At 35.8% G+C, this 57,671-nt stretch carries 49 protein-coding genes and 1 pseudogene (2 of these 50 running past the window's edge); 37 read left to right on the top strand and 13 right to left on the bottom strand.

Annotated features, from left to right (window positions below; genetic code table 11):
- From rimM to rplS, 3 genes are all read left to right on the top strand, one after another.
- Positions 1-90 carry the 3' portion of a ribosome maturation factor RimM gene (gene rimM, locus IGJ52_RS08080; RefSeq protein ID WP_002360070.1) on the top strand. Its footprint begins 435 nt before the window's first position, so 90 of the gene's 525 nt are visible here — the last part of the coding sequence; its start codon lies off the left edge, out of view; it ends in the stop codon at positions 88-90.
- Complete coding sequence (trmD, locus tag IGJ52_RS08075) at positions 80-820, top strand: tRNA (guanosine(37)-N1)-methyltransferase TrmD (RefSeq protein ID WP_002381776.1); 741 nt, start codon at positions 80-82, stop codon at positions 818-820. Before rimM ends, trmD begins: the two co-directional genes overlap by 11 nt.
- A gap of 143 nt (positions 821-963) precedes the next feature.
- On the top strand, positions 964-1,311 hold the full coding sequence (gene rplS, locus IGJ52_RS08070; protein ID WP_002357176.1) for a 50S ribosomal protein L19: 348 nt from the start codon (positions 964-966) through the stop codon (positions 1,309-1,311).
- Positions 1,312-1,432: 121 nt separating this feature from the next.
- Here rplS and IGJ52_RS08065 read toward each other — a convergent pair whose 3' ends face one another.
- Positions 1,433-2,338: a polysaccharide deacetylase family protein gene (locus IGJ52_RS08065; RefSeq protein ID WP_438792019.1), complete on the bottom strand. Its 906-nt coding sequence runs from the start codon at positions 2,336-2,338 to the stop codon at positions 1,433-1,435.
- A gap of 223 nt (positions 2,339-2,561) precedes the next feature.
- Between IGJ52_RS08065 and yqeK the strand changes: the two genes are divergently transcribed.
- The 3 genes from yqeK to IGJ52_RS08050 all read left to right on the top strand — a co-directional run bounded on the left by yqeK (position 2,562) and on the right by IGJ52_RS08050 (position 5,320).
- Positions 2,562-3,140 (top strand): bis(5'-nucleosyl)-tetraphosphatase (symmetrical) YqeK, encoded by a 579-nt coding sequence (gene yqeK / locus IGJ52_RS08060; protein WP_438792018.1) that lies wholly within the window; start codon positions 2,562-2,564, stop codon positions 3,138-3,140.
- Between the two features lie 90 nt (positions 3,141-3,230).
- On the top strand, positions 3,231-4,232 hold the full coding sequence (locus tag IGJ52_RS08055) for a DUF4767 domain-containing protein (protein WP_438792017.1): 1,002 nt from the start codon (positions 3,231-3,233) through the stop codon (positions 4,230-4,232).
- A gap of 335 nt (positions 4,233-4,567) precedes the next feature.
- Entirely contained in the window at positions 4,568-5,320 is a 753-nt protein-coding gene (locus tag IGJ52_RS08050; RefSeq protein ID WP_002374588.1) for a DeoR/GlpR family DNA-binding transcription regulator, read from the top strand.
- A gap of 40 nt (positions 5,321-5,360) precedes the next feature.
- On the opposite strand, the gene IGJ52_RS08045 is transcribed toward IGJ52_RS08050, so the two are convergent.
- From IGJ52_RS08045 to IGJ52_RS08035, 3 genes are all read right to left on the bottom strand, one after another.
- On the bottom strand, positions 5,361-6,764 hold the full coding sequence (locus IGJ52_RS08045; protein ID WP_002357183.1) for a PTS galactitol transporter subunit IIC: 1,404 nt from the start codon (positions 6,762-6,764) through the stop codon (positions 5,361-5,363).
- Between the two features lie 94 nt (positions 6,765-6,858).
- On the bottom strand, positions 6,859-7,161 hold the full coding sequence (locus tag IGJ52_RS08040) for a PTS fructose transporter subunit IIB (RefSeq protein WP_002357185.1): 303 nt from the start codon (positions 7,159-7,161) through the stop codon (positions 6,859-6,861).
- Position 7,162: 1 nt separating this feature from the next.
- Positions 7,163-7,657, bottom strand: coding sequence for a PTS sugar transporter subunit IIA (locus tag IGJ52_RS08035; protein ID WP_033601031.1), 495 nt, complete (start codon positions 7,655-7,657; stop codon positions 7,163-7,165).
- 222 nt (positions 7,658-7,879) lie between these two features.
- On the opposite strand from IGJ52_RS08035, the gene lacA reads away from it, so the two are divergent.
- Both lacA and lacB read left to right on the top strand, forming a co-directional pair.
- Positions 7,880-8,308 (top strand): galactose-6-phosphate isomerase subunit LacA, encoded by a 429-nt coding sequence (lacA, locus tag IGJ52_RS08030; protein ID WP_002357188.1) that lies wholly within the window; start codon positions 7,880-7,882, stop codon positions 8,306-8,308.
- A 25-nt stretch (positions 8,309-8,333) separates the two neighbouring features.
- A complete protein-coding gene (gene lacB / locus IGJ52_RS08025; protein WP_002374591.1) occupies positions 8,334-8,849 on the top strand; it encodes a galactose-6-phosphate isomerase subunit LacB in 516 nt (171 codons plus the stop codon).
- 246 nt (positions 8,850-9,095) lie between these two features.
- Here lacB and IGJ52_RS08020 read toward each other — a convergent pair whose 3' ends face one another.
- The gene (locus tag IGJ52_RS08020) at positions 9,096-9,383 is read right to left on the bottom strand and encodes a hypothetical protein (RefSeq protein WP_002371945.1); all 288 of its coding nucleotides are present in this window, start codon (positions 9,381-9,383) and stop codon (positions 9,096-9,098) included.
- A 561-nt stretch (positions 9,384-9,944) separates the two neighbouring features.
- Here IGJ52_RS08020 and IGJ52_RS08015 point away from each other — a divergent pair.
- The 5 genes and pseudogenes from IGJ52_RS08015 (at position 9,945) to IGJ52_RS07995 (ending at position 13,678) form a co-directional block, all read left to right on the top strand.
- The gene (locus IGJ52_RS08015) at positions 9,945-10,376 is read left to right on the top strand and encodes a PTS sugar transporter subunit IIA (RefSeq protein ID WP_002419913.1); all 432 of its coding nucleotides are present in this window, start codon (positions 9,945-9,947) and stop codon (positions 10,374-10,376) included.
- A gap of 14 nt (positions 10,377-10,390) precedes the next feature.
- Positions 10,391-10,887 (top strand): annotated as a pseudogene (locus IGJ52_RS08010) (PTS system mannose/fructose/N-acetylgalactosamine-transporter subunit IIB).
- Between the two features lie 33 nt (positions 10,888-10,920).
- The gene (locus IGJ52_RS08005) at positions 10,921-11,772 is read left to right on the top strand and encodes a PTS mannose/fructose/sorbose/N-acetylgalactosamine transporter subunit IIC (protein ID WP_002357194.1); all 852 of its coding nucleotides are present in this window, start codon (positions 10,921-10,923) and stop codon (positions 11,770-11,772) included.
- A complete protein-coding gene (locus IGJ52_RS08000; protein WP_002382434.1) occupies positions 11,747-12,616 on the top strand; it encodes a PTS system mannose/fructose/sorbose family transporter subunit IID in 870 nt (289 codons plus the stop codon). Before IGJ52_RS08005 ends, IGJ52_RS08000 begins: the two co-directional genes overlap by 26 nt.
- Positions 12,617-12,691: 75 nt before the next feature.
- Positions 12,692-13,678 carry a hydroxyacid dehydrogenase gene (locus tag IGJ52_RS07995; protein ID WP_438792016.1) on the top strand — a complete coding sequence of 329 codons (987 nt, stop codon included), beginning with the start codon at positions 12,692-12,694 and terminating at the stop codon, positions 13,676-13,678.
- A 421-nt stretch (positions 13,679-14,099) separates the two neighbouring features.
- Here IGJ52_RS07995 and larD read toward each other — a convergent pair whose 3' ends face one another.
- The 4 genes from larD to larA are packed head-to-tail and all read right to left on the bottom strand — an operon-like array spanning position 14,100 to position 18,151.
- The gene (gene larD / locus IGJ52_RS07990; RefSeq protein WP_002357197.1) at positions 14,100-14,810 is read right to left on the bottom strand and encodes a D/L-lactic acid transporter LarD; all 711 of its coding nucleotides are present in this window, start codon (positions 14,808-14,810) and stop codon (positions 14,100-14,102) included.
- A gap of 14 nt (positions 14,811-14,824) precedes the next feature.
- Entirely contained in the window at positions 14,825-16,099 is a 1,275-nt protein-coding gene (larC, locus tag IGJ52_RS07985) for a nickel pincer cofactor biosynthesis protein LarC (protein WP_438792015.1), read from the bottom strand.
- Positions 16,096-16,839: a nickel pincer cofactor biosynthesis protein LarB gene (gene larB / locus IGJ52_RS07980; protein ID WP_002379543.1), complete on the bottom strand. Its 744-nt coding sequence runs from the start codon at positions 16,837-16,839 to the stop codon at positions 16,096-16,098. The genes larC and larB overlap by 4 nt, the downstream gene beginning before the upstream one ends.
- Positions 16,840-16,876: 37 nt before the next feature.
- Positions 16,877-18,151: a nickel-dependent lactate racemase gene (gene larA, locus IGJ52_RS07975; protein ID WP_002357200.1), complete on the bottom strand. Its 1,275-nt coding sequence runs from the start codon at positions 18,149-18,151 to the stop codon at positions 16,877-16,879.
- A 159-nt stretch (positions 18,152-18,310) separates the two neighbouring features.
- Between larA and IGJ52_RS07970 the strand changes: the two genes are divergently transcribed.
- The 5 genes from IGJ52_RS07970 (at position 18,311) to larE (ending at position 22,414) form a co-directional block, all read left to right on the top strand.
- Positions 18,311-18,967: a Crp/Fnr family transcriptional regulator gene (locus tag IGJ52_RS07970; RefSeq protein WP_002361998.1), complete on the top strand. Its 657-nt coding sequence runs from the start codon at positions 18,311-18,313 to the stop codon at positions 18,965-18,967.
- An 18-nt stretch (positions 18,968-18,985) separates the two neighbouring features.
- The gene (cbiM, locus tag IGJ52_RS07965; protein WP_002408836.1) at positions 18,986-19,972 is read left to right on the top strand and encodes a cobalt transporter CbiM; all 987 of its coding nucleotides are present in this window, start codon (positions 18,986-18,988) and stop codon (positions 19,970-19,972) included.
- Positions 19,972-20,757, top strand: coding sequence for an energy-coupling factor transporter transmembrane component T family protein (locus IGJ52_RS07960; protein ID WP_002408837.1), 786 nt, complete (start codon positions 19,972-19,974; stop codon positions 20,755-20,757). Before cbiM ends, IGJ52_RS07960 begins: the two co-directional genes overlap by 1 nt.
- A 1-nt stretch (position 20,758) precedes the next feature.
- Positions 20,759-21,472: an ABC transporter ATP-binding protein gene (locus IGJ52_RS07955; protein WP_010816596.1), complete on the top strand. Its 714-nt coding sequence runs from the start codon at positions 20,759-20,761 to the stop codon at positions 21,470-21,472.
- A 105-nt stretch (positions 21,473-21,577) separates the two neighbouring features.
- A complete protein-coding gene (gene larE, locus IGJ52_RS07950) occupies positions 21,578-22,414 on the top strand; it encodes an ATP-dependent sacrificial sulfur transferase LarE (RefSeq protein WP_002408838.1) in 837 nt (278 codons plus the stop codon).
- Positions 22,415-22,598: 184 nt separating this feature from the next.
- On the opposite strand, the gene IGJ52_RS07945 is transcribed toward larE, so the two are convergent.
- Both IGJ52_RS07945 and IGJ52_RS07940 read right to left on the bottom strand, forming a co-directional pair.
- Positions 22,599-24,521 carry an FUSC family protein gene (locus IGJ52_RS07945; RefSeq protein ID WP_438792014.1) on the bottom strand — a complete coding sequence of 641 codons (1,923 nt, stop codon included), beginning with the start codon at positions 24,519-24,521 and terminating at the stop codon, positions 22,599-22,601.
- A 108-nt stretch (positions 24,522-24,629) separates the two neighbouring features.
- Positions 24,630-26,087, bottom strand: a complete 1,458-nt coding sequence (locus IGJ52_RS07940) for a helix-turn-helix domain-containing protein (RefSeq protein ID WP_002397404.1) — start codon at positions 26,085-26,087, stop codon at positions 24,630-24,632.
- Between the two features lie 227 nt (positions 26,088-26,314).
- On the opposite strand from IGJ52_RS07940, the gene IGJ52_RS07935 reads away from it, so the two are divergent.
- The 13 genes from IGJ52_RS07935 to sprE all read left to right on the top strand — a co-directional run bounded on the left by IGJ52_RS07935 (position 26,315) and on the right by sprE (position 46,748).
- The gene (locus tag IGJ52_RS07935; protein WP_438792013.1) at positions 26,315-28,975 is read left to right on the top strand and encodes a bacterial Ig-like domain-containing protein; all 2,661 of its coding nucleotides are present in this window, start codon (positions 26,315-26,317) and stop codon (positions 28,973-28,975) included.
- Positions 28,951-29,310 carry a hypothetical protein gene (locus IGJ52_RS07930; protein ID WP_002398387.1) on the top strand — a complete coding sequence of 120 codons (360 nt, stop codon included), beginning with the start codon at positions 28,951-28,953 and terminating at the stop codon, positions 29,308-29,310. Before IGJ52_RS07935 ends, IGJ52_RS07930 begins: the two co-directional genes overlap by 25 nt.
- On the top strand, positions 29,303-29,854 hold the full coding sequence (locus tag IGJ52_RS07925; RefSeq protein WP_002398386.1) for a hypothetical protein: 552 nt from the start codon (positions 29,303-29,305) through the stop codon (positions 29,852-29,854). The genes IGJ52_RS07930 and IGJ52_RS07925 overlap by 8 nt, the downstream gene beginning before the upstream one ends.
- A 98-nt stretch (positions 29,855-29,952) precedes the next feature.
- On the top strand, positions 29,953-30,933 hold the full coding sequence (locus IGJ52_RS07920) for a DUF916 and DUF3324 domain-containing protein (protein WP_002419898.1): 981 nt from the start codon (positions 29,953-29,955) through the stop codon (positions 30,931-30,933).
- Positions 30,934-31,141: 208 nt separating this feature from the next.
- Entirely contained in the window at positions 31,142-32,158 is a 1,017-nt protein-coding gene (gene adhP, locus IGJ52_RS07915) for an alcohol dehydrogenase AdhP (protein WP_002408844.1), read from the top strand.
- A gap of 47 nt (positions 32,159-32,205) precedes the next feature.
- Positions 32,206-32,601 carry a hypothetical protein gene (locus IGJ52_RS07910; protein WP_002408845.1) on the top strand — a complete coding sequence of 132 codons (396 nt, stop codon included), beginning with the start codon at positions 32,206-32,208 and terminating at the stop codon, positions 32,599-32,601.
- Positions 32,602-33,103: 502 nt separating this feature from the next.
- Positions 33,104-38,731, top strand: coding sequence for a TIM-barrel domain-containing protein (locus IGJ52_RS07905; RefSeq protein WP_438792012.1), 5,628 nt, complete (start codon positions 33,104-33,106; stop codon positions 38,729-38,731).
- Between the two features lie 81 nt (positions 38,732-38,812).
- Positions 38,813-40,771, top strand: coding sequence for an amidase domain-containing protein (locus IGJ52_RS07900; RefSeq protein WP_438792011.1), 1,959 nt, complete (start codon positions 38,813-38,815; stop codon positions 40,769-40,771).
- A 418-nt stretch (positions 40,772-41,189) separates the two neighbouring features.
- Complete coding sequence (gene fsrA / locus IGJ52_RS07895; protein WP_073340375.1) at positions 41,190-41,921, top strand: response regulator transcription factor FsrA; 732 nt, start codon at positions 41,190-41,192, stop codon at positions 41,919-41,921.
- An 88-nt stretch (positions 41,922-42,009) separates the two neighbouring features.
- Positions 42,010-42,738 carry a quorum-sensing system protein FsrB gene (gene fsrB / locus IGJ52_RS07890; protein WP_002377181.1) on the top strand — a complete coding sequence of 243 codons (729 nt, stop codon included), beginning with the start codon at positions 42,010-42,012 and terminating at the stop codon, positions 42,736-42,738.
- Complete coding sequence (fsrC, locus tag IGJ52_RS07885; RefSeq protein ID WP_002408850.1) at positions 42,735-44,078, top strand: sensor histidine kinase FsrC; 1,344 nt, start codon at positions 42,735-42,737, stop codon at positions 44,076-44,078. The genes fsrB and fsrC overlap by 4 nt, the downstream gene beginning before the upstream one ends.
- Before the next feature lie 234 nt (positions 44,079-44,312).
- On the top strand, positions 44,313-45,845 hold the full coding sequence (gene gelE, locus IGJ52_RS07880) for a gelatinase GelE (RefSeq protein WP_080005928.1): 1,533 nt from the start codon (positions 44,313-44,315) through the stop codon (positions 45,843-45,845).
- A gap of 48 nt (positions 45,846-45,893) precedes the next feature.
- Positions 45,894-46,748 (top strand): serine proteinase SprE, encoded by an 855-nt coding sequence (gene sprE / locus IGJ52_RS07875; RefSeq protein WP_438792010.1) that lies wholly within the window; start codon positions 45,894-45,896, stop codon positions 46,746-46,748.
- A gap of 147 nt (positions 46,749-46,895) precedes the next feature.
- Here the strand turns inward: sprE and IGJ52_RS07870 are convergent, their stop codons facing one another.
- Positions 46,896-47,687 carry an MBL fold metallo-hydrolase gene (locus tag IGJ52_RS07870; RefSeq protein ID WP_438792186.1) on the bottom strand — a complete coding sequence of 264 codons (792 nt, stop codon included), beginning with the start codon at positions 47,685-47,687 and terminating at the stop codon, positions 46,896-46,898.
- 431 nt (positions 47,688-48,118) lie between these two features.
- On the opposite strand from IGJ52_RS07870, the gene IGJ52_RS07865 reads away from it, so the two are divergent.
- The 3 genes from IGJ52_RS07865 (at position 48,119) to IGJ52_RS07855 (ending at position 52,845) form a co-directional block, all read left to right on the top strand.
- The gene (locus IGJ52_RS07865) at positions 48,119-48,973 is read left to right on the top strand and encodes a LysR family transcriptional regulator (RefSeq protein WP_002419887.1); all 855 of its coding nucleotides are present in this window, start codon (positions 48,119-48,121) and stop codon (positions 48,971-48,973) included.
- A 381-nt stretch (positions 48,974-49,354) separates the two neighbouring features.
- Positions 49,355-50,743, top strand: a complete 1,389-nt coding sequence (locus IGJ52_RS07860; RefSeq protein ID WP_438792009.1) for an MFS transporter — start codon at positions 49,355-49,357, stop codon at positions 50,741-50,743.
- A gap of 41 nt (positions 50,744-50,784) precedes the next feature.
- The gene (locus IGJ52_RS07855; RefSeq protein ID WP_002381784.1) at positions 50,785-52,845 is read left to right on the top strand and encodes an LTA synthase family protein; all 2,061 of its coding nucleotides are present in this window, start codon (positions 50,785-50,787) and stop codon (positions 52,843-52,845) included.
- Between the two features lie 148 nt (positions 52,846-52,993).
- On the opposite strand, the gene IGJ52_RS07850 is transcribed toward IGJ52_RS07855, so the two are convergent.
- Positions 52,994-53,833 (bottom strand): helix-turn-helix domain-containing protein, encoded by an 840-nt coding sequence (locus tag IGJ52_RS07850; RefSeq protein ID WP_104846001.1) that lies wholly within the window; start codon positions 53,831-53,833, stop codon positions 52,994-52,996.
- Positions 53,834-54,035: 202 nt separating this feature from the next.
- Here IGJ52_RS07850 and IGJ52_RS07845 point away from each other — a divergent pair, with 202 nt between their 5' ends.
- The 3 genes from IGJ52_RS07845 to IGJ52_RS07835 form a co-directional block, all read left to right on the top strand.
- Positions 54,036-54,611 (top strand): WxL domain-containing protein, encoded by a 576-nt coding sequence (locus IGJ52_RS07845; RefSeq protein ID WP_002419876.1) that lies wholly within the window; start codon positions 54,036-54,038, stop codon positions 54,609-54,611.
- Positions 54,612-54,700: 89 nt separating this feature from the next.
- Positions 54,701-55,750 carry a DUF916 and DUF3324 domain-containing protein gene (locus IGJ52_RS07840; RefSeq protein ID WP_010715280.1) on the top strand — a complete coding sequence of 350 codons (1,050 nt, stop codon included), beginning with the start codon at positions 54,701-54,703 and terminating at the stop codon, positions 55,748-55,750.
- A protein-coding gene (locus tag IGJ52_RS07835; RefSeq protein ID WP_425140228.1) for an L-type lectin-domain containing protein crosses the window boundary here: on the top strand, positions 55,747-57,671 show its 5' portion. The gene runs 244 nt beyond the window's last position; 1,925 of the gene's 2,169 nt are visible here — the first part of the coding sequence; it begins with the start codon at positions 55,747-55,749; the stop codon falls past the right edge of the window. Before IGJ52_RS07840 ends, IGJ52_RS07835 begins: the two co-directional genes overlap by 4 nt.

Below are 57,671 nucleotides of genomic sequence, written 5' to 3'. Positions count from 1 at the left end.
TATATTGAAGGCGTTGTTACAAAAGTCGATGTCGAAAATCAACGGATTGATGTGGACATTCCAGAAGGATTGATTGACGATGAGAATTGATGTATTAACTCTTTTTCCTAGAATGTTTGAAGGACCAATGGGGGAATCAATTATTGGGAAAGCTCGGGAAAAGCAGTTATTAGAATTGAATGTCTCTAATTTTCGCGATTTTTCAGATAACAAACACCAAACGGTCGATGATTATCCGTATGGCGGTGGCGCGGGGATGCTTTTAAAAGTACAACCGATTTATGATAACCTAAAAGCAATTGAAGAAGAGACAAACCAGCAACCAAAACGGGTCATCTTATTAGATCCAGCAGGAAAACCGTTTAATCAAAAAATGGCCGAGGAATTTTCACAAGAAGAACATTTAGTTTTTATTTGTGGACATTATGAAGGCTATGATGAGCGAATTCGCACGATGGTCACAGATGAAGTTTCATTGGGGGATTACGTTTTAACAGGGGGCGAATTAGGCGCAATGGTCATGATTGATGCGACAGTCCGTTTATTACCTGATGTCTTAGGTAACAATCTTTCTGCACAAACGGATTCACATTCCACTGGCCTATTAGAGCATCCACAATATACCAGACCTGCTATTTTCAACGATATGGAAGTCCCTGCCGTGCTAACGAATGGTAACCATAAATTAATTGCAGAATGGCAACTAAAAGAATCATTACGACGGACCTTTTTGCGTCGACCTGACATGTTGGAATCAGTAGAAATGACGCCTGAAATGTTGAAGTTATTAGAGGAAATTAAACAAGAAGAGCAAAAATAAGGGAACTTTCAAGAAAATTCTCTTTACAGCTTATTTTGTCTGTGGTAAACTAATTTGGTGAGTGCAATGCGCTCTAACTATTACAATATTCCGCTGTGGCAGAAGTGACCATAAGAATATTTGGGAATAAGGAGAAGGATAAAATGAATCCATTAATTCAAGAATTAACACAAGAACAATTACGTACGGATATTCCTGCGTTCCGCCCTGGTGACACTGTTCGCGTTCATGCGAAAGTAGTCGAAGGTACTCGTGAACGTATCCAGTTATTCGAAGGTGTTGTAATTAAACGCCGTGGTGCTGGAATCAGCGAAACTTACACAGTACGTAAAGTTTCAAATGGTGTTGGTGTGGAACGTACATTCCCATTACACACACCACGTGTTGCTCAAATTGAAGTGGTTCGCTACGGTAAAGTACGTCGTGCAAAACTTTACTACTTACGCGCATTACACGGAAAAGCAGCTCGTATCAAAGAAATCCGTCGTTAATCTTTACTATTCGACAAACGAACACCCTCTTGCTGAGCAAGAGGGTGTTTTTGTGTGTAATTAAGCAGAAAATCAACATTGACTAAGACCAGAAATACTTCCTTTAGTGCTCCGAGTTGCTCTAATATAAGACACCAAATTGATAACCATTTGCTTGATAAAACTCTATTAATTGTGGCAATGCTTGTTTTGTTAATTCCTTATCTACTGAATCATGCATTAAGACTACTCTAATATTATAATCCGGATAAACCTCAAGTGAATGTTGATGGAAAGCGAGCATTTCTGCGACTGTAGTAGGCTGTCTGTCTAACGGCTCCGCATCCCCAACCATCGCATTCCAGTCAATCCAATGGATGCCAAGTTGTTTGAATAATTCATCAGATTTTTCTGTACCTCCCCATGACATATGACCTCCTGGGTATCGCCAGAGAGTTGTTTGAAATGTTTCGCCCAGTATTTTTTTTAGAGAGTTCTCCATGTCCGCTATTTCCGCTTGTATTTCTTCAGTGTTGACAATCCCGTTTGGATATAACGTTGCATAATCATGAGTTGAACTATGAAAGCCTATTGAATGCCCTTCTGCGACTTCGCGTTTCACTATGTGTTGATTTTCGGAAGTTAGGGTATTTCCTACAAGAAAAAAAGTTGCGTGGACGTTATACTTTTTTAATGTATCTAGGACTTGTGGGGTTATTTGATTATTAACGCCATCATCAAAGGTTAAGAATACTAATTTTTCACCTTTGTAAGGTTCTTCTCCAGTTATATATTTTCTGATTTTGTCTGCTGAATAAGCATATTTTTTTGATGAAATAGTCATGTATGTTGATTCCTTTTCTAACTTGGTCGGGGAATCTTTTTTTGCAGTTGAATTTTTAGTCGATGTCTGCGTAGTATCATCCTTTTTACTTGTTATCTTGGGTTGAGTTAATAGGAACGTTTGAATGAAAACAAGAACAATGAGGATTAACGCACTAAATAATACATACCCGTTTATTTTGAATTTTCTTTTCTTATGTCGCATACTTTCACTCCTCTTTGGTTAATGAAAAAGTTAAAAAATACACCTCCACGTTATACAAAATTGAACGTCCTATTAGTTATAGACGAATTTGAGGACCAAAAAGTTTCAATTTTTTCAATTTAGTTAGTTGTTTATTTAATAAAAAATAAAAGGTTGCTAGAGGATGAAAGGAGTATAATTTATTTATCTAGAAGAGTAATCGGAATGAGAAAGGGCTGTGGAAATGGATTATCAACAGGTGTTGAAAAATGAAATTAAACAATATTTAGTGAGTAAAAACTGTGAGAAGACGTATTATCATTGTATGGAAGTTGGAGAGTATGCCTATCAACTCGGTGAAAAATATTTAACTAGTCCAGAAAAAGTAAGTATTGCAGGATATTTACACGATATCTCTGCGATTTATCCAAATAATCAGAGAATTAATGTCGCACAAAAATATGGGATTGAATTAAACGAAGCAGAAATGGCCTTTCCAATGATAATTCATCAAAAAATTTCTAAGTCTATTGCGAAAATGGATTTTGGTATTGAAGACAATGAAATTTTATCAGCGATTGAATGCCATACAACATTGAAGAAAAACTATTCGGACATAGATTTAGTTTTGTTTGTCGCTGATAAAATAAAGTGGGATCAAGAAGGGAAGCCACCATACTTAGATGGTTTATTACAAGCTTTAAATTGTTCTTTAGAAAATGCCGTATATTTCTATATTGATTATATTTTGAAACACGATATTAAAGTTGTGCATCCTTGGTTATGGGATGCTTACAATCAACTTAAATTAACAATTAAATAACAAATAAACATAGCCGTTTTTAGTCGAGTTTTACTGGTGAGAAAAGGGGAAAAGTAGTACAGTATTCTTGTCAGAAAGAAGGGATTACCAATGAAAAAAATAATCTTGATAGGTCTTTTATTGAGTATTTTATCAGGATGTTCTTCCAATAAAAGTGGTGATAGCACTGCAAGCAAATCAAGCAAGCCGACAGCAACATCAGAAATGAAAGCACCTGCTACCGTTAACAACAGCCAAGCAAGTCAAATGAGCACGGAGTCAAAATCTAGTACGACTCAAAGTAATTCTTCTGCTTCTACTAAAACTGAAAATCAGTTGTGGTCTGCGCAAAAAAAGGCACAGCTACAACAATTTATGGCTGATTGGGGGCAACGGATGAACCAAACGTATAAAGAATATACACTAGGAAATTCAATCAATTTTAATGGCGTCCAAGCGCCTGATGGTCTAGTGGGAAATGTTACTATGCAACCAGCGATTGGTCAGCATCCCATTTATTTAGAATGGTCTGAAAATGGACAAGTGAAGGATGGATATGCGTTAGTTGCTGTTTACTCTGATGCAGAAACGCAACCAGAAATGCAAAAGCGCTTGTATTTATTCACCATCGTTAACAATCAGCCCTTAGTTTTAGTGACGATGCAAAATCAAGGAAATCCTTATGACTATCTATATTTTGGAGCAACAGATAATGCAGAGTTGAGGGCTGGCTTTGAAAAAATTGTAGGTGCCCCGTCAATTACTAAAGAACAAATCCCAAATATTTCAGTCAATCCGTGGTCTTCAAAAGAGGAAGCGATTGATTTTTACGAAGGAATGTATAAAAACACGACAAACGAAATTTCAACTCAAATTGACTGGCATAACTATCAGCGGGCAAATTGGCGCGAGGTAGAAACAAAAGGCGATACTATGACATTACATTTTGCCAACGTGGGCGGTGCTGGGGGCTCATACACACAATTCACGAAAGTTGGTACGAATACTGTTGTTGTATCATTTGATGGCAATGCTGCTTATCCAGATAACCCAAGTAGCGTTTTACTCGTGCAAAACAGTGATTATAAAGTTTTAAGGACTTTGAATCAGTAATAGGGGAAATACATCGTTTACTTAAACATAGGCAAAGGCGGGTTGCTTACCTTTTTATAAGTAACCTGCCTTGGCCTATGTGCTATTTTTTTTGATAGAGGTGCTCAGGGTAGGGGATGTTTTTCTGGAAAATTTTTATGCTAGATCTCTGTTTGACTAGGCTCAAATAGATCTAAATCAATCGTTGAAGTGATATCTGTTTATATAAAGATAGGCTAAATCGTCAATTTTTTACAAATCGTCGTTCATGTTAAAATAAATGGAGAAATGTTTTAGTATTCATAGTAAGTATTTTATCGTAGAATAAAAGATATACTAACAATGGAGCGATGAAAATGCTAAAAGAAGAAAGATTAAATGCGATAGTCTCTCTAGTAGATCAAAAAGGGGCAATCAAAGTTACTGAAATTATGGAACGATTAAATGTTTCAGATATGACTGTTCGTAGAGATTTGACAGAATTAGAAGCAGCGGGGCGTTTAAAACGAGTACATGGAGGAGCTAGCAGTTTAAATACATATCGTCCACATGAACTGTCTCATGCTGATAAACAAATTATTAATAGTGTTGAAAAAAAAGAAATTGTCCAAAAAGCATTAAGTTTAATTCACGAAGAAGAAACTATCTTTCTAGGACCAGGAACAACTATTGAACTTTTAGCCGAGGCAATGGAATTTAAACATTTAAGAGTAGTAACAAACTGTTTGCCTGTGTTTGAAACGTTAAGTAAAAAAAAGAATGCGTTAACCATTTATTTAATTGGTGGAGAAATGCGACTTTTAACTAAATCTTTTTTTGGTGAAATCGCTAATAAAGCATTAGAAGAAATGCATTTTCATAAAGCATTTTTTAGTTGCAATGCGTTAAAAGATAATAAAATTATGACAGCGACTATTGAAGAAGGACAAACACAAGCAATTGCATTAGATAACTCAATAGAAAAATATTTGTTAATGGATACTTCTAAAGTAGAGAAACAGGATTTTTATTCTTTTTATCAATTAGAAGAAGTGACAGCGGTAGTTACAAATAAAGATAAATTTGACACATCTAAAGTATTGGAAAAAGTTGTCAGGGTGATTTACTAAAAAGAAGAGGTGCAGATGCACCTCTTCTTTTTAGTTTCCCTTATTGAGCTTTTTGAGCATAAATAATATTTCGCTTCTTCATTTGTTTTGCATACCAAATGAAAATCAGTAGATAGGCGACTAGCGCCAGACATGCGTATAAAATAAATTCGAGTTGACCTTGTGATGCATTGCCGACTAAGTATCCTAAGAATTTTTCCATTGGCCCTTCCATGGTAGTATGTGAAATTAAAGTATTATTATTTAGACCCGCTGGGAAAGCGCCAACTTTTTTTGCGGTTTCGGTAACGAACGGTGCAATTAGGGTACCAGACCATAAGAACAAAGGTAATTCGATTGCTCCAATGATAATCATTCGGATGAGTTTACCTCTTGTTACTACTAGTAGAGCAGGGGTTACACCCATTGCAATAATTCCGCCAAGTGGTAAAAGTTTGTTGCCAGGTAGGACAATGGCTTCTAATAGCATAATTGGAGCCAATACGTTAGCTGCTGCCCAGATTTCAGCACGACCAGCTAAGAAAGGCCAATCTAAACCAATATTAAGTGTACGCCCTTTTAATTTATTCGAAGCAAAATCAGTGATACCTTGTGATAAAGGCTCAACTGCAGCGATAAACCAAGTTCCAATTAAAGAGAATAGTTCCAAACAGACTGCAGCCGTAAAGGATAGAGAAAAAATTTGCGTGGGTGTTTGGCCAGCTAAAAGACCCACAAAAATCCCTAAGTAAATTCCGATGGCAAATTTTGATCCCCAAAAGCCAATTTTACTATTCAATTTGGCAGCGTCAAAATCGTATTTATCTAACCAAGGGAAAAGCTTATCAAAAATTTTATCAAAAACCATAATGATTGGGTTCATCATATAGTTCATATGCGTGGTAGTCATAGGATTGGTATCTGGGGCGTTAAGTAAATCGTTAAACGTTGGTTTCATTAAGTCAGAATTGATAATTTTTAAAACACCTATGAAAATAACTAAGATTGTTGCAATTATTAAGTTTGCGCCACAAAAAATAGCAAATAAACCAACAATCGATAGATGCCAAATGTCGAAAATATCCACATCTAATGTGTTTGTTTTATTTAGAATTAACATAATGACATTGACAATCACCATAATTAAAAGAAAGTAAAGCGTGTAAGGAGATCCCCAAGTGATGGTGGCTAAAGGTGCCCAACCAACATCAGTAATATTTAAAGAAATTCCTGTACGTTCTACGAAAGAGGCCATTGCATCTGAGAAAGCAGTAGTTAAAATTCCTATAATAGCACTGATACCAGTTAAAGCAATTCCTAGTTTAAGACCACCTTCTAATGCGCGAGTGGGTTTTACCTTAAAACAAAGGGCAATCAGTGTTAAAACAATAGTCATTAAAGGAGCAGCACCTAAATCAATTAAAGGTTTAAAAATTGTATTTGCTAGGTCAATAATCGTATTCATTTATTTTCTCCTTCATAAGCTAAGATAACAAAATTTTTATCTTAGTTTTGTTATTGTTGACAGTGAAGCGTAAGTAATTAGTCTGAAAAGGAAATCATTTGTTTAAAGAGTGAATGATACTTTCCATTTGTTGATAAACAGGTTCAGCCATTGCTGGAATTCGATAAAGAATTGCGCCTGCATCAACTACAGGAATCGTGATTGGGAAACCCAAATCTGTTTTGGCGATTTGGGCGAAAATATCATAATGGGATAGCATCTCTTGATTAATATCTTTAATCATTACGGCATCGCAAGAAACTTGGTAGCCTCTTTTAGATAATTCTGTTTCTAATGCAGATTTGATTTGATGGCTAGAGTTTACCCCAGCCCCACATGCAGCTAAAATTTTGATCATGTTAAATCTCTCCTTTAAAATTTTTTTGTAAAAAATGATAAACTTCTTCTTTATCTTCACATTGAAAAAAAGCCAATAGTGATGAACGGTCTGTCGTGTTAATAAAATCCATGATAGTTGCTAAAAGACCCGTTTGTTCAATACCGTTTTCATTTAAAATCATGAAAAGAAAGGAAACAGAGAGCGTTTCATTTGGGATAATCATGTTATGAAATGATAAGGGTTGATTCAATTTAATCGGGATAATTCTTGTCGTCCGTACAAAGGTACTTTCGGTATGCGGAATGGCGATATTCGGTAGTTCAGGATCAATCGGTGTTAAACTTAAACCAGTCGGATAGTTATGTTCTCGTTCCAATAAATTAGTTAGAAAATCAGGTGTAACTAATTTCTTTTTTAACAAGTCTAAATAAACTTCTTCAAAAACTTCTTCTTGTGTTTTTTTGTTTGAAATATAGGTAGTATCTAATGAAAAAATCGATGTTTTAATAACCATAGAACCCCTCGTTTCTTTAATATATTATTATTTATTTACAAGTATAATATAAAACGCTTTCAAAAAGATGTCAACACAATATTAAACAATAATAAACAAAAAAGAAAATAAATGTTGAATAAAGTTCGATATTGTTTTATTATGTTTTCGAGAAGGGGATTTGAGTTTAAAGAAAGGGACAGAATTTTAATAGTAGATACACGAGGTAAGGAGGAAAACAAAATGCGTGTCATACTTGGTTCAGATTTAGATGGAATAAAATTAAAAGCAGAAATGAAACAATACTTATTGCAAGAAAAAGTTGAGGTAATCGATAAAAGTGAAAGTGCTTCGGAAGACTTTATAGAAGCAACGCTTGCTGTTGCTCATGAAGTTTTAAAGGATACTGAAAGTTTAGGAATCGTTTTTGATGGTTATGGGGCAGGTAGTTTTATGACTGCTGCTAAAATTAAAGGAATGATTGTCGCCGAGTTGTCAGATGAGCGTTCTGCATATATGGCGCGAGAACACAACAATGCTCGGATGATCACGGTGGGCGCAAAAATTGTTGGAACGGAACTAGCCAAAAACATAATAAAAGAATTCTTAACAGGTCATTATGCAGGCGGGCGTCATCAAATACGTGTAGATATGTTAAATAAAATGGCTTAACAAATAATAGAAAGGAAGCGTTTTTATGAAAATTGCCATTGGTTGTGATCATATTGTGACGGATACCAAAATAGCAGTTTCTGATTTTTTGAAAGCAAAGGGATATGAAATTTTAGATGTAGGCACGTATGATTTTACTCGAACTCACTATCCTATTTTCGGAAAAAAAGTGGGAGAAGCCGTAATGAGCAATCAGGCTGATTTGGGTATATGTATTTGCGGAACAGGTGTTGGAATTAACAATGCGGTTAACAAAGTGCCGGGTATCCGTTCTGCTTTAGTTCGCGATATGACTACAGCGTTGTATGCGAAAGAGGAATTGAACGCAAATGTTATTGGTTTCGGTGGGAAAATAACAGGAGAATTCTTGATCTGTGATATCGCTGCTGCTTTTATTGAAGCACACTATCATCCAACAGAAGACAACGAACAACTAATTGAAAAAATTAATCAAGTTGAAAAACAACATCCAGAACAACAAGATGCGCACTTTTTCGATGAATTTTTAGATAAATGGCAACGAGGAGTCTATCACGATTAGTACGTAATCAATGAGGGTTATTTGAGAAAAGCGGTCTTAAATAATAATCATTGGTATTTGAGTTGAATTCCCCTTCATTAATTTTTATTGCTGTTTTAACGTAGCACTGTAAAGAGCATTATCAAGAAAAAGAAGTAACAAAGGAACAAATTGAAGGCTATACAGGTAACCATAAAAAGTACACGAGAAAAGAACTCGTGTACTTTTTATGGTTTCGCTGCTTGTTTTATTTTAGTAATTATTTTTCTATAAAAATAGTCCCAGAATTATTAAAATAATCCCGATAACTAAACTGCCGATGCCAGAAGCCATGCCATATTTTTTACTTAGATGTATATCAGTAGTATTTTTAGGAATCAAGTTTGAGAAAAAATAAAATTTTTTTACCAAGATTAGATATGCAACAAGTAAAAGTAATAGTCCTAAGAGAAGATAACTAAGATTTTCAGCTAATAAATCTAGATGAGCTAATAACAATATCCCTAAAAAGAGGCCTACCAATCCATATTTCATCGTTTTTTCTTTTGCTGACATATAAATATCCCTACTTTACTTTTTAATTTATTAAGAGCATAAAACCATAGATTCGATATAAGTTCATTTTGTTATATCTAAAAGAGGATGACCTGGAATGACCTATATAATTAGAAAATTGGAGTGATATATAGTTATTTTACCATAGGTTAAATGAGTTGATTAACTCCGAATAATGTACAACTATGTACACCTATTGTGGGTGGAATGTGTGTTGGGACTTTGCTAACCTAATAGTTGAAAAAATGAATCAATTCAAAAGAAACTTTTTTGGGAAATTGCTATATTATTTATTTTTTTAAGCGTAATCAACTAAATGTTTTTATGGATAAAGAAAGTCATTGTTCCTTGTCATCAAGCTACAACAGCCAAATTCATTAGAACTTTTTTAGTGAATGACTTTAATTTTAGAAAGGTACTGTTGTTAAACATTCATGCTATCAAAGGAGTGTGAGTCGAACGAAGCAAGTATTTTCATTTTATAAAAGTTGTATTATGGACTCTTAAAAAGAGGTGATTTAAAAAATTTTGAAGTGGAAATGTTAAGAAAGGAGAGAGGAAATGACTTATTTAGTTCTGGTCAGTCATGGCGATTTTGCTAGAGGTTTAAAAAATTCATTAGGGATGTTTGCTAGCGATGAGATAGAGACAGTCAGAGTGTTTGGCTTACAACCTGGTGAATCTACCGATAATTTTAGTAAACGGTTTCTTTATGAGGTTGAAAAATTACCGCAGGAAACGAGGCTAATCGTTTTGGCTGATATTGTAGGCGGGAGTCCACTTGCTACTATTTGTAAAGTATTAGATAAGCAAAAAATGCTAGAAAATTCTCTGATTGTTGGAGGAGTGAATTTTCCAATGGCTTTAAATGCGCTTCTATTGAAAGAAACTAGTGAATTATCTGACTTAAAAAAAATGATAGTAGCAGATGCTTGTCATGGCATTAGAGAGTTAACTATAACTGAAGACGATGTAACTGAAGAGGATATCTAAAGGAGAAGATGAACATGTCAATTTCTTTTGTTCGAATCGATGATCGAATGATTCATGGCTTAATTACTTTACGTTGGACTAAAGAAATGCCTTGTGATGGCATTATAGCTGTGAATGACAAAGCAGCAAGTAACCCTATTTTAAAGGAAGCATATAAAGCAGCTGCACAAGATAAAAAAACCTTTATTTGGACAATGGCGCATTTTTTTGATGTAAAGGATAAAGTATTAGCGTCTAAGTCAAAATACTTTTTGATTACAAAGAGCCCTTTGGATATGAAAAAAATTTTGGTAGATTGGCATTTTGTTCCAAGTGAAGTAAAAATGATTAATGTTGGACCAGGGAATGATCGCGAAGGGACAATTAAATTGGGGATAACCAATCCTTTACAGCAGAAGAAGCAGCGGCTTTTGAAGAAATTGAAAAGGCTGGTTACAAAGTGGATTTTGCCTTGTTACCTGATCAACGAATTGGTTCTTGGGCGCATTTTAAAGCTAAATTTGGTTACTGATTCTAGAAGTTTTGAAAAGAGGAGAGTAGTATTATGACAATCAACTGGATACAAGCGGCTATTTTAGGCCTATTTGCTTGTCTGTGTTCAAATTCTTGTATGGCTGGACAAGCGGTGGGAAATTATACGATTGGGCGTCCTTTAGTCGGCGGATTAGTTTGTGGCATTATTTTAGGAGATTTAAAATTAGGAATCGCTTGTGGCGTAGCGATGCAATTAGTTTACATTGCTTTAGTCACACCTGGAGGAACAGTGTCTGCTGACGTGCGGGCAATTTCATATATCGGGATTCCTTTGGCGATGGTGGCGATTTCGACCAAAGGGTTAGATCCACTTGGCGGCTCTGCAGCCGACCTGGCTAAATCGGTCGGCACATTAGTTGGAACGATCGGAACGGTATTATTTTATTCTGTTGCCGCGTTAAATTTAGTTTGGCAATCGTTTGGTTGGAAAGATATAAAAAAAGGCAAGCTTGATCATTTATATGCCATTAATTTTGGTTGGCCGTGGATTTCTCATCTACTTTTTTCCTTTTTGCCAACCGTGATTTTAACCTATTTTGGGGCTACGGCTGTTACAGCAATGAGAGATGCATTACCTATGGATGGTCTTGCAATGAAAACGCTTTTTACTGTAGGTGGCATGCTTCCGTGTGTGGGAATTGCAATTTTGTTACGTCAAATTGTTAATAAGAACATTGATTTTGTCCCTTTTTTTGTAGGGTTCACATTAGCTGCTTCATTAAAACTTAATTTAGTCTCAATAACGATTATTGCGCTTCTTTTTGCTGTAATTTTTTATAAAATTGCTTTAATTAAAAACAATACTAAACTGGTTGATTCAACAGGAAGTCTGACGAATGATGACGAAGAGGAGGACATATGAGATGGAAGAGTTGAAAGCCAATAAATTAGACCAAAAAACGTTAAAGCATTCTTTTCATTTATGGTTTTGGGGAGCGTTAACTTGTTTTTCACAACAGCATATGCAAACGTTCGGCTATCTTTCTTCAATGCTTCCTATTATCAAAAAACTTTATCCGAAACATGAAGACCAAGTGAAAGCCATTCAAGCATATACAGCTTTTTTTAACACAAATCCAATGCTTGGAACGGTCATTGTTGGTGTGACTGCTAGTATGGAAGAGGCTAGAGCAAGTAAGAATGAAATTGATGGAGAAACCATTAATGATATGAGGGCAGGATTAATGGGGCCAATTGCAGGGATTGGTGATTCATTAGTTGATGGTACCTTAATTCCTATCTTGTTAGGAATTTCCTTAGGAATGTCTACGGGCGGTTCGCCAATTGGTGCCATATTTTATATTATTGTTTGGACGTTAATTTCCTATTTTGGCCAACGCTTTTTGTATTTTAGAGGCTATCATTTTGGCGATAAAGCAGTAAGTTTCTTAGTTGGAAAAGAAGGAGCCGCCGTTAGAGTTGCTATCGGAGTTATCGGTAGTATGGTTGTCGGTGGGGTCCTTGCATCTTGGGTAAATGTAACTACTTCTCTTAAATTAATAGGTGCTGACGGAAAAGTTTTCCTTAAACTGCAAGATAAAATTGACAGTATTTATCCAGGATTATTAACGATACTTGTTACCTTGTTTTGTTGGTGGTTGATGTCGAAAAAACATGTTTCCGCTATTTGGACCATGCTTATTTTAGTTGTTATTTCTCTCGTTGGCGTTTTATTAGGTGTTTTCAATCCAGGATTAACTTACTGAACAATCACCAAAAAGGACTCTAGCTGTTAGAGCAAACTGGCTTATATGTATATAAAAAGTTCTATGGAGGCATGTATGTTAAAATTATTATTAAGTGAAAAAATAAGTGAAAAAGCAATTAAGCTTTTAAAAGATGCAGGATTTTTAGTTAAAATTTCTCCTTCAACTGATGAAGAGGTCATGGAAAAAGAAGTTAGAGACGTAGATGCGGTATTAGTCCGAGCTACTCCTATAACTAAAAAGATAATGGATAGCGGAAAAAAGTTACAAATTATTGCACGACATGGCACAGGTATAGATAATATTGATGTTGTAGAAGCAACAAAAAAAGGTATTTTAGTAACAAATGTTGACGGGGCAAATGCGTATTCTGTGGCTGAATATGTTGTGGCTTCAATGCTGACCTTAAGTAGAAAGTTATATAAATCTAATCATTTATTTACGGAAGGGCGTCTATCAGTGAAAGGGTCATCCCTACCAGCATTGGCCAGTCGATATGATTTGAATGAGAGTGAAATTCGAGGAAAGAAGCTAGCTATACTTGGTCTTGGCAAAGTCGGAATTATTTTAGCTAGCTTAGCAGAAAAGATGGGTGTCCAAGTTGTTGCATATGATCCATATCTTACAAAATCGCCAGTACCGTTAATTCCTAATTTAACAGAAATTTATAAAACAGCAGACTTTATTTCAATCAATATGCCTCTTACTAGCCAAACTAAGAATATGATAACAAAAAAAGAACTTCAAAACATGAAAAAAAGTACATTTATTATTAATGCAGGTCGTGGTGGCATTATTAATGAACAAGATTTAGCTGATGCACTTAACGAAGAGCTTATTGCAGGAGCAGCAGTAGATGTTTTTTTGCCAGAACCTCCTGAAAAAAACAATCCACTACTTACAGCAAAAAATAGTTTATTGACTTGTCATATTGCTGGAACTACTATAGAGGCAATTGAATCATTAGGTATAGAGGCTGCAAACAGCATTATTGATTATTTTAATGGTCAAATGCCGAAATTTCCTGTAAACCCTGAAATCGCTAAGGAGTTACGTGCATAAAAACTAAGAAGCTCATTATGGCTATTTAGATTTTCTGATTAGTTTCCAATGCTTTTACTATTCCAATTCTATTTTACTAGTTAGGCAAGATCTGCTAGATTTAGAAACGATACTTTAAAAAAATACTTTTTGGATTTTTAAAGTAATACAAAAGTTTGCTACAAGACTAATTATGATTTTAACTTCCGCTTACACGATAAGCTATGGCTAGATGTATTAGTATGATCAATAATAAAATAGTCCAAGATGTCTTTCCTATCTAAAAATTAATTAGACTACTGGAAAAGCTGATAAATTGAATTATTGTTCTCTAAGATACAGAAAAAATCTTGTGATTAAAATAAAAATATATAAAATAGAAGAAATTTAGAGACTAGCTTCTATTTTATATATTTTTTTGTTTTAGAAATTTAGTGGTTTATTAGAATTTTAGGAAAAATTTTACGAAAAGTGTTGCAAAAATGGCTCCTAAAAACGGTGCAGTTCCGGGAACAATCAACCCATATTGCCAATCATTATTGGTTTTATTTTTGATTGGTAAAAGTTGATAGGCGATACGAGGGCCTAAATCACGTGCTTGATTCATTGCAAATCCTGTAGTACCACCTAGCCCCATGCCGATTGCCCAAACAAGCAAGCCAACAGCAATGGGTAGTTGTGTTTCGTAGGAATGTGCAATCGCTAAAATAGATGTTAAAAAAATGAATGTTGCAAAAGTTTCAACAAAATAGTTTCTTGGTAAATTTCGTTGGTTCGGATTTGTAGAAAAAATATTACGAATAGCGATTGGATCGACACTATCGGCGGATAGCTTGAAATGATCAGCATACATAATATAAACAATGACGGCGCCACAAATGCCGCCTAACATTTCAGCGATGACATAGGGAATGAAGTAAGACCATGGAATCATTCCTAAAATAGCTTGAGCGAGGGCCATTGCTGGATTAATACAGACTCCGCCAAAGACGAACAGAACAACAGAGATTCCAAAAGCCCAAGTAGTGATTGCAAACATGTGACCAGAACCAGCGTATTTTGTTCGTTTTAGGACATCGTCGCAGTGAACACCTACCCCAAATACGATCATTAATGCAGTTCCCATAAATTCTGATAAGATATGATGAAACATAAGATAAAGCTCCTTTAATCAATAGTTTTGTTATTTAATGTTTGGACGAGCCGATAGACTTCCTCGATTGTAAAATTATATTGTTTAGCAATTCGTTCACAATCTTGGTATTCAATAGACTCTTTCAATAGGCCATGATAATGATTTTTTTTAATATGGACCTTACCAAAAGGTGTTTCCAAGATTTTGAAAGAACGGTCCATCACACTACGTTCCATTGTTTGAAAACGCACACCAATTGTAGAAGTATGTTTAAAGAGTAGTTCTGTAAAATATTCTTTTTCCTCTGTTGTTGTTAAAACCGTTAATAGAATGGCACTTCGGTTTTTTTTCATATGAATGGGCGTGAAAAAAACATCTAGAGCACCATGTTCCAATAATAGATCCATTACGTAACCTAACTGTTCAGGTGTTTGATTGTCTATATTTGTTTCAATTTTTAAGACTTGGTCATGGTGTTCTGTCCTCTTTTTTTTACTATGTGTTTCAGTAAAGATTGATCCTCTGAGGGCATTGAACTTGCCTGTTTCCCGTTTGCCAAATCCGTAACCTATTTTTTCAACTAATCGTTGTTCTGGTGCGACAAATAGAGGACTAAGTTCTTTAAAAATAGCTAAGCCAGTCGGTGTGACAAGTTCAGTTTTTATCTCAAAGTCTTGTTGAATGATTAAATTCGTTTCTTTACGTAATTCCATCACCGCAGGAACTGGTATTGGCATGACTCCATGGGCAATTGTGATAGTGCCACTTCCATCTGTAATTGGCGTTGAATAGACTTGTTCAATCTCTAACTGTTCCCATAAGATAAAAAAGCCAACGATGTCAACAATTGAATCAACTGCTCCAACTTCATGAAAATGAATAGTGTCAATTGTTTGTTGATGAACAGCAGCTTCAGCTTTTGCAATGTCATAGAAAACATTTTTACTATGTTTTTTTACAAAATTGGACAAGTCGCTTTTTTCAATTAATGTATAAATATCTTTTAAATTTCTAGAATGGCTATGATGATGTGCATGTTCTTTCGTTTCATGATGTTCATTTTCGTGGTGAGGAGAGAGACTGTGTTTTATACCGTAATCCTTTTTTCCATGTTGTAGGAGAACATCGAAATCTGTTCCGTAAATACAACTTTTAGCAATTCGTTGGGCTTGAATGGTGAACCCATCGATGGGAAGTTTTTTTAATTCGATTAACAGTTTGCTTAAATCCCCGCCTAAGTCAAGCAACAATCCATTTAACATATCACCACTAAGACCAGAAAATGGTTCTAAAAATAAGCTTTTCATAGTGAAGACTCCTTTATTTGATTAATCATACTTGCATTATAAGCGGCACCAAACCCGTTATCTATGTTGACTACACTAACGCCAGAGGAACAACTATTTAGCATTCCTAAAAGAGCAGTCAGTCCTTGGAAATTGCTGCCGTAGCCTATGCTAGTAGGGACGGCAATCACTGGCACGCTAACTAGTCCGCCTAGCACGGATACCAGTGCGCCTTCCATGCCTGCAATCACAATAACCACCGAAGCCTGTTGAATCTCATCTAGGTGAGCGAACAAACGATGAATGCCAGAAACGCCTACATCATAGATACGTTTTATTTGATTCCCGAAAGTTTCTGCAGTGATTGCTGCTTCTTCAGCAACGGACATGTCTGACGTTCCAGCAGTAACTATCGCAATATAGTTTTTTGTTGTAGTCTCCATTTGGTTGATAACGAAACAACGTGCAAGTTCATAGTAGGTTCCATGAGGAAAGTTCGACTCTAAAGGTTGGGCTTTTTGTTGTGAAACGCGAGTAACTAGGATTGTATTGTTTTCTTTTCTTAAGCTATTGATAATTTTGATGAGTTGCTCAATTGTTTTTCCTTCCCCATAAACGACTTCTGGATACCCAGTTCTTTCTTTACGCTGCGTATCAATTTTTGCAAAGTCTAATTCGCAAAAGCCATTTAATTTGTTTGTTGCTTCTTCTAAAGATAATTTTCCCTCTTTAAAAGCTCCTAAAATTTCTTTCGGTTGCATAATACAACGCTCCTTATTTCTGATTTCTCAAGGATCATTATTCTACAATGACAGACAAGCCATCTCGAATCACAGTCACTTTTGCATTTAGACCTTCTCTTTCAAATGCTCGCTCTAACGCTTCATCAAACGTTTTTGCTATTTCCATATGCATCGAAGTGATAAGCTCAGGATCAACAAGATCTGAAACAAAAATTATATGATGATGAACTAAAATTCGCGCTAAAATTTGCGAAGTCCATTGATCTGGCACGGTTTCTAATCGTGGTGTATGGATGGCTGCTTCTAAAAATTCGTTTGGATTTTTAACATTGGCAATATTTTCATAAAAACCTTCACCACCGTGACCATCACGACACCCAGCGACCATAATAATGACACCGCCGTCTTTATTGGTTGCTTCTGCAGCGGTCATCCCTTTAACTGCTTGATAAATGTTTTGATCAAGTGGAAATCCGCCGTTCGTTGAAACCGCAATGTCGCAAGGTATTTTTTTGACACGGGCAATTTCTTTTACAAAGTTACAACCAACTTTATGCGCTTCAACCATATCGCCTGCAAAGGAACCAATAATTTTTTTGTCACCATCTAAAACGACATTAACAATAAAAGCTAGATTCGCTTTAGCGGCAGCGTAGACCATGTCATTATGAATCGGATTATCCGTTAAATTTCCTGTCCGTGAGTTGGAGGAATCAATAAATTCTCCAGAATGGTTAGCCATGATGGTTTTATAAGAAGCAATTCCAGGTAAAACAGATTTACGTCCACCAGAAAATCCTGCAAAAAAGTGTGATTCAATAAATCCTTCGGCCAGCAGTAAATCTGCTTCTGCTGCAATGCGATTAATGATACAATCGCCCCCTGAAGGTAGTTGACCGATTTTGACCATTGAGGAATCATCAGTAGAGATATGCATAACGATTTCTTCATTCTCTACGATCTCTTTACCATATTTACTAATCAGTTCTTCTCGTGTAGAGGGGCGATGAAAACCTGTAGCAACTAAAATCCGGATTCTAGCTGTTTTGTTCACTGAACGAATTCTACGCAAAATAATTGGGGTGATAATATGTGAAGGAACGGGACGTGTGTGATCGGAACTAATGAGGACAATGTCTTTTTTACCCTTAGCTAATTCTTCTAATGGAAGGCTTCCAATAGGATTGTCCAGCGATTTTTCGACTGTTTCTTTCTCAGTATATGGATTTGAAAAATGTTCAGCTTTTGATTCGAGAAGCCCAATAAAATTTTTATCGGGAATTCTTGCAGTAATCATTTTCTTGTCATAAGGTAGGTTAATTTCTACCATAGCAATCATCTCCTAAGTAATATTTTACGAGACTAAGTATAATGAAATTTAGAAATCACACAGTCCTTATTGTGGGTAACATTTGCTAACAAAAGGTTGGTGAGAGTGTTTATAATAGTTAACGAATCAAACAGAAACTTAGTCAAAGGAGTGACAATTATGGAGTCAGATTATCTTACAGCTTTCTTAGATAGAAAGAAGACGCCGATTATCAAAAAAAAACGCCATACTTATCTCGCTTATCATGGATTGGAGGAAGCGTACACCTATGTATTAAAGAAAGGGGTCGTTAAGACGAGTATTATTTTAAAGGATGGACGAGAATTTAATCTGTCGTATATTGTGTCTCCTGACATTATTTCATTGTTACGTGATGAAGTATCAAATTATACATCTGCTCCTTTTAATATCCGCATTGAGTCGGAAGAGGCTAGCTTTTATCGGATACCAAGGACTGTATTTTGGGAATATGTTAGAGAAGATGCTGTTCTTCAAGATTATGTACGGGATTACTACCGAGCAAAATTATCGGAGAGTATTAGTTCCTTACAGAATATGACAATGAATGGTAAGAAAGGGGCTGTTTGTACTTTTATTTACCAATTAATTGATTTGTTTGGTGTACAGACAGAGGAAGGAATATTAATTGATTTTCAAGTAACTAATGAGGATATTGCGGGGTTTTGCGGGATTTCAACGAGAAATAGCGTAAACCGAATTATCCATGATTTAAAAGAGGAAAAAGTCATCGATATCAAAAAACAAAAAATTGTGATTTACGATCAAAGTTATTTAGCTGATTATATTGATCGATAAGATAGGAGTCTGACGAACATGCATATTCCAGAAAATTATTTAAGCCCACAAACTTGCGCAGTGATGGGCGCGATTATGGTACCTGTCTGGTACCGCGCTGTAAAAAAAGTTGACGTTCAAATTAAATTAAAAAAAGATACAGGGACCATGTTAGGGATTTCCTCCTCCTTGTCATTTTTAATAATGATGTTTAATTTGCCAGTACCTGGTGGAACAACTGCGCACGCTGTTGGGGCTGTTCTCATCGCATTATTGATGGGACCTTGGGCCGCGACGCTGTCTGTTTCGGTGGCTTTACTATTACAGGCTTGTTTATTTGGTGATGGTGGTATATTGGCTTTTGGTGCAAACGCCTTTTCTATGGCGTTTGTGATGCCATTCGTGGGATATGGAGTTTATAAGCTAGTTACGCGTGTAAAAAAATTTGAAACAATGGGTCTTTTCTTAGCTGGGTATCTTGGTGTAAATGTTGCGGCACTTTCTACTTCTGTATTATTAGGTATCCAACCCTTACTATTCCATGAAGCGAATGGTACCCCACTTTATAACCCATATGGTCTTTCTATAACTATACCAGCAATGATGAGTGTCCATCTGTTAGTAATAGGAATTGTTGAAGGTCTCTTCACCGTGTGTGTCTATAATTTTGTAAAAAGTGTGTCAAAAGATGCAATTTTTATCGAAGAAAAGAAGAAAAGGACTCCGTTGTTACGATTAAAGAGACTGTTATTGGTCATGGTAATTTTATGTCCATTAGGTTTGATTGATCATGCCACCGCTTGGGGTGAATGGGATTTATCTGAATTAGTCAAGAATTTAAAACAGAATCATTTGCCTGCGGTACAACCAAAAGGTATGGTGAATGGTTTTTCATTTCATGCACTTTTCAGTGATTACTTTATTCCAGGACTGCCATTAGCACTTGGGTATATTTTAAGTGGCGTAACAGCCATAATCGTTTTTTTACTCATTTTTCGTTTATTTAATGGAAGAAGGCAAAGTTGATGCCTGAATGGATGAAAGAATCTTCCACGTCCTTTGAACCTAATAAAAAAGAAACCTTTATGCTTAAAAATCGAAAAGGAATCCTTTTTTTATTAAATAAATTTCAGGTGAGTGGGAAACGCAATAAGACTATTCTCAGCGATATACACCCAGCAATTCAACTGATCAGTACTTTTTTACTAATTGTTTTAATCAGTACTACACAAAAAGTTCTTGTTTTGTGGCTCTTAGGCATCTACCTAGGCATGTTACTTTTAGTTGAAAAACCAACTATTCTACGAAACATTGTCAAAAAAGCTAGTATCCTCATTTTGATGCCGCTGATTATCTATTTACCGATCTTTTTTTTAGGTCAATTTAGTTTATTATTTATTGTTCATTTGTTTTTTTTAGCCATAGCGATTAGTCAATATATGGAAACAACCAACATGAATCAATTTATAGCAGCATTAAAAATCTTTCATTTTCCGAATATAATACTTTTACAATTAGATATTACGATTAAATATATCTTTTTCTTTGGAAATTTCTTAAACCAACTGCTTGCCGCTGTAGAAGCTAGAGCAGTTGGTGGGAATATCCAGTTGAGTACGGGTAGTAATTTAATCAGTCTTATTTCTATAAAATCTTTTACGTATGGGGAAAAGTTGGACATGGTGATGGAAGCAAGAGGATATACTGGTCAATATTATCGAGTAAAGCAACCATTAAAAACGAAAGATTTTTTGGTTAGTATTGCCTATCTTTTATTTTTCGGGGGGTTGCTTTATTTAGGGAGGAACTAATATGTATCGAGTAAATCATTTGGTTTATCGCTATCAAACGAAGCCTGTTTTTTCGCCTTGTAATTTGGAAATAGCCAGAGGAGAATATCTGGTTTTGATGGGAGATAACGGCAGTGGAAAATCCACTTTTTTAAATTTGCTCGCAGGTTTTTTAAAACCTTCCGAGGGAACGATTTATTTTATGGAAAAATCATTAACGGCCTGGAAAAAAGACCCTATTCATAAAAAGAAGTATTATGCTCATTTGGGTATATTATTTCAAGAGACGGACACACAATTATTTAATGCAACAGTTTATGACGAATTGGCATTTGGCCCTAGACAGCTCCAACTATCCGAGCATGAAACAGCAAAAAGAATTAATGATTGTTTGAATTTATTAAAAATTACCCATTTAAGCAATCAAGTGCCTTATCAATTATCGGGAGGAGAAAAGAAAAAAGTGGCTTTTGCTAGTCTGTTAGTAATGAATCCAGACGTGTATTTATTAGATGAGCCGTTTGCTGGGTTGACAAAAGAATCGGAAAAATTATTTAAAAAGATAATAAAAAATCTGCATCAACTTGGTAAAACAATTATCCTTTCCACCCATGACTATTTGAGTATTTGCGAGGAAGCTGATTCCATTTTATTGTTTGATTCGGCTGTGACAAGGTACTCAAAGGAAGAGATAGAAGCCAATGCTAACTTGTTACAACATTTAAAACGGTATTAAGTGTACAAATATTGACAATAATTGATACTATGAATCGTGATTTTTTCTAATGTGGAGATGTCTATAATTAATTATGTAAAAGAAAATCAATAGGAGATGGTTTAAATGTCTGTCATGAAAACGAAAGAACAAAATTTAGTTCGCGAATTACAAAAAATGGATAAGTTGGCTGTTGCATATTCAGGTGGAATTGATAGCTCTTACTTGCTAAAAAAAGCTTTGGACACTTTAGGTGCTGAAAATGTACTTGCGATTGTTGTAAATTCAGAATTATTTTCTGATGATGAGTTTGATAAAGCGGTCGATTTAGCTAATGGGTTGGGAGCAAATGTGTTAGGCCTTGAAATGAGCGAATTAGCGGATGATAGAATTGTTGCAAATAACCCTAATAGCTGGTTCTACAGTAAAAAATTATTATATAAAACTATTCGTTCGGCTATTCAGAAAGAGGGATTTGATGTTCTGGCCGATGGGATGATTATGGATGATAATACTGACTTTCGTCCTGGATTAAGAGCAAGAGATCAAGAAGGGGTCATCAGTCCGCTACAACAAGCTAAATTATATAAAATTGAAATACGTCAACTTGCTAAAGACGCAGGTATTTCCAATTGGAGTAAAGTTGCCTCATGTAGTATTGCTTCAAGAATTCCTTATGGCATTAAGTTAACACGCTCAGCTATTGATCAAATATTTGCTAGTGAAAAATATTTACGGGAAATAGGTTTTCCAATTGTCCGTGTCAGAGCACATCATGATTTAGCACGGATTGAAATTCCAGAAGACAAACTTTCTCTGTTATTAGAAAACAGAGAAAAAATTGCAGATTATCTTAAAAAACAAGGATTTAATTATGTAACTTTTGACTTAGAAGGATTTAAATCTGGCCGAATGAATGATATCCTCACAGAAACTGAAAAAAAAGTTTTTTGTGAATGTTAGACAGATAAGTTTATAAAATTGAGTCGGTGTAACGGAGTCAGGACAGGGGTATTCTGTTATAAAAACCAAGTTTTCTGCTCGATTAGATCGGTTGTTTTCATTGATTACTCTGCCAGTAGATTATCAACTTTTAAGCCTAGGAAAAATTCCCTTTGGATTTTTCCTAGGCTTTTTGTCTATTTAATCATTTGATATTTGCTAAAAAGAAATTAGCTGTAGAATTTTTTAAGATTACCAGTGATTGTTCAATTTGAGGAAAATAAATGGATTGTTTGGACTGGTTGATTAGTCGATTATTTTGGGGATTCGTGAGTGAAAGTATTTGCTGTGAATAGTTAAGTAACTCAGTGTTTAGTGTGTCCGGCTTAACTGGTGCTAATTTTTTTAAGTAGTGTTGTGTTTTCATAAGTTCTAAAAGAAGCTCTTCCATAGCAGTTTGCATTTCCAACAGTTGATCATTTAGTTGTTTTTGTTGCATTAAGCTTTCAGCAGAGGCATCGTTACTATAAATAGGAGATTCAAGAACAATTTCTTGAATAGAATAGTTTACTCTACGTTGTACCCGATAAGCTAGTACCCAAGCATCACTAGGCAACGTGGTCTCTTCATTGATTAACGCTAGCAAAATAGAGCTGATCGTTTTTGACCAACTATTGATATTTTTACGTAATACTTGACTATGCCATGTTGGGAAAATAAAAAACATAACAAAAGCAATAAGCGCACCAATAATTACATCAAAAACTCTTGTATAGCCTGCAGAACTACCACCTAATGTGAAAGTTAACCAAGTGGTCACACTTAGCATTAGAAATGCTTGACTTAATTTACGGACGGTTTCATACAATATAACTAGCAAACAAGACAATAACATTGGCCATAAAGGATTTAGGTTTGTTAAGTTAGCAATTAATTGAGACAAAAAGATGCCTAAACAACCACCTAAAATAGAACCAATAGTTCTTGAAGTGATTTTGCCGAGTGTACCATGATACCCTGGCATAACCATCAAACAACCAGAAATAACTACCCAGAATTCGTGATTAGCTAAAGGCAAAGGGTACATGTAATTAAGAATAAGCGAACAAAAATGACAAACTAAACCTGTTAAAGCTAAACGAATTGCGAATCTAGCAGAGCTGCCTTTGTAAGAATGAAGAATCTCTTTGGCTTCTGCAAGTCCTTCTTTTGTGGGTAAGAAAGATTTAAATGAGATTTTTTTAAAGGATTGTTTGTTTTGTATCAAAAGGATTGCTGATTTTATTTCGGTGTTTGCTAAATCAAATTCTTGAAGAGGCAGGGTTAATTGTTCTCCTTTTAAAAAGAGTAGAATTGCTTTTAAAGCAGGAAGATTTTCAGCTGCATTGGTTGAATCTAACGAGCCTGCAATTGCATCTGCTTGTGAAACCAAGGGATAAATCCATGGTGTTTTTTGATGATTGACCCATGGCATTGTTTCAACAGATTCGCGTACTTTTATTCTGAAATGGACATAGCGTGCGGGTTTTCCTTGTGCTAATAAATATAATTGTTCATATAAATCGGCTACTAATTTTCGTGCTTCATTATTTTGCGGCTTAGAATAAAGACAATAGATTAAACAAAGGATGGACATACCTAAAATTATTGCACCCAGACCTTCAAAAGATTGACCAATAGACAAATTGCCTTTTAATTGCGCACCAGCTAGTAAAGAAATGGTCCCAAAGAGACATCGAATATACAGACCAATACTAAAGTTTCTCACAATCCCTGAAAAATACAAACCAAGGACGAATAATAAAATAATGAATATACTTGACGACTGTAAAAGTATCCCCAGACTGGCACCAATAAAAATCATTAAAATACCATTTATGGCACTTCTTTGTGGAGAGCCATGTCGTGGTAAGACACAAATTACAGTGCCCAAAAAGCTACCAACATTTACTAAAACAAAAGCGAAAGGAAAGACTATTGTTAGAACAGCACCAACAGCATTTGCAATAATGATACTAAGAACAAGGGCAAACCAGTTCTGTCTTGTATCAAAAGTTAGTATAGGGCGACTATACGCCCAAGACGATTCTAAGAAGACCTCAAAAAATTTTTTGATAGATAATTTCACAAAACATTCCTTCTTTAAAAATTTATTAAAAGCTAAAAAATTATTCCTCTGCTAGTATACACCTCTAATTTTTTTTTTCAAATTTGCTCTTTTTAAGAAAACTCACAATTATAAGCCAACATTAAGTTTAGCCATATATTTTTGTTGAATAAATTCTGTAAGCTCATGCCAACTTTCTTCATTTTCAATGGAATCTAAGTAGAAAATATCTTGATTAGAAGTAGCTTTTTCGAAGGAATCTGTGATGATGATATCCGCATTTGTGAAGTCTTCGGTAATAGAGATTGCGTTTGTATTATATAAGGAGGATAACCGTGTTTTAATAAAATAATTTGCATAAAAATCTTTGATAATTTGTAAATAGATTCTCACTTGTACTTTTTTTTCGGACACAGACAATGTGTAAAGCAGTTGACTGAGTAACTCTAAATGCGTTTCTTGGTGAACTAATTTTGCCACCGTTCCTTTTATTCGATTAAAGTATGCCACATCTGACGGAGTACAAATTTCTGGCTGCGGTAAATAAAGTGTTAAAAAAGTATAATAATTGCCCTCCGTTAAAAAGTACCAAGCATTAAAAATAGAAAGATAGTAAACGTATTGATAATCATGCTGATTTGTCAGTAAGTAGGCTACTTGCTTAAATAATTTTTTTGATAAGACACAATAAGGATGGTTAGATTCTATAAATAATTTTTCTATTTGTTTCGTTTGCTTTTCCGAAAAGATATAAGGGATAAAAATGCGAGATAAAAAATTAAAGTATAAAATTTCAGTTTTTCTTGTTTCGCATTGAATGTCAGCGAAGGAGTGTTCAAGAAAAAATAAAGTCACATGACTGTATTGATTGATCAGAATAAAAAAAGAATGCAGGTTTTTAGAGTGCGGCATCTTTAAGAAGTTTTGTGCACTTGTTCTAGTTTTAAATATCGCATATAAAATATAAAACGCTCTTTTCTTCATTCGGACATTTTTATAGGATCGTTCAAGAAGTTCATCAGGTAGACTTTTTTTTATTTCTTCAAGACTTATTTTAGAAAAAGGCCAAGCCAATTCTTGAAAGGAATCTTGTAGGAAAATGAAAGAAAACACTCGAATCGATAATTCATTGCCAGTTAATTGATAAATACCCTTAATACTAACGATTACTATATCAAAAATTTTAAAAAAGTTATTCAGTTGTTTCGTGATTTTTACCAGATAATGTTCAGAAATATATAAAACTTTAATTAATTCGTTTTTATCAATGGAAGAATGTGTGACTAATTGTACGCAATAATTAAATTGTACATTGTTTTTTAAAAGATTGAGTTTTAACGTGTAGGCGTATTCGACCGCGCTTTTTCGGTACGCTGGATTTACACAAACAATGCCATTATTGTTAGAGACAATAAAATGTTGGATTTGATAAGTATCCTCGAATTCTTGATTTATTTTTATCAGATTTTCCTTGACCGTTCTTTTTGAAATTTTTAAATTGGAAGAAATTTCATTTAACGACGTATGAGCTCGCTTGACTATATAAAATAAAATTTCTAGCTCATTCGTTAGGTAGGATGGAAACATGTTATGGACCTCCAAAAGTAAAATTTAGGTTCATTGTAGTCTACTTTCTTTAAATTTTTGTATTGATATGTTAACACAAGCGCAATAAGAAGCGGCCATCACAATTAATGTACAGCCTTATACATTAATTGTGTGTGGCAAAGCAATTTCAATGTTGATAAGCTAGCAGTAGTTAGAATAATTATTATTTAGTTTCTAATTCCAAAAAAGGTCAAGGTGAGTAAGCAATGAAAAAAATCAACGAACAATTAAAAATTAAAATGCCAACCTACAAAAGAAAAAAAAGCATTGCTTATTTCTTTTACTCTTGTCTACTATTGGTAACGATTTCTTGTTTTTTGAGCTTGCACTTTCAAGAATGCGAAGCAGCTTCGCTCTATCAAGCGGGAGGGATAGCCATTGATTTGAGAACTGATTTACCTTATGGAATGGAGATAAGCCATGACGGAGGTGGTGGTCCAGATGGATCATTTGGAGGGAAATTACACGTAAAATTATATGGAACAGTGGACACTTCTCAAACAGAAGCATTGAAGTTTCTTTCTTTTGGTACTGTTGGAATGCAATATGGACTGATGTTTCATTTGCCAGAAAATATAAGTGCAGATAATTTTAAAGCGGCTTATGACAAGGCTTATGCGGATAATCCAGAAAATTTTTATTCAATTAGTGGAGAAAAAAACACACAGATACCAATTGTTAACACAAAAGGAATGCGGACGTTTAACGGTTCTTCAGAAGATGGTTCACCAGGATGGGGTGATCCTGATCAAGATTATAGCGGAATTGATACTGAGCATCAGGTGATGTTTTGTGAACGTGGGGACACTATTAATTTTTCTTTTACTAAACTTTATGAAATTTGGAAAAATGAACCTGACAAATCGGCCATAAAATTTGAACTTCATTTTGATTTAGATGTAGCTACTTTAATGAAGGATGGCGATTCAAAGGATTATTCCCTCAATAAAAATTTAACGAAACATCGCTTACCAGTATCAAATGTTTTGTCGGATGGCACTGAAAGTGATCAATTTTCGTTGTCGGCAGATTTTTTTGGTCGAACTTACGAATCAGATACAACGAATACGGTTAATCATAATTGGATATTGCTTAGTCCGGATATGTGGTTACGTGCGACAAGTTTAGCGGCAGCAGCAAATCATGATCCAAGTAATTTGAATCATCAAATTATCACTGGAATCACCGGAAAAGTGGCTACTTGGTCTTCTTATATCTCGCCATGGGACAGCGGCGATAAAGACAATCCATTATCCAATTACAATACCCAAGATGCCTCTAAATATCCTGAAATACCTGAAAGCAAAACGATGTTACCAGGGGATTTTTTATCACCAAAGTTTACGATGAACCAAAGACAAGACAATCCGCTTAATTGGACAGATGGGTATGTTGCTCAACGGTTTGCGCGCGTAGTTAATTTTCATACTCACACAGTTGATCCTAAGGCCAATGTGAATGTCACTTCACAACAACAAAACGGGTTAACAACTTATTTGTTTAGTGGCAAAGATGGTTGTGGGCTGCCGTTAGTCAACCCGCCAGGAACGGATTCTTCAGAGCCCACAGATAAAACATATATGCGCGTCACAACAGATCCATACCAAGTGCCAAGTTTAGAAAGGGCAGCTTTTGTTAAAGGTCAAACCACATTTCACCCGCAACAAAAGATACCAGTAGAACTAACCGTTAAGGCTCCGACAACTAGAAAAGTTCAGATTGAAGAAAAAATTTCAGGTGCTGCTCAAACTGATTTTCATAAAATTGGGGAGCAGGATTTAAAAAATTTACCAGTCACAGATGATTGCGTTAGTTTTAACTGTTTAGCAGATGCTTTACCAACTTCAGGAGATTATACATTAACGTTTAGAATTCTTGATGTTGATGATACATCTAAAAGCTACTCAAACGAGAAAAGTTTAGCTGTACACATTGATCAAGCGCAAATTAAAGTTAAATCTCAAGATACGATTTATCAATATACTCAATGGCAACCAGAAAGTGAAGTGACTAGCCTACAAACACCAGACGGTAAAAAAGGTGATTTTCGAGACGTAAGTGTCACCATATATAAAATGGACGGAGAGCAAAAGGTTCCAGTAGATACGGTGGATACAAAAGTGGTTGGTAAATATGAAATTGATTATAAATACCTAGGATTAGAGGCGCAGACTACACTAGAAGTCATTCCCTCTTCAGCTCATATTGGTGCACATAACGGCAGCTTTTCTGTGGGAACGCCCTTCGATCCAAAGCGTCTTTTTGATAGTGCAACAGATAATGATGGGCAATCTATTCCTTATAGCAAGATAACGATTCGCTATACGCCTGATCAGGTAAACGATGAAGTAGCGGGCGTCTATAGAATTACTTATGATATCTCTAAAATAGTAGGTTTTAGTAAAAGTATTACCGTTGATTGGACCTACTATTACTCTAATCGTTTAGACTTTTATCACTTATCTGAACAACTAATGCCTTTTGAGAACGTAAAATTTAATGGCCAAGATCAAACACAGACATTAAAAAGTTGTGAGATGAACATTGAAGATACGGGGGACCCTAATCGGACAACTGGCTGGCAGCTTGAAGTAGCCTATAATTTAAATGATCAGAAAACACAAGCGTGGAAAGACGCAGGGCTTGATCTCACGCTAAATCCAAAGTCAGTCGATTATGTAACAACTGAGCAAAATATCATGGTTAACGATGAGCAACAATTAGTAGTTGGCGTAAGTAACCAATCTATCAAAAATAAAAAAGTTTTGACGAAATTACAATTATTGCCCACATTAACTATTTCAAAAGTCACACCTGCTGATAAATATGAAGCTCAGTTAATTTGGAACTTAGAAGCAACACCGTAAGGGAAGAGGGAATAGCTGTGAAATGGTTTATCTATGATTTATTGTTTGTTGCCTTTATTCTCGGTTTGCCAATTCAAGCACAAGCTGAAGACAAGACAACTGACGCACAAGCTGACACAAAAGTCATGGTAATAGTGAAAGAGAGTGAGGATATTGTTCCGCATCCCAATGAGCTTATACCGCAGACTAACGATATGCCAACTTCACGAGGACAACCTAATTTTTTACCAAAAACAAACGAGATTACGTCTCAAGAGACGCTTTTAGGAATCGTGGTACTCGGAAGTACATTAATCGTTGGACTTTATAAAGAAAAGAGGAAAAATAATGAATAAAAAAATAATTGGTTTAACTGTCACTTTAGGAACGGGGATTTTTTTAATTGGACAACAAACTGTGAATGCAGCTGATAATGCCACTACTACAGCGAATGTGTCGGTTTTGGGTGGCGGATTAACCATTACACCATTAGCACAAATTAACTTTGGGACGGTGACAAAAGACGGCCAAGATCATACGCAACCAGATCAAAGCAAGTCGCAACTTATCATTAATGATAATCGTGGGACAACGAATACAGGTTGGTATCTGACAGCGAATTTAGAAGATAAAGGAAAAGGTGTCACTGGATTAGACGGAATGACACTTCATTTAGACACTAAAAAACCTGACGGATCTTCTGAAAAAGGTACCTTTACGGGCGTTGATTTAACCACAGATGCTTCAACCATTATTTCGCTAGATAAAAGTGATATCCGTTTATCAGACACTGTCACGACAGCCGATTTAAATGCAACGTTAAATATACCTAAAAGTATTGCTGCAAATACCTACTCTGGGACCATCGTCTGGAATGCCATCGATGGAGCACCCGCCTAAGAATTTAACATAAAACGATGTAAGAAAACGAGGCAGATAAATTGAAAAGAATTTTAAAGATACTTTTTATATTGACTATTCTCTGTTCAGGTGGAGCGATGCGTGCCTGGGCAGAGCCGTCTAATACCAATAGTTCAGCAACAATTGACAATGCGAATGCGTATACAGTCACACCCGTTTTCGGAGCAACTCAAAATAACAAAACCAGTAATTTTTTTGATATGACATTAACTCCGAAACAAAAAGATACATTCAAATTAACGATAACCAATACTACGCCGAACCCTCAAAAATTTAAAGTTCAGGTAAATACAGCAACAACAAATAGTAATGGGATAGTTGACTATACAAAAAGTAGCTTTGAAAAAGATCCATCGATGAGTTTGGTACTTAGTGATTTGATTAGTCCCAATAGGAAGGACATTAGTGTTCCTGGTAAACAATCACAAACGATTGATTTTCAAATAACGATGCCAGAAAAGTTATTTTCAGGAATTTTATTAGGTGGAGTGACGATTCGACCTGTAGAGATAGCTGGGGACCAAAGCAAGGGTGGGATTCAAAATGTTTATATGCATACGATTGCTATTCGGGTGAATGAAACAGCAGAGACCATACCTGCAAAATTAGAAAGTGGTTCTGTTAAAATTGGGCAAATTAACCGCCACAATACTGTTTCGATGGAAATTAAAAATCCACAGCGGAAGTTATTATCAAAAGTCGAAGGAGATTTTTTTGTTAAAGAAAAAGGAACAAACAAAACGATCATTCACGAAAAGAAAAATAATCTGAGTTTTGCACCAAACACAAGGTTTGATCTGCCTATTTTACTGAAAGATTCGTTTAAACCTGGAGACTATACCTATACCATTAAGTTGAAAAACCATGAGGGGAGCTGGACGTTCTCAAAAGATTTCACGATAAACAAGAAGCAAGCTGATCAGTATAATAAGCGTTCTGTTGATCATAAAGCCAAAAACCTTCACTGGCTTAAGTACCTCATGGCCTTTTTAATTCTAGTTATTTTAGGTACCGTCTGCTATATCTTGGGAAAAAAGAAGGGAAAAATGAGGTTGTAAAACCTGCCTTTAAAATAGTTGACAATTATGCAGAAAAAATCATGCCAGTATGAATTATCTATGACATAAGGGAAGAATAGCTGTCTAGCAAGAATAAACTGTCAAATTAGCGTTAATTTACGCAAGTCATTGGTGTTCCTTATTTTGGAAAGTAGTATTATACTATTATTGTTCAATGATTCACAATAGAAACAAGGAGGAAAGAACCATGTATAAAGCAATTGTCGCAGCAAAAGGAAAAACAACAAAAATTGTTGAAAAAGAATCGCGTCCATTGAAAGATAATGAAGCGCGGTTGAAAATGGAAGTCTGTGGTGTCTGTCATACGGATTTACACGTTAAGAATGCAGATTTTGGCGATGTTAGCGGTTGTACCTTAGGTCACGAAGGAATTGGGATTGTGACGGAGGTTGGAAAAGACGTTACTAGTTTAAAAATTGGTGATCGTGCATCTGTTGCATGGTTTTATGAAGGCTGCGGGCATTGCGAATATTGTACTTCTGGTCGAGAAACGCTTTGTCGTTCAGTAAAAAATGCTGGATATACAGTTGATGGTGCCATGGCCGAAGAATGCATCGTCACAGACGGTTATGCAGTGAAAGTGCCAGAAAATTTAGCATCAGAGCCAGCTTCCTCTATTACTTGTGCAGGGGTAACAACCTACAAAGCGATAAAAGAATCTGGGATTCGTCCAGGTCAATGGCTAATGATTTCAGGATTAGGTGGGCTAGGTAATCTAGCTTTACAATATGCCAAGCATGTCTTTAATGCCAAAGTGGTAGCTGTTGATGTGAATGATGATCAGTTAGCTTTTGCGAAAGAAATGGGTGCGGATCTTTTAATTAGTCCAGTTAAAGATCCTGATTTCGCTGCACAACTTCAAAAAGAAATTGGTGGTGTCCATGCAGCAGTAGTCACTGCGGTAGCTAAATCAGCATTTAATGGCGCAGTCGATGCAGTCCGTGCGGGAGGAACGGTTGTCGCCGTTGGATTGCCTGTTGAGACAATGGATTTATCTATTCCACGTCTTGTTCTTGATGGCATTCACGTAGTCGGATCGTTAGTTGGAACCCGTCAAGATTTAAGCGAAGCTTTCCAATTCGGTGCAGAAGGAAAAGTTGTTCCTGTTTGTCAAACACGCCAACCAGAAGAAATTAATGCTATTTTTGAAGAAATGGAACAAGGAAAAATTCGCGGGCGAATGGTCATTGATTTTCGCAGTTAATTTAGTTTTTTAGTGATTCGTTGATTTAATCTGAAAACCATGAAAGGATGGATGGAATGTTTGCGAATCTTACTCTCCGTGAGAGACGACTGCTTAAACAAGCACAAGTGGGAGCCACAATTAGCTTTATTCTTTTGTTTGTACCAATTCTGACAATCAGTCTTTTGCATACTAGTGACTCATTAGCAAAATGGCTAGGTATAGTTGGGGTAATTATGGTTTTACCATTGTTGTATTTTGCGTGGCAGATTTTAAAGATAGCCTATAAAGATCAAAAAGATAATCCAACGCCTCCTTTGTGGGTTCCAAAAGTTTATGGAATTGGGCTTTCGATCAATCCCTATCACCGGTTTGGAAAGTTAATTTTTATATTGCTAGCGGTACTGATAGTTGGCATCATCATTAGTTTGCTTTTCACACCAGCAAGTCAAATCAATCACTAAAAACAATTATTAAACACCCTCTTGCTGAGCAGGAGGGTGTTGATTATTTTTAAATAGACTAAAGTTGAGTAACAGGTATTAGATTTTTGAAAAAGTCTTTCTTTTTCTGATGTAAATATTTTCGCAATAAAATCATCATTATAAGTGAATTAACAGGTTTATCAAGGGTTAATACTTGTTAATGGTGGCTGCTATAATTAACCGTTGACAAACACAAAAAAACCATCATACGATAATTATGTTATTAAAAAAGTGAAAAATTGGTAGTCAACAAATGAAAACGCATTCATCGGGAAATTGTGATTCTGTACTAAAATTTTTATATAAGATGAAAATAGATTGTTTTCATTTAATAATTTATTGAAAGGATGTGTTTATGAAGGGGTTACTGAAACTGACTTTCTAACAGTCTCAGTAAACTAAGAAAATCGTTATGACTTTTCATCTGGATAAAACTTTGTTGGGTTTTGGATTTTGTGAGTAATTGTGTCGGAACTATTCTATGGGAAGCAATTTTAAGGAGGAAAAAATGAACAAAGAGTATCAGGGTAAAAAAATTTACGGTAAAAAGCACTGGTTGACATTTTTATTAGTGAGTTCGTCTGTATTGGCGTTCCATTCGCTTGTTATGATGGATTCTCAAGTGGTTGATGCGCAAGAGCAAACAGCAAAAGAAGACGTAGCTGATTCAGCAACGTCAGTCGGAGCAATTGTGTCGATTGAAAAAGCGGAGAAAAACTTTGTCATTACGTATGCTTCTGGAAAAAAAGCACAAATTAGTATTTTAAACGACCATCTTTTTCGCTATCATCTAGATCCAACTGGTAAATTTGAAGAATATCCAACGCCAAATGATCCAAAGCATGTTGCGAAAATTACGGCTAAAACAATGGCCGACTATGGCACACAAGCCTTTGAGCAAACGAACGTCACAGATTCAGGAAACCAATTTACTCTAGAAAATAATGGTTTAAAAATTATATTCGAAAAAGAAAGCGCTTTAATGAAGGTTCTAGACAAGAAAAAGGATCAAGTCATTTTAGAAGAAACCGCTCCGCTATCCTTTAAAAATGATAAAGCTACACAAACGTTAAAACAAAGTAGTCAAGAAAATTATTTTGGCGGAGGAACTCAAAATGGTCGATTTACGCACAAAGGAACAGCTATCCAGATTGTCAATACGAACAATTGGGTAGATGGCGGAGTAGCATCGCCTAACCCATTTTATTGGTCAACTGCAGGGTATGGCGTTGTTCGAAATACATGGAAACCTGGCAACTATGATTTTGGAAGTCATGATCCACAAACAACCACAACAACGCACGAAGGAACAGATTTTGATGCCTTTTATTTCTTTAATGATTCCTCAGCAGGTATTTTAAAAGATTACTATGAATTAACCGGGAAACCAGCTTTGATGCCAGAATACGGGTTCTATGAAGCGCATTTAAACGCGTATAATCGGGACTATTGGGTGAAAGTAGCAGAAGGAACCGCGGGAGCAGTTAAGTTTGAAGATGGTAATTTTTACAAAGAATACCAACCAGGCGATCTAGGAAACTTAAATGGCACGCTAGAATCTTTAAATGGAGAAAAAGAGAATTATCAATTTTCTGCACGCGCAGTTATTGATCGGTATAAGAAAAACGATATGCCATTAGGGTGGTTCTTGCCAAATGACGGCTACGGTGCTGGCTATGGTCAAACAGATTCATTGGATGGCGATGTACAAAACTTAAAAGAATTTACTGATTATGCTCAAGCAAATGGTGTTGAAGTGGGGCTATGGACTCAATCTAATCTCCATCCAGCGGATCCTAAAAATCCTAAAAAAGGAGAACGGGATATTGCGAAAGAAGTTAGTGTCGCTGGTGTTAAAGCCCTCAAAACTGACGTGGCGTGGGTCGGGTATGGGTATTCCTTTGGCTTAAATGGTGTAGAAGATGCTGCAAATGTTTTTGTAAAAGAAACAGACGGCGCAGTTCGTCCGATGATTGTTTCATTAGATGGTTGGGCCGGAACCCAACGGCACGCTGGTATTTGGACAGGCGATCAAACGGGTGGTCAATGGGAATATATTCGCTTCCATATCCCAACATATATCGGGACTTCATTGTCTGGCCAACCAAATGTTGGTTCAGATATGGATGGAATTTTTGGTGGAAAAAATAAAGAGGTCAACATACGTGATTTCCAATGGAAAACTTTTACACCAGTACAGCTAAATATGGACGGCTGGGGCTCCAATCCGAAAACGCCATTTGCTTTTGATCAAGAAGCCACAGATTTGAACCGAGCGTATCTAAAATTAAAATCAATGATGATGCCTTATAACTACAGTATTGCCAAGGAATCAGTTGATGGACTACCAATGTTACGGGCTATGGCTTTAGAATTTCCTAATGAAGGAACAGCATATACAAAAGATTCTCAATACCAATATATGTGGGGACCCAATTTACTCGTTGCTCCAATTTATAATGGCAATCAAGATGAGGCAGGAAATTCAATCCGTGATGGAATCTATTTACCAGATGAAAAACAAGTCTGGGTTGACTTATTTACAGGCGAAAAATATCAAGGTGGCCGTGTCTTAAATGGAGTAAAAACACCGCTCTGGAAGGTGCCCGTTTTCGTCAAAGATGGCAGTATTATCCCAATGACGAATCCAAACAACAATCCAAAGGAAATCCAACGGGATCAACGATCTTTCTTGATTTATCCAAATGGCGCCACTTCTTTTAATATGTATGAAGATGACGGAATTTCAACTAGTTATGAAGCTGGGCAATCAGCTACGACTAAAATAAATAGTCAAGGCCCTAAATCAAACGAAAAAGGGGATCTGACCGTTACTATCGAACCGACAAAAGGAAGTTACAAAGGCTTTGTTGATGAACGAAGCACCACGCTTGATTTGCTAGCTTCAGAAGCACCCGAAAGTGTAACAGCAATGGTGGGGGGAACAGAAGTAACCTTGAAAGAAGCAGCTAATAAAGAAGAATTTTTAGCTGGCACAAATCTATATTATTTTGATAAAGAATTCCAAGTGAATCAGTATCTTTCTGAAGCTTCAGGAGAAAAACTGAACCAATCAGCGTTATCAGTAAAACTAGCGAAACAATCTGTGACCGCCAAAGATGTTCAAATAACTGTCAATGGTTTCATTAATAAAGGAACGATTGACGGAGGAAATACAACGGTCGATGACCAGTTAACTATTCCGGCAAATGTCGCAATCAATGAAGAAAAAACAACGCCATCTTCTTTGACTCTTCAATGGGATCAAGTAACTGAGGCAACAAGTTATGAAGTAGAGCGTGACGGGACTGTTTTCGGAAATATTCAAACGAATACAGCAACATTTGATGGATTTTCCTTCCTAAGCGAACATACTTTTCGAGTTCGAGCTGTTGGAAAAAATGGGGTTTCTGAATGGAGTGAACCGATTAAAGGAAAAACACAAGATGATCCCTATAAAGAAACAATTAATCAAGTCAAAGCAACAAGTAATTTACCAGAACAACCAGGCGCAGAATTGAAGAAATTAACAGATAAAGATTTAAGTACAGGTTGGCATACGAACTGGTCAACCGGCATCGCTAATCCAAGTGATGGGAATTTCTTGACTTTAAAATTTGATCTTGGTGCGGAGTATCAAATGGATAAAATTGAATACTTGCCAAGAGACAATGCCGGCAACGGAAATATTTTGCAGCTCCAGTATCGGACGTCGAAAGATGGAGCTAATTGGACAGAGTTTTCAGAACCTATTAACTGGAAGCAAGATGCTTTGACAAAAACCATTGAAACGAAGGACCAAGCGTATCGTTTTGTTGAAATGAAGGTATTAAAATCGGTGGGTAATTTTGGCTCTGGTCGTGAGATGCTCTTTTACAAACAACCAGGAACAGAAGGAATCTTACATGGAGACATTACTAACGATGGAACGATTGATGAAAATGATGCAATGAGTTATCGAAACTATACAGGCTTAGAATCGGTGGACAGTGATTTTAATGGCTATGTTGAAAAAGGCGATTTAAATAAAAATGGGGTAATTGATGCTTATGATATCAGTTATGTTTTACGACAATTAGATGGTGGGATTGAAATACCTGATGTCGAAGAAATTGCGGGCGGTTTATCCCTTGCTGTGGTTAATGAAAATGGCAAGGATACCTATCTTCCTGGCGATACATTAACCTTTACACTTAAAGGTCAAGACTTAAAAAACATTAATGCGTTAAGCACAAAAATGTCCTTTGATTCTAGCAAATTTGAACTTGTCGGTCAGCCTGCAACCACGAATAATACACAACACATGGAAAATTATTCTAAATATCGGAAACATTCAAATGATGTGGAGAATCTATATTTAGTTCTTAGTAATCAAGGAAATAAACAATTGTTAAATGGTTCAATGGACTTAGTTACCTTTAAAGTTAAAGTAAAAGAAACAACTCGCGTAAAACGTGCGACAACTGTTGAGCAGCCATTACAATTTGATATGAGTCAAGGCTTATTAGTAGGCCAAGGATTCCAACAAGCCACACTTTCAGATTTTTCTGTAACAGTGAATCCTACAGAGCTAGTAGATAAAGAGTTATTACAAGCGCTAATTACGCTAAATCAAGCACGTGTCGAAAAAGAATATACGCCTGAAACTTGGGCAATTTTTAAACCAGTCTTAGATGAGGCAGTAGCTGTTCTAGCCAATGAACAAGCCACACAGACAGACGTTTCTGCTGCTGTGGAAAATCTAGAAAAGGCTGTAGAACAGTTGGAAAAAATGCCTGATGTAGCGAATAAAGCTGATTTAGAAAAAGCAATTCAAGAGGGGCTGGCGAAAAAACCAAGTGATGGGCAAGAATTCACCGAAGAAACTAAAAAAGTTCTCGAAGAGTCATTAGCAGCAGCTCAAAAAGTATTTGCTCAAGAAAAAGTTACCCAAGAAGAAATAGACCAAGCGACTAAAACATTGCGTGAAGCAATTGCACAATTAAAAGAACAACCCGTCGCCGTTGATAAGGAAACCTTAAAAGAGAAAATCGCTCAAGCCCGAGGAAGAAAGCCGGAAGAAGGATACCAATTTACAAAAGAAACAGAAAAACAATTGCAAGAAGCAATTCAAGCAGCTGAAGCAATCGTAGCGAAAGAAACGGCGACAAAAGAAGAAGTCTCAGCGGCTCTAAACGCATTGGAAACTGCAATGGCTCAATTAAAAGAAGTACCACTTGTAAATAAAGACCAATTACAAGAAGTTGTCAAACGAGCGCAGCAAGTCACTCCAAGTGAAGGGCACCAATTTACTGCCTCCTCGTTACAAGATTTACAAAAAGCGCTTTTAGCAGCTAAAAACACATTGGAAAACCCAGCAGCTAATCAAAAAATGATTGATGAAGCGGTTGCTGAATTAACTAGTGCCATCGATGGGTTACAAGAAGAAGCGTTAGTTACAGATAAAAAAGCCTTAGAGGCAATGATAGCCAAAGCAAAAGCAATCAAACCATCTGCCGGAAAAGAATTTACCAGCGAGTCTAAAGCGCGCTTAACTGAAGCAATTGACCAAGCGGAAGGGATTTTAGCTGATAAAAATGCTCGGCAAGAACAAATTGATACTGCTGAAAAAAATGTAAAAACTGCTTTGGATAGTTTAGAGGAACAAGTCCTTCAAACGGATAAAACAAAGTTGAAAGAACTGCTTCAAAAAGCAGAAACCTTGAAACCTAAAGCAGGAAAACAATTTACAAAAGCATCGCAAGAAGCTTTAGCTGAAGCAATTAAACAAGCAAAAGCACTTGTTGAGGACCCAAATGCGACGCAAGAAGCTGTGGACAAATGTTTAAGTATTTTAGCACAAGCCATTGAAGCAATGGCAGAAGAGCCAATCAGTAGCAACTCTACAGGCAACAATAGAAATCATGGCACGGTTAGCGGGACTGGTAGCGTAACCAGTCCAGGAAAGGGCACAGCAGCAGGTGGAACGACAACAAAAACCACCACTTCTGGTACTTTGCCAAAAGCAAATGAAGGTGTTTCGCCAATCTGGTCAATCAGTGGTTTTCTATTGATAGTAAGTATTGGTTTAGGAAAATTATTCTTCAAAAATAAAAAAGACCAAAATTAGCGTATCATTAACTTACAAGGCGCATTTGTACAAAAACAGTGTGCAAATGCGCAAGTAAGTAATAGGAGAGGATTTTTACGAATGAAAAGAAAGAAAATCAAGAATCAACTACTTGTTTTAACAAGTATTCTCATTCTTCTGAGTTTGGAAGTCGCTCCAGTTGTTACGTTGGCTGCAGAATTACCAAGTAGCTCGCTACAAACAGCTCTGTCCTCGGAAACGACAATTACTTCGGAAGAAAAAGTAACCGAAACAACCGAAACAACTGTTGCTACATCGACAACGTCCACTAGTAGTTCGTCATCTGAATCAAGTAGTTCTAGCGATACGACTACCGAATCAACGAGTCATTCAACGACAGAAACGACAACCACAAATACTAGTTCTGAAACAAAAAAAGAACCTACAGAGCCGACGGTATCATCAGAAATCACTCAGCCTGTTGAACAATCGCAACCACCACAAGTTCCTGTGACCAAGCAAGAACCTGAAGAACCTATTCAAGTTCCTGAAGCCACCAATAACGTTGTTGAAGAAAATCAGGCTGTATCGTTAAATCCGTCCCTCAAAGTAGATGAAATAGCTTCTTCTAATTTAAAAGGCTACGAACTTCCACTGTTGTCGTCTTTTGGCGAAAAGAAACGGGCAGTTGTGGTGGCTGAAGCATTAAGACACGTTGGGAAAACAAAAAAAGAATTTAATTTGACGGAGCAAGCATTGACCAGTAGTTTCCTTGCCCAAAAAATTTACCAACAATTATTTAAAATAGACATTGGCAGTACGCCGCAAGAACAAATGACATTTGGTAAAGCTCGTTCTATAGAGGAGGCAGAACCTGGTGATCTGATTTTTTGGCAAACAGCTGAAGGAAAAACGCTTCAAAATGGTGTTTATCTTGGCCAAGGAAAATATTTAATTGCCGCAGCGGAAGCGGATTCTAAAGAAAAACCAGAAGTAATTGGTCAGTTAGAGAATATCTATACTACCAAACAACAACCAGACTCAAAAGAGGAAATACGCTTGGTAGTGACTAATCCTTTTAAGGAGTTCACATTAACGGAGTATGGCAAAGAAGTTTTAGCAACATATGGTGCGTCATTTGAAATGCAGAAGTCAGAACAAACCACAGCGTTTATTAAAAAAATTGGTGAGACAGCCAGAGAACTTGGTGAAAAATACGATGTTTTTGCATCAGTGATGATAGCTCAGGCTATTTTAGAAAGTGGCTCTGGCGAAAGTCAACTAGCCAAAGAACCTTATTATAATCTCTTTGGCGTGAAAGGTTCGTTCCAAGGAAATAGTGTTAGCTTTTCAACAAAAGAGGCTGATCAGAGGGGCCAACTTTATACAATTTCCGCTGGGTTTCGCGATTACGGTGGCTATAATGACTCACTGCAAGATTATGTTCAATTACTCCGACAAGGGATTGACGGAAATCAAGATTTTTATAAACCAGCGTGGCGTTCGGAAGCCAAAAACTACCTTCAAGCAACGCGTTTTTTAACAGGTAAATATGCAACAGACAAGCAATACGATAATAAATTAAATTCGTTAATTGCGGTTTATAACTTAACGCAATTTGATTTACCAAAAACAGTGGACGGTTTGATTATCCAATCTAAAAATGAGCTGTCAGAAGCGGAACAGCAACAAATGCATTTTCCAGTCTATGATGGGATCAATTATAATCGAAGTGGTAGCTATCCCGTGGGCCAATGTACGTGGTATGTCTATAATCGTTTCAAACAGTTGGGCACTTCTGTGGATGAATTTATGGGAAATGGCAGTGACTGGGGAAGAAAAGGACGTGCATTAGGCTATCAAGTTAGTTCATTGCCTAAAGCTGGTCGTGCGATTAGTTTCCAACCAGGAGTTGCTGGCGCAGATAATCAATATGGACATGTTGCTTTTGTTGAAGCGGTCACTTCTGATGGAATCATTATTTCTGAAAGCAATGTCATCAATGATCAAACGATTTCGTATCGTGTCTTACCTAATGTAATTGCTTATAGTAGTGGCGTGACCTACATTGGCGCTTAATCGACTCATTCAACAGGAAGAAGTGTGGATGTTTAAGTAAAAAATTAGCACAATGATCCATGTGTGAACTAACAAATTAAAATAACCAGAATCGACCAATGAATTGATTTTGTCATGTATAAAATGACAAGAACAGTTTGGCGGTTGATTCTTTGTTTTTCATCAACGAAGAGACAATAGTCCTCATGATTCGTTAGTAAAAGATGAATAGTCCAAAGTACTCTTTCTTGATGCTTTGTTATTTTATGTTTTTGTTTGCAGGAAACTACTGAAATCGCTATACTAAATTTATGTGAATATACTAACAGACAATCAATTTTTTATCTCTTTTATTGGTGTATAAATTGATTGAACATTATAATCATTTGTCTTTTGTTGTGTAATTTTATATCTTCTTGAGAAAGGGATGAGTGAACAAATGGCTATTTATATATTAGAAGACCAAATTATTCAAGCAAAAGCGTTAGAAGCATTGGTAACAAATATCCTACATTCAAGAAATATTTATAATGAAACAATCCATTTATTTTCACGTTCAGATGAATTATTACAAGTGGCACACCAGGACGCCCAACTAAATATCTTTTTCCTAGATATTCAAATGAACAATCATATCCAGGCAGGATTTGAGGTTGCCAAAGAAATCAGAAAAACAGACAGTGAAAGTCTGATTGTATTTATTTCTACTCACACAGAATTAGTTTTAACTTCCTACAAATATATGGTTTCAGCTCTTCAATTTATTCAAAAGAACGTGGATTTTCTAGATTTCCAAAAAGAGGTCGAAACATGTGTCGATGCATATATTCAACAAAAAGAAAATATAAAGACAAAAAGTGAATATATTATCATTAACTTAAAAGCGTCTTCTATAAAAATGGATATTAATGATATTTATTTCTTTCAAACGGAATACGATCATCGTGTATCAATGGTTGGTAAAAATTTTAAAAGAGAATTTTATGGAACGTTATCAAAAATTGAACAACTGCATCCAGATTTGATTAGAGTCCATCAATCAATCATCATTAATAAAAAATATGCGTCAAAATTAAATTATAAAACGCATCTTTTAACTATGAGAGACGGAACGGAAGTACCAGTCTCAAGAAGATATTATACTCAGGTTAAGGCGCTGTTTCTTACTTAGGGAGGGATAATGACTAATTAAGGAATTATCTATCTATTAGTCGCTATATTCGTTATAATTTAGTGCAATACTTGAAGAGGAGGGCGATATGCTAATCGATTGGATTCTAAAAAATATTATGGATATGGATCAGGAAGATCAATCAGGAAAAACACAATGGACAAAGTATTATCTAACCGTTTATTTTTCTGGCTTATTTAATTTTCTGATGATTCTGATTTTATCAGTTTTATTTGGGACGTTAAGCGAAACCTTTATTGTATACGTCGTACTGATTTTTTTACGGCCTGTCGCAGGTGGCTGGCATGCAAAAACCAAATGGCTCTGTCGTCTAGAAAGCATTGTTATCTATGTTGCCATACCATTTGTATTGAAAAATTCTTCTGTGAGCTTACCGTTTATTTATAAAATTCTATTGATTTGCCTCTTAGTCGTATTATTTTATTGGTATGCGCCACAAGGAACAGCAATTGAACCTGTTCAGCCATCTGATTTAAACGTGCTCAAAAAGCAAAGCCTTATAAGGGTGTGTTTACTTATTTTATGTAGTCTGTTTGTCAAAGAAAAGATTGCTTCAGTAATACTCTACGGTCTCGTCATCCAAGGTCTGATGATACTCCCTGTAACAAAAAATTTAATTGAAGGAAGTGTTTTTATGAAATTTGGTAAAAAAATAATTAAAAATGTTATTGAAAAAAGAGTTGCAAAAGTCAGTGATGGTGTGGGAACTAAGCCTAGATTAAATCAAAATTCGCCCAATATATTTGGACAATGGATGGGACAAACTGAAAAACCTAAAAAGAATATTGAAAAATGATTTTGTCGTTATTAGCTACTAACGTTTTGCTGGCATCTAGCTTTATCGTTTTTGTCTTTTTACGAGTAACATTGATCAAGATTGAATGTAAAATACCGTTACTTTCATTGCTTATTGTCATTAATCTTTGTTCGTTTGCGGCATTAATGTTGGGCTACTCTTGGTTGATTTATGCGCTGACAGTCGTTGTTTTTACAGGATTTTTACTCATTCACAAAAAGAGGTTCTCAATTTTTAAAGCGATATTTTTATCTGTTTTTACATTGCTTATGGTTTCGTTTATCAATTACACGGAGCAAACGATTTTAAGTGTTTTTTTTCAACAGATTTATCAAAATAAATTATTATGGATTGCCTCAAATGTTCTTCTGTTGCTTATAAATATCTGGATTGCTTTAAAAATTCCCAATAGTGTTTTTTTAAGATTAAATCGTGTGTTAGAAAATAGTCGAATTTTTTTTGGTTGTTTACTTTTATTGTTGATTCTGTTGTTACTTTTTGTGTTTTTGATTTCGCCAGAGATTTCACCTGACTTTATGCGAGGATTTGTCACGGTAAATAGTTCTAAATTGGAGTTATTAATAAGTGTAGGTTTATTTTTAATTCTGATTGGCTTAGTCATTGAAGCTTATTTGGAAGAACAACGTATCAACACTCAATTATTGAATAATTTAACGATTTATACTGAAAAAATAGAATCCATTAACGAAGAGCTAGCGATGTTTCGTCATGATTATAAAAATTTATTGTATAGTTTACAAATTGCTATTTCATACGAAGATATTCTGGAAATCAAAAGAATTTATGAAGAAACGATTGCACCAACCAAAAAAATTATTGATAATGAAGAATTTGAACTTATGAAGTTAAATCGTTTGAAAAATATGGAACTTAAGGCACTCATAAGTATGAAAATTAATACCGCAAAGCAAGCAAAACTAAAAGTGATTGTTGATGTGCCAGAAGTATTTATTCTTGATACATCAATCGACTTAGTGGTTGTGATTCGTTTGTTGGCTATTCTATTAGATAACGCGATTGAAAACAGTGCAAAATCAGAATTGAAAATGTTCGCAATCTCAATTTTCAATAAAAATGAAACACAAGAGTTTGTGATAACAAATAGTGTCCAAGCCGAATTTGATTTTAGGGTTATGAAGAAAACCAAATTTAGTTCTAAAAGTAACCCTGAAGAGCACGGTTGGGGATTGTTATACGTAAAAGAAATTGTTGATTTTTCAGATCAATTTGATTTGCAAACGTCCTTCAATGAAGGATCGGTTACTCAACATTTAATTATTGAAAAAAATCATAACAGTAAAAAAGTTGTTAACGAATGAATTTGTTAACAACTTTTTTACTATGGTATTGAGATATGAGGGGCAATACAGGGAAAAATGTCGGCTGATTAAGGAATTTAGATAGTGCCGGTTAGGTAGTTGTCTATAATGAAAATAGCAACAAATATTTACGCAGGGAAAGGAGCAGTCGTTTAACGGGAAAGATTAGGGAGGATAAAGCAATACTTTTGTTGGGAAAAGAAATAAAAGGAAACTGGGGAAGGAGTTAATCGTTTGATGAAGGGAAATAAAATTTTATACATTTTAGGTACAGGCATCTTTGTTGGAAGTTCATGTCTATTTTCTTCACTTTTTGTAGCAGCAGAAGAACAAGTTTATTCAGAAAGTGAAGTTTCAACAGTTTTATCGAAGTTGGAAAAGGAGGCAATTTCTGAGGCAGCTGCTGAACAATATACGGTTGTAGATCGAAAAGAAGATGCGTGGGGGATGAAGCATCTTAAGTTAGAAAAGCAAACGGAAGGCGTTACTGTTGATTCAGATAATGTGATTATTCATTTAGATAAAAACGGTGCAGTAACAAGTGTTACAGGAAATCCAGTTGATCAAGTAGTGAAAATTCAATCGGTTGATGCAATCGGTGAAGAAGGAGTTAAAAAAATTATTGCTTCTGATAATCCGGAAAATAAAGATCTTGTCTTTTTAGCTATTGACAAACGTGTAAATAATGAAGGGCAATTATTTTATAAAGTCAGAGTAACTTCTTCGCCAACTGGTGACCCCATATCATTGGTTTATAAAGTGAACGCTACAGATGGAACAATTATGGAAAAACAAGATTTAACGGAACATGTCGGTAGTGAAGTAACGTTAAAAAACTCTTTTCAAGTAACGTTTAATGTGCCAGTTGAAAAAAACAATACGGGAATTGCTTTACACGGAACGGATAACACAGGGGTTTACCATGCAGTAGTTGATGGCAAAAATAATTATTCTATTATTCAAGCACCATCACTAGCGACATTAAATCAGAATGCTGTTGACGCCTATACGCATGGAAAATTTGTGAAAACATATTATGAAGATCATTTCCAACGACACAGTATTGATGATCGAGGGATGCCCATCTTGTCAGTTGTTGATGAACAACATCCAGATGCTTATGACAATGCTTTTTGGGATGGAAAAGCAATGCGTTATGGTGAAACAAGTACACCGACAGGAAAAACGTATGCTTCCTCTTTAGATGTAGTTGGTCATGAAATGACACATGGCGTGACGGAACATACTGCCGGTTTAGAATATTTAGGACAATCAGGTGCGTTGAATGAATCTTATTCTGATTTGATGGGTTATATTATTTCGGGTGCATCTAATCCAGAAATTGGTGCGGATACTCAGAGTGTTGACCGAAAAACAGGTATTCGAAATTTACAAACGCCAAGTAAACACGGACAACCAGAAACCATGGCTCAATACGACGATCGAGCACGGTATAAAGGAACGCCTTATTATGATCAAGGCGGTGTTCATTATAATAGTGGAATTATTAATCGGATTGGTTACACCATTATCCAGAACTTAGGCATTGAAAAAGCACAGACTATTTTCTACAGCTCGTTAGTAAATTACTTAACACCTAAAGCACAATTCAGTGATGCTCGTGATGCGATGCTTGCTGCTGCAAAAGTTCAATATGGCGATGAAGCAGCTTCAGTGGTGTCAGCAGCCTTTAACTCTGCTGGAATCGGAGCTAAAGAGGATATTCAAGTAAACCAACCAAGTGAATCTGTTCTGGTCAATGAATGAAAAAAATTCTCCAATTAAATAAAAATGGATAAGGAGTGGCATAATCTTATGAAAAAGTTCTCCATACGAAAAATTAGTGCTGGTTTTTTGTTTCTGATTTTAGTAAGTTTGATAGCTGGTTTTAGCCTCTCTGCAAATGCAGAAGAGTATATCGTTCCTGCCGAAAGTCATTCACGACAAAAAAGATCGTTACTGGACCCTGAAGACAGAAGACAAGAAGTGGCAGATACAACCGAAGCGCCTTTTGCGTCAATCGGAAGAATCATTTCCCCTGCCAGTAAACCAGGCTATATTTCTTTAGGAACAGGCTTTGTTGTTGGAACTAATACAATTGTCACCAATAATCATGTGGCTGAAAGTTTTAAGAATGCCAAAGTATTAAATCCGAATGCCAAAGATGATGCTTGGTTTTATCCAGGTCGAGATGGCAGTGCGACACCATTTGGCAAATTCAAAGTGATTGATGTAGCTTTTTCCCCGAATGCGGATATTGCGGTAGTGACTGTCGGCAAACAAAACGATCGTCCAGATGGCCCAGAGTTGGGAGAAATTTTAACGCCATTTGTTTTGAAAAAGTTTGAATCTTCAGATACCCATGTCACAATAACAGGCTATCCAGGTGAGAAAAACCACACACAATGGTCTCATGAAAATGATTTGTTCACATCTAACTTTACAGACTTAGAAAATCCATTACTATTTTATGATATCGATACAACTGGTGGTCAATCTGGTTCACCAATCTATAATGATCAGTTTGAAGTAGTTGGTGTTCATTCCAATGGTGGCATTAAGCAAACAGGAAACCATGGTCAAAGACTAAATGAAGTGAATTATAACTTTATTGTCAATCGAGTGAATGAAGAAGAAAATAAACGTTTATCCGCTGTGCCAGCAGCGTAAAGAACCATAAAAATACTCGGAATTTCCAGAATCACGGGAAATTTCGAGTATTTCTGTTTTTTAAGATAGTGTAAGTTACGATATAAGTACCTTGTAATTATCGGTTAAAAGCATATAATAGTGCTGAAAAGAAGGCAAATAATCCGATTAAGTTAGTATTTCTAAACCATCATAACTCGTAATGATTTCATGCTTTTGAGATAAAGCCGCCATCTCCGCATAAGACAAGCCGCCATTGTGAGAAAAATGGTTGGCAACGTAAATCGTTTTATCTGTGACGAGTTTTCTTTCTTTTAATTCTGCAATTAATTTTAAATTTTCTTCCCAATTCATATGACTATTGCCAGTTTCGTTTGTTTGACTAGTACAATCTAAAGAAACAATACTAAGAAGTAAGTGGCTCTTTTCAAGATATTCAAACATTTCTGACGTAAAGTAACCTGTATCATGGGTGGATAAAAAAGCATCTTTACCATCGTCTATAACGAAAATAAAACAATCTTCACTGAAATTTCCATGTTGTGCAGGAAGGGGATAAATCGTATAGTTCGCAATAGTAAAACACTTGTAGGGCTGAATAACCTGATAATGTAATCGGGTATTGTCTTGACGACCTTCTAAATCAAAGGCGCGCTGATAAAACGTCTTAACTGCTTCATTTCCATAAACAGTTAAACGATTGGGAACATCTAATGCATAACCAGACATTCGATAAGCCAAATCCTCGCCGTAAAAATGATCGGAATGCCAATGAGAGATTAGTAAAGAGTCAAATTCTGCAAAACACAAGTCATACTGCAACAAGTGTAAATAAGAATCCCCTGGAAAATCAATCAGCAGGACATCATCAATAATTAATTGAGTTTGTGTACGAATTTCTCGTCCTTTTTTCTCTCGAGCGTACTTACATAATTTACAATTACAAAAAATTCCTGGAATCCGTTCTGCTGCACCCGTGCCTAAATAATTGAATTTTCATTGGGAGTACCTAACCTTTCTTTGACATTCTTCATACTTAGTAGATAACGCTGAACCTTAAAGTAAATGGGCATGGAAACTGAAACATTTGTTGTGTCCATCTTACCTTTTTTAGAAAAGAATTGAAATGGAATTTCTTAAGTAAATTTGCGTAAAATAGAAAAAGCTAGACGCCTTTTTTAATAAGCTGAATTTGTTGCGAATGTTCATGCTATTTCCGAGAAAAAGTTTTACCAAAGGCACTTTCATATCCATCTGCTATTAGTTATAAAAAAATAACAAGATGGACATAGCTTATTAGAGCAAAAATAACTACGCTATTGATAAAGAGTGAGGCGTGTTTTGAACAGGTTACGTGGGCAAATGAATTTGAATAAAAGGGATGACAAAAGATGACTATTGAAAAATTAGAATATTTTTATACCATTGCAAAATATAATAGTATTTCCAAAGCAGCCTCTGAACTCCATGTTAGTAAATCAACCTTAAGTGCGTCATTAAAAGATTTGGAAAGTGAATTGGGCCATTTACTTTTTGACCGTAACGGGAATTCTTTGACGTTAAATTCCTATGGTGATAAAATCGTCCAATCTGTATATATCATTTTAAACGAGGCCAAGAAAATGAAACTTAATCTGCATGAAATGATTGAGAATCCAGTGATGCGTTTAGGTTTTGGAAATACGTCCTTGATGTATAAAGTGACAGAAAATGAGGATCAACTGAATCGTTTTTGGGAATGTTACCATGGTTCATCGTTTGAGTTATTGAATAAATTGGAGAATCATGAGTTGGATTTTGTGATTACTTCTGCAGATGTGAATAGTCCAGTTTTAAAGAAAGAACAATTAATTGAACTAAAAATGTATCTTTGTGTTTCAAGAGAAATTAAACAAGAAATTGAGGAAGAAGGCTTCATCTGTTTGACCAACTATCCATTTCTATTTTTGCCTCATCACTTAGATCATTTAGAAGCTACCAAGAGTGTGCTAGAAATGTTGCAATTAACAAGTCCGCTTGTTTGTTGCTACGATACGTTGATGCTTACTCGTCTCATTGAAAAAAGTAAAGGAGTTTATGCGGTGATCTCTCTTCGGAAAGAACAACTGCAGGAAATTGATTCTAAACTCTTCTTTTTACCGATTGAACGAAAACAAAAATTTTATTTATACCGAAATGTTTCCAGTTCGGTTTTTGTCCAACCTAGTCAAATCAAGGCAACTTTACAAAAGTTGCTAGAGACTTAGCCATTAAAATTACTTTGGAATAGTTACCAAAAATAGCATTATTCGCTTAGATTTATTTCTGCTGCGGATAAGGCTATTTTTGTTGTTCATTGTTTAAAAGAAATGCTCAATTATGGGACTGTTCGATATTTCTGAACGGAATGTTCAATTATTTAATAACTTAAGAATCGATAAATCGTATCTATTACGGTTCAATTTAAAGGGGTTCTGGTGTATAGTTTGGCTATCTAAAGATTTACTTTTTTAAGTATAAAATAACTAAATGGCAAGGAATATAAAGAACTGTTGATACGTGAGTACTTGCGATAACCGTGTCGTTAGAAGTTTAAGTGTCATTGTTGTTTTTCCTGTTTTATGTAGTTGCTAGAAAGGACTGTTTTTATGATCGATAGAAAAAAAGTTATTTTGTATACTTGTTGCATGAGTTTGTTTGTAGTGACCATGGATGTTACGGTTGTCAATGTGGCGTTACCATCCATTAAAAGTGATTTTCACACGAATCTGTCTACATTACAGTGGGTAACAGATGGGTACACTTTAATGGTAGCATCCTTATTATTGTTATCTGGGTCTACAGCAGACCGAATTGGCCGTAAACGAGTCCTTCAATTGGGCTTAGCCTGTTTTGGTTTAGCGTCTTTCCTATGTGGGATTTCGCAAACCCCAGGGCAATTGATTGCGTTTCGCATGTTGCAAGGGATTGGTGGTTCTATGTTAAATCCGGTAGCAATGTCTATTATTACACAGGTATTTACCGAAAAGTTAGAACGAGCGAAAGCAATTGGCTTGTGGGGCTCTGTTACAGGGATTTCCTTAGGAATGGGCCCGATTATTGGCGGACTGATTGTTTCTTATTTTAGCTGGAGGTATGTCTTTTTTGTCAATGTACCGATCATTGCTGCGGCAATCATCCTTACACAAAAGTTTGTACCTGAGTCAAAAGTAGAGAAGACGGTGAAAAATGATTTTGTTGGTCAAGCATTGATGATTCTTTTTCTATTTAGTTCTATCTATTCCATTATCGGACTACCTAGAAAAGGGCTTTTCGCGCCAGATATTTTAAGTACTGGGATAATCGGCTGCTTAGCTATTGTTATTTTCTTTATTTATGAATATAACATTGACAATCCGTTAATCAATCCGCGCTTCTTTTTATCTATTCCCTTTACATCGGCTTCTTTTTTAGCTATTTTTGGCTTTATCATATATAACGGTTATTTATTTTTAAACACGCTATATTTGCAAGAAATGAGAGGCTTCAGCCCGTTGGAAGCTGGCTTATCAACCATTCCTTTGGCTTTTGTTAGTTTTCTTGTTGCCCCGAGAGCCGGCGAAATGGTAGGGAGAATAGGGACGAAACGTCCTATTATGCTTTGTGGTATTTCAATGTTGGCTGTTAGCTTTTTACAATTATTTGTAACTAAAACAACGCCTATGATTATTTTATTTGTTATTTATATCTTTTTAGGCATTGGGTTTGGGATGTTAAATTCACCGATTACCATTACAGCGATTGAAGGAATGCCGTTTTCTCAGTCAGGAACGGCAGCAGCCATTGCGGTGACATGTAAGCAAATTGGCAATTCTTTAGGGGTGGCGCTACCAAGTCTTTTAATTACAAAGCCTATTACTAGTTCCCTTACTCGAACACCTTTTACAAACGTATGGCTTTTATTTGGATGTTGCGCCATTGCGATTATCTTTTTAAGTTATTTATCCAATTCTCCGCTAGCGAAAAAGTCATTGCGCAGAGTTAGGTTTTATTTTTAACAAATCAAGATTTTTTTGAAGGGAAAGGAAGACAAACTTAGATGAAAAAAATAAATAACCGATTAGGACTCTTTTTATTTTTTGTTTTACTCTTTTGGGCAAAAACGATTCTGGCGTATTACCTAGATTTCTCATTGGGCGTTAAGGGCAGTCTCCAACGAGAAATTTTGTGGTTCAATCCAGTTGCTACTACGCTGTTATTATTTGGCTTTAGTTTGTATTTTAAAAAGCATAAAACATTTATGCTTAGCTTAACTCTTTTAAATGTTTTAAATACATTAATTTTATATTTGAATATTATTTTTTATCGTGAATTCACTGACTTTATTACCATCCAATCTGTTTTTGGCTTTTCAAAAGTTTCAGAAGGGATTTCTGGTGATTTACTTGCCTTAATGAGGGTCCACGATGTCTTTTATTGGCTAGATACTTTAGTGCTGCTCGTTTTGGTATTTTACTCTTTTAAACAGCGACGGAATCATCAAGTCTTCATGACTAAACCTATCAACAGAAGATTGGCGATCTCAATTAGTTGTTTAAGTGTCTTGCTCTTTTCGGTTAACTTATTTTTAAGCGAAACCGATCGTCCTCAATTGCTTCAAAGAATTTTTGACCGTAATTATATTGTAAAATATCTTGGCTTGGATGCATTCACAGCCATCGATGGTGTCAAAACAGCCATGTCAAATGAGGTAAGAGCAGAAGCTAGTTCAAACGAATTACCTGAAATCATGAAATTTACCAAGCAAAATAATTTACCGCTTAATCCGCAGTATGCCGGGATTGCCAAAGGAAAAAATGTATTTGTGATTCATTTAGAAAGTTTTCAACAATTTTTGATTAATATGAAAGTCCAAGGCCAAGAGGTTACACCGTTTTTAAATCAGCTCTATCAAAACAAAGCGACAATCAGTTTTGATAATTTCTTTCATGAAGTAGGGCAAGGAAAAACGAGTGATGCGGAGAACATGTTAGAAACAGGAACATTCGGGCTCCCGCAAGGCTCTCTTTTTACACAATTAGGATCAGACAATACTTTCGAAGCGGCTCCCGCAGTTTTAGGACAAAAAGGCTATACAACCGCTGTTTTCCATGGAAATGTGGGGAGTTTTTGGAATCGAGACCATGTGTATAAAAACTTAGGATATCAATACTTTTTTGATCGGTCATATTTTTCAAAAGATGACAAAATGCTAGGTTACGGTATTTTAGATAAACAATTGTTGCGTGAATCAGCTAGTGAGCTTGAGCATTTACAGCAGCCATTCTATGCGAAGTTTTTAACTGTGACCAATCATACCCCTTATTATACGGATGACCAAAACTTCCCGTTTCCTAAATTGAACACAGGCAATTCGATTGTGGATGATTATGTTCGAACAGCGCACTATTTGGATCAATCGCTAGAACAATTTTTCCATTACTTGCAAACAACAAGTTTATACAATCATTCTATTTTTGTTATTTATGGTGACCACTTCGGTATTTCAGATGCGAACAACAAGGACTTATGTAAAGCCTTCAACCGCGATCCAAAAACGTGGACAAACTATGACAATGCGCAATTGCAAAGAGTACCTTTGATGTTTTACATGCCAGGCTATACGCAAGGGAAAATCATGCACGAATATGGTGGGGAAATTGACGTTTTACCGACACTGTACCATCTTTTAGGTGTCGATGATAAAAATTATATCCATTTTGGCACGGACCTTTTATCTCCTCAATATAAACAAGTGGTTCCTTTTAGAAATGGCGATTTTGTAACGCCTCAATTTTCTTATCTAGGTGGGGAAATCTACAATAATCAAGGAAAAAAATTAGACCAAGTTCCAGCAGATTTAAAAGCGGAAGTCACGAAAGATAACGATTGGGTGAAAAAATCGTTAAGTTTATCTGACAAATTAAATCAGGAAAACCTTTTACGTTTTTATAAACCACAAGGATTCCAAGAAGTGCAACCAAAGGACTACAACTATGATGTGGCTTTTGAAAAAAACAAAGTCTTAGAAGTAGAAAAACAAAAAAATGCACAATCAACTAGCTTGTTTAGTCAAAATGGCAATCAAACGACAGTCCAAAATTATCCGACTACGCCATAGATCATTTAAGAAGGATAACTTTTGTAAGGGAAAAAGGATCTTGTATGAAGTGAAGGACAAAAATCATTTTAGATTTTTGTCCTTCGCTTTTATAATAGTTTTTTTAGAGACAATAGTAAATACTGTAAAAGTCACAAAAATGAACCTATTAATAGATAGTTTTAATATACTCAAAGTATTGCTGATATTTGCGAGAAAAATTATCCATCTCTAATAAATGAAAAATTTGAAAGGCCTCATTAACTTTTTTTGTACCCGCAAGTTGTGCTCCTTTGGCATAGCAAAGCAAGCCTTCTAAGAATAAAGCCATTGTTTTTCCGTATAAATCTCGAATTTCTAACATTGCTCGAAACTGTTTCAAATAACTTAGCCCTTCGTTGAGATACTTGTTGTTTACACAGAGAAGGATGGTATTGATGAGTATTTTGCTATATGGAGAATTGTAGCCATCAGAAGCAGAATAAAGATTTCTTTTTTTGAGCAATCGATTGACAATAATTAACAAGGTTTCGATAGGAATTTCGTCCATAATCGTAATGAACATCGTGACTTCCCTACTAGTCCAATTTTCTAAGTTCATCAAGTTTTGAACAATATTTGTTATATTTTCGGCAACGACATTGCCGCCCAAACGATAAATAAACAGGTTAATTAATTGAATCGTAATTTCTTCTTCGTGTGGCAGTTTTCCAGTTAAAATCGCTGTTTTATAGTCCTCGAGACTTTTCATATTTCCTGCATGATAAAGTTCGGTAATCTCAAACCAAGTCTGATCTTTTAAAGCTTTCTGATAGCCATTGTGAATATACATAAATTCTTCTAATCGAACATTCAAATTTTTTATGATCTCCATAAATATATCGATGGTAGGGGTACTAATGTTTCGTTCAATTCGGCTGTAATAGCTCAGTGTCACAACTCCTTGGCAAACATCTTTTTGAGTTAACCCTTTGTCTTTTCGAATTTTTCTGATTGTTTGACCATACACGCCAGTTTTCCTCCTTGGTCTCTGAAAGTTTCTTTCTGTTTCCCTATTATACCATCATAGAAAGGTCTTTCTCTAATGAAAATGACTTATAGTACATCTTTTTTTAAAAGGAAAAACATCTTGTGTTATGCTCCAATTCAGGCTAATTATCTTTTAGATGGTTAAGGTCATTTTTTGAAAATTTTAAAAAGGATGGGATAGGATGAAAAAAAGTATTTTATCAACAATAGCAGTACTGGGAGTGACTTTGGGAGGTGGCGCAATCAATTCGTATGCCGCTGAAGCGAACCCAACAGCTGAATTGACAAGTGAAGCATCTTTGACAATTCAACCAGGAATCTTAAATTTAGATGCAGTTTCTAACTTTAATTTTGGAGAGCTAACGATTCAAGATGTTGCGGAATCTGATCAAACATTGACTGGAACACCAGAGATAACGAAAGTATCTGATTATCGAGGGCCAAACGAATCCGGCTGGATGTTGTCGTTAAAACTATCAGATATAAAAAATGAAAATAACGTAAAATTACAATCTGCGAAATTGAATTTAGCAACCACACGGGCAAAAGGTGATGCGACAGTTACTGCTACGACAACAATTGATGCTGGCACGACTGAGCCAACACTTGTCGCTAGTGCAAACGGAACAACTGGATTGGCAGCGAATGAATTTGATTTATCAAACACGACGTTAACTTTTCCAAAACAAAATATTAATAGTGGCCGCTACAGTGGGACGGTTACTTGGGTGTTAACAAACGCTTATACTCCTGAATGAAGCAACCTAGACAAAAAAATTAGTAATTTGTCTGTAAGTTAAATGGCTCAACAACAGAGTTGAAATTTTGGCTGTTAGGAGGAGAGAGCATGACGGTTAAAAGTAACACTACTTTTTTGTTATTTTTTTTCACATTATGTAGCATATTTTTTAGCATAAATAGTAAAGTAATGTCTGTAGAGGCGGAAACGACCGCTTTTACTGTGACACCCGAGTATCCTGAAAATCAAGTATCAGAAGCTACATATTTTGATTTATATCTTCAGGAAAATAAACAAACGTTGACTCTTCTAGTTACAAATACATCTGAACAAACATTGCAAGTAAAAGCGAGTGCTTTAAACAGTTATACAACATCTACGGGTATAATTGCTTATCAAAGCCGTGAAACTGCAGAAATGTATCAGGGGCAGTCATTTACTCAATTTGTTGAACCAAAACAACAAATAATAAGTCTGAAGCCTTCTGAAAGTAAAAAAGTTTCGTTTCAGTTAGACAGTCAACGACAAAAAATTACTGGTGAAGTGCTAGGTGCTTTTGCTTTTGAAACAATTACTTCCCCAAACCAAGAAAAAGCAATGCATTCAATGATTCAGGCAAAATATCTAACCCAAATCGGTGTCAGATTACGCACCGATTTGGGTTCACTGCCTGAGCCTAATTTACTTTTTGACAAAACTGAGCCAGTCATAAAAAATGATACTGTAGTTATCAAAAGTACCTTGATAAACAACCAGCCTACCGCATTTGGTAAGGTAAACGTTGAGACAACTGTCTATGATAAAACAAATAAAAAAATAATTGGTACGAAAAAAGCAGACAACTATCAAATTGCTCCTAACTCCTTGATTCCAATTTTAACAGAGTTAAAGGAAGAAACCTTAAAATCTGGAACATATAATGTTCATATCGCAATTCATTCCTCAAAAGGCAACTGGGTGTTCGATGACTCGTTTACTGTTTCTGCTGCTCAAGCGAAAGTAATTAATCAAAAAACAGTCTTTTTCACCAAACAGAAAGATGAATCTATTATATTTTCAATTTTAGTTGGAATGCTGATTGTGTTTTTACTAGCAATTCTGGGCTTACTTTGGAAATATTACCAATTAAAAAATAAAAAGAGGGTGAATCAAGAATGAAGCCCAGCAAATTAGGCGGCTTGTTTTTTTTACTTTCCTATTTACTACTTTTCTTTGGTGGCCTATTTTTCTTTCCCGGTGAAGGGTTAGCAGCAATCATTGAACCAGCGTTTGAGACATTGCCAATTGATCAAACGATGATTTCGACGGTAGGAAAAGCGGGAAGTCCAAGTGGATCTGAAAATCACCGCTATGTTCAGATTAATGATACAACACCGAGTTCTAGTGGGGCAGTTTGGTTTAATAACCCAGTGAGTTTTACAAATGATTTTAAAATTGAGATGGCTTTTTATATTGAAAATGTAACAAATGATAGTGATGGATTAACATTTGTTATGCAAAGTAATGGTCCGACAGCAATAGCCGAAGAAGCTGGTCCAACGATTGGAGTATGGGCAAACACAGGAGATTCTACACCATTAAGTAAGGGGGCAATTCCTAACAGTTTGGCGATTGAATTTGATACCTTCTATAACAATAATAGTAATCTTATTGCAAACGATGGCATGATGGATCGTGATACAAGTTCCAAAGGTCATCATATTGCCTGGGCTTATCCGGGGGCAGAAACTTCCTATACAAAAGATGGTATTTTTAAGATTGACAAAGTCCTTCATCACCGAAATGAAAAAGGAGTGACAGATTTATCTGATAGTAAGTGGCATAAATTTATCGTGGAATTTAAACGAGAAGCGGGAACATTTACCTATTCTGTTCCTGATTATGCCTTAAATATTACGATTCCTGTGGATACGGAGTTTAAAAATAACTTAGGCTTAAATGAAAATAAACGTGTTTATTTTGGATTTACTGGAGCAAACGGGGGCTATGCACAAGCAAAAGCTATTTCATTTACAAATGTGGAAGGGCTGGTAGATTTGCAATTACGTACGGGTGTTGCACAATCAGCGGATAACCAATTGCTAGCAGACACTGGGATTCCTCAAAACGAAGTTCATTCTGTTGACAGAAGTCAAGAAATCACGTATATGACAGCGATTGATTATTTACAAACAAGTGATTTACTTCGTTTACAAGCCGGGACGAGGATCCAAATGACACTCCCTGATAACTTTGAAGTGCTAGAGAATAAGGTTTACTTCGGGAGTGCTCAAGAAATTGGGACAGGCGCTCAACCAACGGGTGGACAAGCACTCCCTTTTACAAGAGAAAAAGACAAAATAGTCATTACATTACCGGCACTTGAAAGAGGCACGTTGTATGGTCTTTATTTCAAAGTGAAAAATAAGCTCGTTCAAATAAATAGCCTGCTGGATTTAACTGTTCCTGTTTCTAGTACTTTTTCCGGGAATGCTTTTTCTAAACCAGTGACTACCGGGGATCCAGCTGCCCATTATTACAAGCTAACAGGGAAATGGAGGCCGACAATTACAACTGGTCATTCTTCTGCAACGGAGGCAGCTCAGTCTCCTCAAATTGTAAGACAAAAACGTAAGGCCTACCTTCCTGTTCAAATTGAAGATGAAAATTCTACGTCCACTAAACTGTTTATGAGTCCTATTGTTTCAGAAGAAGAATTAGCTACGACTACTTTTATTGAAAAAGCACATCTTTCGAGAGAAAATTTAACGGAGAATTTTGAAACAACTATTGAATACGAAACTTCACAGCTTCAACCTGAAAAAATGTATTACGTAGGTATGTATACAGTAGATGCTGAAGGAAATCAATCAGAAACCAAAATTCAAGCCATTGATTTCAAAGGAATTATAGAATTAACAACAGTTCCTACTGCTTTTGTTGGAAATACTTTGACAATCAACGAATTAGTTCAAACGAAGCGTGAAGATGGTTATTTCTATATGAAAATAGAAAATTTACCAGAGAATGATTCGTTGACAATTACAAATACAAGTAGTTACTCTTGGGAATTAAGCGGACAACTAGCAACTATCGTTGA

The sequence above is a fragment of the Enterococcus sp. DIV1758 genome (assembly GCF_051711985.1).
Taxonomy (GTDB): domain Bacteria; phylum Bacillota; class Bacilli; order Lactobacillales; family Enterococcaceae; genus Enterococcus; species Enterococcus faecalis.
This window is presented reverse-complemented; position numbering and strand designations above follow the sequence as displayed.

Excerpts from the sequence above, each read along its gene's own strand:
- IGJ52_RS07840 (WP_010715280.1), top strand. The coding sequence starts at position 54,701 with ATGACGGTTAAAAGTAACACTACTTTTTTGTTATTTTTTTTCACATTA.
- IGJ52_RS07960 (WP_002408837.1), top strand. The coding sequence starts at position 19,972 with ATGCCTGAATGGATGAAAGAATCTTCCACGTCCTTTGAACCTAATAAA.
- sprE (WP_438792010.1), top strand. The coding sequence starts at position 45,894 with ATGAAAAAGTTCTCCATACGAAAAATTAGTGCTGGTTTTTTGTTTCTG.
- IGJ52_RS08000 (WP_002382434.1), top strand. The coding sequence starts at position 11,747 with ATGATGACGAAGAGGAGGACATATGAGATGGAAGAGTTGAAAGCCAAT.
- IGJ52_RS07905 (WP_438792012.1), top strand. The coding sequence starts at position 33,104 with ATGGGAAGCAATTTTAAGGAGGAAAAAATGAACAAAGAGTATCAGGGT.
- larD (WP_002357197.1), bottom strand. The coding sequence starts at position 14,810 with ATGTTTCATCATATCTTATCAGAATTTATGGGAACTGCATTAATGATC.
- larB (WP_002379543.1), bottom strand. The coding sequence starts at position 16,839 with ATGCAACCGAAAGAAATTTTAGGAGCTTTTAAAGAGGGAAAATTATCT.
- IGJ52_RS07920 (WP_002419898.1), top strand. The coding sequence starts at position 29,953 with ATGCGTGCCTGGGCAGAGCCGTCTAATACCAATAGTTCAGCAACAATT.
- adhP (WP_002408844.1), top strand. The coding sequence starts at position 31,142 with ATGTATAAAGCAATTGTCGCAGCAAAAGGAAAAACAACAAAAATTGTT.
- cbiM (WP_002408836.1), top strand. The coding sequence starts at position 18,986 with ATGCATATTCCAGAAAATTATTTAAGCCCACAAACTTGCGCAGTGATG.
- IGJ52_RS08015 (WP_002419913.1), top strand. The coding sequence starts at position 9,945 with ATGACTTATTTAGTTCTGGTCAGTCATGGCGATTTTGCTAGAGGTTTA.
- yqeK (WP_438792018.1), top strand. The coding sequence starts at position 2,562 with ATGGATTATCAACAGGTGTTGAAAAATGAAATTAAACAATATTTAGTG.
- larC (WP_438792015.1), bottom strand. The coding sequence starts at position 16,099 with ATGAAAAGCTTATTTTTAGAACCATTTTCTGGTCTTAGTGGTGATATG.
- IGJ52_RS07845 (WP_002419876.1), top strand. The coding sequence starts at position 54,036 with ATGAAAAAAAGTATTTTATCAACAATAGCAGTACTGGGAGTGACTTTG.
- fsrB (WP_002377181.1), top strand. The coding sequence starts at position 42,010 with ATGCTAATCGATTGGATTCTAAAAAATATTATGGATATGGATCAGGAA.
- IGJ52_RS07900 (WP_438792011.1), top strand. The coding sequence starts at position 38,813 with ATGAAAAGAAAGAAAATCAAGAATCAACTACTTGTTTTAACAAGTATT.
- lacB (WP_002374591.1), top strand. The coding sequence starts at position 8,334 with ATGAAAATTGCCATTGGTTGTGATCATATTGTGACGGATACCAAAATA.
- IGJ52_RS07865 (WP_002419887.1), top strand. The coding sequence starts at position 48,119 with ATGACTATTGAAAAATTAGAATATTTTTATACCATTGCAAAATATAAT.
- IGJ52_RS08035 (WP_033601031.1), bottom strand. The coding sequence starts at position 7,657 with ATGGTTATTAAAACATCGATTTTTTCATTAGATACTACCTATATTTCA.
- fsrA (WP_073340375.1), top strand. The coding sequence starts at position 41,190 with ATGGCTATTTATATATTAGAAGACCAAATTATTCAAGCAAAAGCGTTA.
- IGJ52_RS07910 (WP_002408845.1), top strand. The coding sequence starts at position 32,206 with ATGGATGGAATGTTTGCGAATCTTACTCTCCGTGAGAGACGACTGCTT.
- larE (WP_002408838.1), top strand. The coding sequence starts at position 21,578 with ATGTCTGTCATGAAAACGAAAGAACAAAATTTAGTTCGCGAATTACAA.
- IGJ52_RS08045 (WP_002357183.1), bottom strand. The coding sequence starts at position 6,764 with ATGAATACGATTATTGACCTAGCAAATACAATTTTTAAACCTTTAATT.
- lacA (WP_002357188.1), top strand. The coding sequence starts at position 7,880 with ATGCGTGTCATACTTGGTTCAGATTTAGATGGAATAAAATTAAAAGCA.
- IGJ52_RS08065 (WP_438792019.1), bottom strand. The coding sequence starts at position 2,338 with ATGCGACATAAGAAAAGAAAATTCAAAATAAACGGGTATGTATTATTT.
- IGJ52_RS08040 (WP_002357185.1), bottom strand. The coding sequence starts at position 7,161 with ATGATCAAAATTTTAGCTGCATGTGGGGCTGGGGTAAACTCTAGCCAT.
- IGJ52_RS08055 (WP_438792017.1), top strand. The coding sequence starts at position 3,231 with ATGAAAAAAATAATCTTGATAGGTCTTTTATTGAGTATTTTATCAGGA.
- IGJ52_RS07970 (WP_002361998.1), top strand. The coding sequence starts at position 18,311 with ATGGAGTCAGATTATCTTACAGCTTTCTTAGATAGAAAGAAGACGCCG.
- IGJ52_RS07925 (WP_002398386.1), top strand. The coding sequence starts at position 29,303 with ATGAATAAAAAAATAATTGGTTTAACTGTCACTTTAGGAACGGGGATT.
- rplS (WP_002357176.1), top strand. The coding sequence starts at position 964 with ATGAATCCATTAATTCAAGAATTAACACAAGAACAATTACGTACGGAT.
- IGJ52_RS07935 (WP_438792013.1), top strand. The coding sequence starts at position 26,315 with ATGAAAAAAATCAACGAACAATTAAAAATTAAAATGCCAACCTACAAA.
- IGJ52_RS07940 (WP_002397404.1), bottom strand. The coding sequence starts at position 26,087 with ATGTTTCCATCCTACCTAACGAATGAGCTAGAAATTTTATTTTATATA.
- IGJ52_RS08020 (WP_002371945.1), bottom strand. The coding sequence starts at position 9,383 with ATGTCAGCAAAAGAAAAAACGATGAAATATGGATTGGTAGGCCTCTTT.
- IGJ52_RS07995 (WP_438792016.1), top strand. The coding sequence starts at position 12,692 with ATGTTAAAATTATTATTAAGTGAAAAAATAAGTGAAAAAGCAATTAAG.
- IGJ52_RS08005 (WP_002357194.1), top strand. The coding sequence starts at position 10,921 with ATGACAATCAACTGGATACAAGCGGCTATTTTAGGCCTATTTGCTTGT.
- IGJ52_RS08050 (WP_002374588.1), top strand. The coding sequence starts at position 4,568 with ATGCTAAAAGAAGAAAGATTAAATGCGATAGTCTCTCTAGTAGATCAA.
- IGJ52_RS07855 (WP_002381784.1), top strand. The coding sequence starts at position 50,785 with ATGAAAAAAATAAATAACCGATTAGGACTCTTTTTATTTTTTGTTTTA.
- fsrC (WP_002408850.1), top strand. The coding sequence starts at position 42,735 with ATGATTTTGTCGTTATTAGCTACTAACGTTTTGCTGGCATCTAGCTTT.
- larA (WP_002357200.1), bottom strand. The coding sequence starts at position 18,151 with ATGGTAGAAATTAACCTACCTTATGACAAGAAAATGATTACTGCAAGA.
- IGJ52_RS07955 (WP_010816596.1), top strand. The coding sequence starts at position 20,759 with ATGTATCGAGTAAATCATTTGGTTTATCGCTATCAAACGAAGCCTGTT.
- IGJ52_RS07860 (WP_438792009.1), top strand. The coding sequence starts at position 49,355 with ATGATCGATAGAAAAAAAGTTATTTTGTATACTTGTTGCATGAGTTTG.
- trmD (WP_002381776.1), top strand. The coding sequence starts at position 80 with ATGAGAATTGATGTATTAACTCTTTTTCCTAGAATGTTTGAAGGACCA.